Genomic DNA, 57,671 nt, shown 5'->3' on the forward strand with positions numbered 1-57,671 from the left:
TTTAAGAGACACGCCCTAGGTGGCCGATCCCCGTCTGGGGCTGCAGCTCAAGACGGCGGCCGGCAGCCAAGACTTAGGACAGTGGCCCAGACGCAGGACGGTGATCCAGACGCAGGCCGGCAGCGCAGCCGGCGGCGCCGACTGGGCACGGCGGCGGCGCCTGGTCACGGTGGCGCGCTGCAGCACGCCACCGGAGCTGGCCGGAGCCACGTAGGCAGGAACCCACCACCGGACAGCACTCAGCACTGTCCCCCGTCTCTATGACCGTCTCCCGTCTGGGCGGCCGATCCCCGTCTGGGGCTGCAGCTCAAGACGGCGACCGGCAGCCAAGACTTAGGACCGTGGCGCTGGCTGGTCACGGTGGCACCGGCTGGTCACGGTGGCGCCGACTGGTCACGGCGGCGCGCTGCAGCACGCCCCGGGAGCTGGCCGGAGCCACGTAGGCGGGAACGCGCAGCCGCAGCCGCGTCAGGCGGAGTCGAGCCGGCGTGCGGAGGACGGCGAGAGGCCGTTGGCCCGTCATACGGCAGCTGCCTGGATCCCACCCACACCCCACTGGGATCGTGAGTGTTCGGTCCAAGAAAGGTGGACCAAACACTGACGATCTTCGGGGTGCGGTGGGGTGACGCGGGCGGTCAGTCGTGCGTGGGCATCCAGATGCGCCGCAGGTAGTCCTTCATCGACCGGTCGGAGGAGAAGAAGCCGCTGCGGGCGACGTTGAGGATCGCCGAGCGCGTCCAGCGCTCCTGGTCGCGGTAGGCCTCGTCGACCTCGCCCTGCACGTCGATGTAGGACTGGAAGTCCGCCAGCGTCATGAACCGGTCGTTGTAGAGCAGGTCGTCGACGACGGTTGCGGCCAGGCCACGGTCGCCGCCGGTGAAGTGCCCCGACGCGACCAGGTCGATGGCCCGCTTCAGCTGCGGGTTGGCCTCGTAGACCGCGCTGGGCACGTAGCCCTTGGCCTGCAGCGCCGCGACCTGCGGCTCGTCCATGCCGAACAGGAAGAAGTTGTCGTCACCCACGAGCTTGCGGATCTCGACGTTGGCGCCGTCGTCCGTGCCGATGGTGAGCGCGCCGTTGAGGGCGAACTTCATGTTGCCCGTGCCCGACGCCTCCTTGCCGGCGAGCGAGATCTGCTCGGACAGGTCGGCGGCCGGGATGAGCTTGTTGGCGAGCGTGACGTTGTAGTTGGCCGGGAAGGCCACCGTCAGCACACCCTTGACGCGCTCGTCCGCGTTGATCGTCGCGGCGACCGAGTTGATGAGGTAGATGATCTCCTTGGCCATGTGGTAGCCGGGGGCCGCCTTGGCGCCGAACACGAACGTGCGCGGCACGACCGAGTCCTTGTCGATCTGCCCCGAGATGATCTGCTCGTAGAGCGAGACGATGTGCAGGAGCTTGAGCGTCTGGCGCTTGTACTCGTGCAGACGCTTGACCATCACGTCGACCATGCCGTGCTCGGGCAGCTCGATGCCGTCGCGCACCGCCAGCAGCTCGCGCAGGCGCTTCTTGTTGGCCTGCTTGGCCGCGGCGAAGCGCTCGCGGAACTCCTCGTCCTCGGCGTACGGCTCGAGGCTCTCCAGCCGCTCCAGCTTGGTCTCCCAGCCGACGCCGATGGTGTCGGTGATCAGCTGCGACAGCGTGGGGTTGGCGAGGCGGATGAAGCGGCGCGGGGTCACGCCGTTGGTGACGTTGGTGAACTTGTCGGGCCACATCTCGGAGAAGTCCGGCAGGACCTTGTCGCGCAGCAGCTGCGAGTGCAGCTCGGCCACGCCGTTGACCTTGACCCCGGCCACCGTGGCGAGGTTGGCCATGCGGACGGCGCGCTCGGGGTGGTCCTGGATGATCGACATACGACGCACCCGCAGCTCGTCGCCCGGGAAGGCCTCGCGGACCGTCTCGAGGAACTCCTCGTTGATGCGGTAGATGATCTCGAGGTGGCGCGGCAGGAGACGGCCGACGAGCTCGACGGGCCAGACCTCGAGGGCCTCCGGTAGCAGCGTGTGGCAGGTGTACGCGAAGCACTTCTGCGTGACGGCCCATGCCTCGTCCCACTCCATGCCGTGCTCGTCCATCAGCAGGCGCATCATCTCGGGGATCGCGATGACCGGGTGGGTGTCGTTGAGCTGGAAGATGATCCGCTCGTGCAGGCGGTGGAGGTCGAAGTCCTTCTCCAGCGTGCGGTCGATGAAGTCCTTGAGCGAGCAGGCGACGAAGAAGTACTGCTGCTGCAGGCGCAGCTCGCGGCCCTGCGGGGTGGAGTCCTCGGGGTAGAGCACCTTGGAGATGTTCTCGGCGAAGGTCTGGGCGCGCACGGCTGCCGCGTAGTCGCCGGAGTTGAAGATCTGCAGGTCGAAGGCCTGCGTGGCGCGGGCGCTCCACAGGCGCAGGGTGTTGACCACGCCGTTCTGGTAGCCCGGGACCATGTAGTGGTAGGGCACGCCGAGGACGTTCCAGGCCGGCACCCAGCGGTTGCGCTGGACCTGGCGGCCGGAGCCGTCCCCCGCGTCCTCGACGTAGGTCTCGGTGCTGCCGCCGAAGCCCACGGTCACCGCGCGGTCCGGGTGCGGGAACTCCCACGGTCCGCCGAGCGAGAGCCACGAGTCGGGGACCTCGACCTGCCGGCCGCCCTCGAAGGTCTGCCGGAAGATGCCGTACTCGTAGCGGATGCCGTAGCCGATACACGGGACGTCCATCGTGGCCAGGGAGTCGACGAAGCAGGCGGCGAGGCGCCCCAAGCCGCCGTTGCCGAGGCCGGGCTCGACCTCCTGGGCGCGCAGCGTCCGCAGGTCCAGGCCGAGGGTCTTGAGCGCCTGGTCGGCGATCGCGCCGAGGTCGGTCGCGAGCAGGGCGTTGCCCATCTGCCGGCCGAGGAGGTACTCCGCCGACAGGTAGCCGACCATCTTGGTCGGGTGCTCGCGGCGACGCCGGGCCGTCTCCAGCCAGTCCGCCATGAGGTAGTGCCGGATCGTGCGCGCCAGGGCGAGGTACTGGTCGTTCTGGGACGCTCGCGACAGGGCCACGCCCTCGCCGAAGTTCAGCTCGCGCAGGTACTCCCGGGCGAACCCGTCGACCGTGCGCGGGGGCCGGGCGACCGGCGCGGTGGCCAGCGGGTTGCTCGGCTCGAGCGACGGTCCGGTCGTCGTGGTGTCGTAGGGCAGGGGCCTCTCGTCCGCCAGCCAGCTCGAGCTGGGGTCCAGCGGGGTCGCGTCCTGCGTCATGTCGCCTCCGGTGTCGTGGTTCACCCGGACACGAAGAATCCGACGGTCCGCTGCAGCGCGGCCTGGGGCGGTCCGGGACTGCCGCCAACTGTAGTGGACGGGCCCCCCTGGAGACCCGGCCTTGGCCGCACCACGCCGTAACCTGCGAGAACCGGCGAGGAAACGCTCCGCTGGGCGAGACGACGACCTCTCAGGTGCGATCCGGACACACTCTTTGGGTACCGTGACGCGAGTGACCGCCCCACGACTGTCATCCGCCCCCCAGACCCCCATCGGCCGCATCCCCGTGCTCGACGTGACCCCTCGCGTCGACGAGGGGCGACTGCCCGCCAAGTCCGTCGTGCACGAGCCGTTCACCGTCACCGCGCGGGTGTTCCGCGAGGGCCATGACGCCGTGAACGCCTCCGTCGCCATCACCGATCCGGACGGGCGCACGGCATACGTCCCGATGCGCTCGACCAACGTCGGCCTGAGCCTGTGGGAGGCGCAGATCGCCGCCGACCGGGAGGGCCTGTGGTCCTACCGCGTCGAGGGCTGGTCCGACCCCTACGGCACCTGGCACCACGACGCCGTCATCAAGGTCGAGGCCGGCGTCGACGTCGAGCTCATGCTCGAGGAGGGTGCGCTCGTGCTCGAGCGGGCCCTCGCCGAGGTCGAGCGCTCCCCCGAGCAGCAGCAGGTCCTGCGGGAGGCCGTCGTCGCCCTGCGCGACACCTCCCGTCCGGTGCCCGAGCGGCTGTATGCCGGGGCGGGCGACGCCGTCGCGCGTGAGATCACGGCCCGCCCGCTGCGGGACTACGTGTCCCCCTCCCCCGAGCAGAGCTGGCTGGTCGAGCGCCAGCTGGCGCTGGCCGGGGCGTGGTACGAGATCTTCCCCCGCTCCGAGGGCGCCTACCAGGACGCCGACGGGACCTGGCACACCGGGACGCTGCGCACCGCCGCCGAGCGGCTGCCGGCGATCCGGGACATGGGCTTCGACGTCGTCTACCTCACCCCGGTCCACCCCATCGGCAGGACCAACCGCAAGGGCCCCAACAACACCCTGACCGCGGGACCGCTGGACCCGGGCTCGCCGTACGCCATCGGCTCCGAGGCGGGTGGCCACGACGCGATCGAGCCGAGCCTCGGCACGTTCGAGGACTTCGACGCGTTCGTCGCCCGGTCGCGCGAGCTGGGGCTCGAGGTCGCCCTCGACATCGCCCTGCAGTGCTCGCCCGACCACCCCTGGGTCACCGAGCACCCGGAGTGGTTCACGACGCGGGCCGACGGGACCATCGCGTATGCCGAGAACCCGCCCAAGAAGTACCAGGACATCTATCCGCTGAACTTCGACAACGACCCGGCGGGGATCTACCAGGCCGTCCGCGACGTCATCCAGGTGTGGATCGACCACGGCGTCACGCTGTTCCGCGTGGACAACCCGCACACCAAGCCGGTCGAGTTCTGGCAGTGGCTGATCGCCGACGTGGCCAAGACCCACCCCGAGATCATCTGGCTGGCCGAGGCGTTCACCAAGCCCGCGATGATGCACACGCTGGGCAAGATCGGCTTCCAGCAGTCCTACACGTACTACGCGTGGCGCAACGAGAAGTGGGAGCTCGAGGAGTACGTCACCGAGCTCGCCGGCGACGCCGCGGCCTACATGCGCCCGTCCTTCTGGCCGACGACGCACGACATCCTCACGCCCTACATGCAGTACGGCGGGCCGGCGGCCTGGAAGGTCCGGGCTGCGCTCGCGGCCACCCTCGTCCCGACCTACGGCATCTACGCGGGCTACGAGCTGATGGAGCACGTCGCGCGCCCGGGTGCCGAGGAGCAGATCGACAACGAGAAGTACCAGCTCAAGGACCGCGGCTGGGCGGACTACGCGCCCGGTGGGCCCAAGGCCGGTCAGTCGCTCGACGGCTACCTGCGCACGCTCAACCAGATCCGTCACTGGCACCCCTCGCTGAGGCTGCTGCGCAACATCACGTTCCACCACTGCGAGGACGAGAACATCATCGTGTTCTCCAAGACCGCACGCACACCCGACGGTCACGACGACACCGTCATCGTCGTCGCCAACCTCGACCCGCACTCGACGCGGGAGTCCTGGATCCACCTGGACATGGCCGCCCTCGGTCTGGGATACGGTGACGGGTTCGTGGCGCACGACGAGATGACCCAGCAGTCCTGGCACTGGGGACCGGACAACTTCGTCCGCCTCGGCCGTGACGCCGAACCCGCCCACATCATCCACGTCCGGAGGTTCTGACAGGTGCACGGCCTCAACCTCGCCCAGCCCGGGCTCAAGCACGACCCGCGCTGGTTCCGCAAGGCTGTCTTCTACGAGGTGCTCGTCCGCGCCTTCGCCGACAGCAACGGGTCGGGCGCCGGTGACTTCACCGGCCTGCTCGGCAAGCTCGACTACCTCCAGTGGCTCGGTGTCGACTGCCTGTGGCTGCCCCCGTTCTACGCGTCGCCGCTGCGCGACGGCGGCTACGACATCGCCGACTACCGCGCGGTGCTGCCGGAGTTCGGGACGCTGCCGGAGTTCAAGGAGCTGGTGTCGCAGGCCCACGCCCGCGGCATCCGGATCATCACCGACTTCGTGATGAACCACACCAGCGACCAGCACCCGTGGTTCCAGGCGAGCCGCTCGGAGCCCGAGGGGCCCTACGGCGACTACTACGTCTGGTCCGACGACGACACCAAGTACTCCGACGCGCGCATCATCTTCGTGGACACCGAGGTCTCCAACTGGACCTTCGACCCCGTGCGCCGGCAGTTCTTCTGGCACCGCTTCTTCTCCCACCAGCCGGACCTCAACTTCGAGAACCCCAAGGTCCAGGAGGAGATGTTCGACATCGTCCGCTACTGGATGGACATGGGCATCGACGGGTTCCGGCTCGACGCCGTCCCCTACCTCTTCGAGGAGGACGGGCACAACGGCGAGAACCACCCCAAGACGCACGAGTTCCTGGCCCAGCTGCGGCGCATGGTGGACGAGGAGTACCCCGGTCGCATCCTGCTGGCCGAGGCCAACCAGATGCCCCACGAGGTCGTGGACTACTTCGGCTCCGAGGAGGCGCCGGAGTGCCAGATGTGCTTCCACTTCCCCGTGATGCCGCGCCTGTACTACGCGCTGCGCGAGGGCAAGGCCACGCCCATCATCAAGGTGCTCGAGGAGACCCCCGAGATCCCGACGGGCACGCAGTGGGGCACCTTCCTGCGCAACCACGACGAGCTGACGCTCGAGATGGTGGACAACGAGGAGCGGGCCGCGATGTACGGCTGGTACGCCCCCGACCCGCGCATGAAGGCCAACGTCGGCATCCGCCGCCGCCTCGCTCCCCTGCTGGACAACTCCCGCGCCGAGATCGAGCTGATCAACGCGCTGGTCCTGTCCCTGCCCGGCTCGCCGTGCCTGTACTACGGCGACGAGCTCGGCATGGGCGACAACATCTGGCTCAACGACCGCGACGCGGTGCGCACGCCCATGCAGTGGACGCCGGACCGCAACGCGGGCTTCTCCAGCGCCGACCCCGGCAAGCTCTACCTGCCGGTCATCCAGTCGCTCGTCTACCACCACAACAACGTCAACGTCGAGGCGGCGATGGCGTCCAGCTCGTCGCTGCTGCACTGGATGCGCGGCATGCTGCAGGTGCGCCGTCACCACCCGGTGATGGGCATGGGCACCTTCACCGTCATGCCGAGCGACAACGACGCGATCCTCGCCTTCCTGCGCGAGGTCACCGAGGCCGAGGCGGACGAGGACACCCCCGCCGAGACCGTCCTGTGCGTCAACAACCTGTCGCCGCGCCCCCAGGGCACCAGGATCCAGCTGCCCAGCGCGTATGCCGGAGCCCAGGTGCAGGACCTGTTCGGCGGCAGCGGCTTCGTCTCCGTGGACGAGCGGGCACGCTTCACGGTGACCATGGGTTCGCGAGACTTCTTCTGGCTCAAGCTGGTCCGCAAGACCGGGAACGAGGACTGAGATGGCAGGCACGTGCAAGATCGAGGCCGGAGCCACGCTGGAGCCGACCAAGCTCGAGGCCCTGCAGGCGTGGATCGGCGAGCAGCGGTGGTTCATCGGCAAGGGCTCCGAGGACGGTCCCCAGCTCGCGCGGGTCGGTGGCTACCGCTTCCAGGACCCCGAGGGCGAGGTCGGCATCGAGACGCTGCTGGTCCGCGACACCGCGGCCGAGCCTCCCGTGCTCTACCAGGTGCCCCTCACCTATCGCGCGACGCCCCTCGAGGGCGGTGAGCACGCGCTCGTCGGCACGATGGAGCACTCGGTGCTCGGCCCGCGCTACGTCTACGACGCGCCGCACGACCCCGCCTACGTCGCCGAGCTCGTCCGCACCATCGTCGAGGGAGACACCGAGGCCACCCCGGACCACGGCAAGGTCGACGCCGGCGCGCAGGGCAGCCCCGTCGACGGGGTCGGGCGCGTCGCCATACGCAGCGCCAAGGTGCTGTCCGGCGAGCAGTCCAACACCTCGATCATCGTCACCGCGGACGACGCGGACGGTGCCCCGGCACCGTTGATCGTCAAGGTGTTCCGCGTGCTGTCGGCCGGCGACAACCCCGACGTCACGGTGCAGACCGCCCTGGCCGAGGCCGGCTCGACGCTGGTCCCGAGGCCCCTCGGCTCGCTGCGCGGGCGCTGGACCGACAACGGGCACGACGTCCGCGGCCACCTCGCGTTCGCCCAGGAGTTCCTGCCCGACGTCCGCGACGCCTGGCGCGTCGCGCTCGAGGCCGCCAGCACCGGCACGGACTTCACCGAGCGCGCCCGCGCCCTCGGCGTCGCCACCGGCGAGGTGCACCGCACGCTCGCCGAGGCGATGGAGACCGCCGAGGCCACCGACGAGGACCACCGCACCCTGGCGCTGTCGATGCGCAGCCGCTGGGTCCTGGCCGCCGAGGCCCACCCGCCGCTGCGCGAGCAGGAGGCCGAGGTCGACGCGATCCTCGCCGCCGCCCGCGACGCCGACTGGCCGCTGCTGCAGCGCATCCACGGCGACTACCACCTCGGGCAGGTCCTCGACGTGCCCGGGCGCGGCTGGGTGCTGCTGGACTTCGAGGGCGAGCCCCTGCGCCCGCTCGCCGAGCGCACCGTCCCCGACCTGGCCGTCCGCGACGTGGCTGGCATGCTCCGGTCCTTCGACTACGCGGCCGGCTCGGTCGCGCAGGAGGACGCGAGCCGCTCCGAGAGCGCCGCCGCCTGGGCGCACGCCGCCCGCGAGGCCTTCCTCGACGGCTACGCCGACGCCACCGGGCGCGACCCCCGCCACGAGCCCGAGGTGCTGCGCGCCATGGAGCTCGACAAGGCCCTGTACGAAGTGGTCTACGAGGCACGCAACCGTCCCTCGTGGCTCCCCATCCCCACCGGCGCCGTCGAGCGCCTGGTGGCTGCAGCGAAGGGAACAACGATGAAGGACCACGACGCACCCCGCACCGACGAGTCGGCCGACAGCGCCAGCGCGACCAGCACCCCCAGCACCCCCAGCACCCCCAGCACCCCCCGGACGGCCGCTCCCTCGGCCGACGCCGCACCAACCGGCTCCGGCAGCACGCGCCGCGAGAAGCCGACGCAGGAGAGCGACGGCGGCGACCGGTCGTCGCGGCTGCTCGGTGCGGTCTCCGGCGTCGTGGGCGCCGTCGGCGCAGCCGTGGCCTCGCAGGTCGGCGAGGCGGCGCGCAACGCCGCGGGCTCCGCCGCCCAGGAGGTCCGCTCCCGCGCCGCGGCAGCCATGTCCACCGACAGCACCGCGTCCACCGAGGCCAGGCCGTCCACGGAGACCGGCGCGTCCACGGAGACCAGCACGTCCACCCAGGCCGCCGCACCCGCGCGGTCCGTGACGCCGACCGGCCCCCGTCCGGTGCCGGTGCACACGGACGAGATCAACCGGCTCGTCCACGGTCACCACCACGACCCGCACTCGGTCCTCGGGCCGCACCAGGGCGAGGGCGTCGTCACCGTGCGCACCTTCAAGCCGCGGGCCGCGACGGTCGACCTCGTCCTCGACGGCCGGGTCGTCCCCTTCCAGCACGAGCACGAGGGTGTCTGGACCGCCACCATCGAGGCCGACCAGGTGCCCGACTACCGCGTGGCGGTGGACTACGGCGACGGGTTCAAGCACACGGTCGACGACCCCTACCGCTTCTGGCCGACCCTCGGCGAGGTCGACATCCACCTCATCTCCGAGGGACGCCACGAGCAGCTGTGGGACGTCCTGGGCTCGCACGTCCGGTCCTACGACGGCCCGCTCGGCACGACGCGGGGCACCAGCTTCGCCGTCTGGGCGCCCAACGCCCGCACCGTCCGCGTCGCCGGCGACTTCAACACGTGGGACTCCCAGGGCCACCCGATGCGGTCGCTCGGTGGCTCGGGCCTGTGGGAGCTGTTCATCCCCGGCGTGGAGCCCGGCACCCGCTACAAGTACGAGATCCTCGGCAAGGACGGCCAGTGGCGCGCCAAGGCCGACCCGATGGCGCGGCGCACCGAGATCCCGCCGGCCACCGCGTCGGTCGTCGACGAGTCGACCTACCGCTGGTCCGACGAGGCCTGGATCACCGAGCGCGACGCCACGCAGCGCCACGAGCAGCCCATGAGCATCTACGAGGTCCACCTGGGCTCGTGGCGGCTGGGGCTGTCCTACACCGAGCTCGCGGACCAGCTCGTCGCCTACGTCAACGACCTCGGCTTCACCCACGTGGAGTTCCTCCCCGTCGCCGAGCACCCCTACGGCCCGTCCTGGGGCTACCAGGTCACCGGCTACTACGCCCCGACCTCGCGCTTCGGCTCGCCCGACGAGTTCCGCCACCTCGTGGACGCGCTGCACCAGGCCGGTGTCGGCGTCATCCTCGACTGGGTCCCGGCGCACTTCCCGAAGGACGCCTTCGCCCTGGCGAAGTTCGACGGCGAGGCGCTCTACGAGCACCCGGACCCCCGCCGCGGCGACCAGCCCGACTGGGGCACCCACGTGTTCGACTTCGGTCGTCCGCAGGTGCGCAACTTCCTCGTCGCCAACGCGCTCTACTGGCTCGAGGAGTTCCACATCGACGGCCTGCGGGTCGACGCGGTGGCGTCGATGCTCTACCTCGACTACTCCCGCAACGAGGGCGAGTGGCTGCCCAACCAGTACGGCGGCCGGGAGAACCTCGACGCCGTGCAGCTCCTGCAGGAGACCAACGCGACGGTCTACAAGCACCACCCGGGCGCGATGGTCATCGCCGAGGAGTCCACGTCCTGGCCGGGCGTCACCCGACCCACCGAGATCGGCGGCCTGGGCTTCGGCTTCAAGTGGAACATGGGCTGGATGCACGACACACTCGACTACGTCGAGCACGAGGCCATCTACCGGCAGTACCACCACGGCGAGATGACCTTCGGCATGGTCTACGCGTTCAGCGAGAACTTCGTGCTGCCGATCTCGCACGACGAGGTCGTCTACGGGAAGGGCTCCCTGCTCCGCAAGATGCCCGGCGACCGCTGGCAGCAGCTCGCCAACCTGCGCGCCTACCTCGGCTTCATGTGGGCCCACCCCGGCAAGAAGCTGCTGTTCATGGGTCAGGAGTTCGCGCAGGAGGCCGAGTGGGCCGACGCGCGGAGCCTGGACTGGTGGCTCCTGGACCAGCCGTGGCACCTCGCCGTGCACCAGATGGTCAAGTCGATGAACGGCACCTACCGCGAGTCGCCCGCCCTGTGGCAGCTCGACACGTCCGGCGAGGGCTTCCGCTGGGTCGACGCCAACGACGCCCAGGGCAACGTGTTCTCGTTCCTGCGCTACGGCAAGGACGAGGGCGAGGGCCGTCCCGCGGTGGCCTGCGTGTCCAACTTCTCGGGCGGTCCGCACCACCAGTACCGCATCGGCCTGCCCCACCCGGGCGTCTGGCGCGAGGTGCTCAACACCGACGCGACCGAGTGGGCCGGCTCCGGGGTCGGCAACCTCGGCCAGGTCGTCGCTGAGGAGATCCCCTGGCACGGGCTCCCCTACTCCGCCGAGATCACGGTGCCGCCGCTCGCCACGGTGTGGTTCAGCGCGGAGACCCCCGTCCCGGCCGAGCCCACGGCGGTGCTGCGGCAGGAGCGCCCCGAGCTGACCTCGACGTCGGCCTCGACCTTGGCCTCAACCTCGACCTCGGCCTCGGCCTCGGCCTCGACATCGACCGAGATCGGTGCCGACGCGGCCTCGCGGCCCGAGCTGGGCGCCACCCCGGACGAGACGCAGGTCTGACAACGCGCGGTCACGGCATACGACCGGAGGGGCCCCACCAGCACGGTGGGGCCCCTCCCGCATGCTCAAGGCCGACAGGGGCGGCCGCGCACTCGCGCATGGTCATGCGAACTGGTGAGTAACAAGGTCGAGGCAAGGAGGCCTACCGGCGGGTAGCCTCACGGCACCTCACCCCTCCCGACAGGAGACACCGTTGTCCTCTGCCCTGCCCCGCCGTCGCACCGCCGCGACCGCCGTCCTCGCCGTCACCCTCCTCGCCATCGCCCCGGCGATCGCCTCGGCGGACGAGCACGCGATCCCCGGCACCGCCGGCGCCAGCACCCTGAGCGACTCCCCCGAGCCCGCTCGTCCCGCGTTCTACGAGCCGCCCGCCCAGATCCCCAGCACGCCCGGCACCATCATCCGCACGGAGAAGGCCGACAACGTCCTCGACCCCCTGGACGCCTCCTCCCTCACCTTCGACGCCCGCCGCGTCATGTACTCCTCCAAGGACCGCGAGGGCCGCTCGATCGCCGTCACCGGCGTGATGGTCTCGCCCAAGACCCCCTGGATCGGTCCGGGCAAACGGCCCATCATCAGCTACGCCGCCGGCACCCAGGGCATGGGCGACTCCTGCGCCCCCTCCCGCCAGCTCAAGGCGATGTCGGAGTACGAGACGCTGTTCTTCAAGGACTTGCTCTTCCGCGGCTACACGGTCGCCCTGACCGACTACCAGGGGCTCGGGACCCCTGGCACGCACACCTACATGGTGCGCGAGGCCCAGGGTCACGCGGTGCTCGACATGGCGCGCGCGGCGCAGCGGGCGGGCTTCCCCGGCACCGATACCTCCACCCCGATCGGCCTCACCGGCTACTCCCAGGGCGGCGGCGCCGTGGCGGCGGCCGCCGAGCTGGCCGCGTCCTACGCCCCTGAGCTCACGGTCAAGGGCACCGTCGCCGGTGCGCCCCCCGCCGACCTGTCCAGCGCGGTCCCCGCCAAGATCGACGGGACGCTCTACTCCGCGTTCGAGCTCTACGCGACGGCCGGCCTGTTCGCGGCCTACCACGTCGACCCGGCCTCGATCCTCAACGACAAGGGCGTGGCCCTGCTGCCCAAGGTCGAGCAGAACTGCGTCACCGGGCTGTTCGACCTGGCGTTCGTCAAGAGCGCGACCCTCACCAAGGACGGGCTGCCGTTCACGTCCTCCTTCGGCGAGGAGCCGCTGCGAAGCATCCTGGCGGACAACCGGATCGGCAACCGCAAGCCCAACGCCCCGGTGATGATCACGCACTCCGTGTCCGACGACGTCATCCCCTACCCCGTCGGCAAGCAGCTGGCCAAGGACTGGTGCGCCAAGGGCGCCAACGTGTCCTTCCGCCCGCTGCTCGCCCCGGCGCACGTCGGTGGGATCCTCAGCACCTCGGCGCTCGCCCTCCCGTTCTTCGAGGCGAGGTTCGGGGGCCTGCCGCAGGTCAGCACCTGCGCGGTCCTGTGACGGGCCAGCACCTGACCAGCACCTGACCAGCACCTGACCGTATGCCGTCCGCCGCCGTCACCCCGCGTGACGGCGGCGGGCGGCATACGGCTCTCACCGCGCCCGGATGCCCGGGTGCGGCATCCCTGCCAGGATAGGAACCATGACCGCCAACCGTGCAGGACAGCCCGCCGAGCCCCGTGACCTGGTGGACGTGGCCCACCTCGTGACCGCCTACTACACCGGCAAGCCGGACCCCGACGACATCGACCAGCAGGTCGCGTTCGGGACGTCGGGGCACCGCGGGAGCAGCCTGCGGACCGCGTTCAACGAGGACCACATCCTGGCGACGACGCAGGCGATCGTGGACTACCGCACCGAGCAGGGCTTCGACGGCCCGTTGTTCATCGGGCGCGACACGCACGGCCTGTCCGAGCCGGCCTGGGCGTCGGCGCTGGAGGTCCTCGTGGCCAACGACGTGCACGTGATGGTGGACGCGGAGGACCGCTACACCCCAACCCCGGCGGTCTCGCACGCCATCCTGCGGGCCAACCAGGGCAAGATCTCGGGCGTCGACGACCTGCCCGCCGACAGCGGCCTCGCCGACGGCATCGTCGTCACCCCCTCGCACAACCCGCCGAGCGACGGTGGCTTCAAGTACAACCCGCCGCACGGCGGGCCCGCCGACACCGACGCGACGGGCTGGATCGCCAAGCGGGCCAACCACTACATCAAGGCCGGGCTCGAGGGCGTCAAGCGCGTGCCGTTCGCCGAGGCCCGGGCCGCGTGCGAGCCCTACGAGTTCAAGCGCATCTACGTCGAGGACCTCGCCAACGTCATCGACCTGGCCGCGATCAAGGAGGCGGGCGTCCGCATCGGCGCGGACCCGCTCGGCGGCGCGGCGGTCGACTACTGGGGCGCCATCGGTGAGCACTACGGCCTCGACCTGACCGTGGTGAACCCGCTCGTCGACCCGACCTGGCGGTTCATGACGCTCGACTGGGACGAGAAGATCCGGATGGACTGCTCCTCCCCCTCCGCGATGGCCTCGCTCATCGCGCAGAAGGACAACTATGACATCGCGACCGGCAACGACGCGGACTCCGACCGGCACGGCGTCGTCACGCCGGACGGCGGCCTGATGAACCCCAACCACTACCTCGCCGTGGCGATCCAGTACCTCTACGGCGGCGGCCGACCCGACTGGCCCGCCGACGGGTTCATCGGCAAGACGCTGGTCTCGTCGTCGATGATCGACCGCGTCGCGGCCGACCTCGGGCGGCGGCTCGTCGAGGTGCCGGTGGGCTTCAAGTGGTTCGTGCCCGGGCTGCTCGACGGCTCCGGGCCGTTCGGCGGCGAGGAGTCGGCGGGCGCGTCCTTCCTGCGCTTCGACGGGTCCGTGTGGTCGACCGACAAGGACGGCATCATCCTGGCGCTCCTCGCGAGCGAGATCCAGGCCAAGACCGGGACGTCCCCCTCGCAGCACTACGCCGAGCTCGTGGCCCGCCACGGCGACCCGGCCTACGCCCGCGTCGACGCCCCGGCCAACCGCGAGCAGAAGGCCAACCTCAAGGCGCTGTCCCCCTCGGACGTCGCCGCGGAGTCCCTTGCGGGAGAGCCGATCACGGCCAAGCTGACGGAGGCGCCGGGCAACGGCGCGGCGATCGGCGGCCTCAAGGTGACGACGGAGTCCGCGTGGTTCGCGGCCCGCCCGTCCGGCACCGAGGACGTCTACAAGATCTACGCCGAGTCCTTCAAGGGGCCGGAGCACCTCGCGCAGGTCCAGGAGGAGGCGCGGGCGGTCGTCTCCGCCGCCCTGGGACAGTGACCGGCGGCCGACGGCGGTCCTGACCGTATGCCGGAGCCCGGCCGCGTCGCGGATCCCCACGAGGCGGCCGGGCTCTCGGCATACCGCGGGGTGCGCGCGAGGTCGTGAGCGCGGGCGGGTGCACCCCCCGCGGCACCACTAGGCTGGCCCCCATGACCTCTGCCGACGATCTCGCCCTCGCCGCCGACCTGGTCCGCTCCGCCGGCACGCTGGCGCTCGAGATGCGCGCCGCGGGCCTTGAGGGGACCCGCAAGACCTCGGTGTCGGACGTCGTCACCGCCGCCGACCACGCGGCGGAGGAGCTCGTGGGTTCGCGGCTGCGGGCCGAGCGCCCCGACGACGGCCTCGTCGGCGAGGAGGGGACGAGCGCCCCGGCCACGAGCGGCCGCAGATGGTTCATCGACCCGGTCGACGGGACCTACAACTTCCTGCACGGCATGACGCACTGGTGCTCCGCGCTCGCCCTCGTGGACGACGAGGGGCCGATCCTCGGTGCCGTCTACCACCCCGAGAGCGACCAGCTCTGGCTGGGGGGCCGCGACCACCCCACGACGTGCAACGGCGTGCCCGTCGGCCCCGTCCGCGACCTGTCGCTCGACCTGGTCAGCGCGGCGACCTACCTGCACCCGACGAGGTTCGGTCGGCCCGAGATGATCGCGCCGTGGGCCGAGGCGACCCGGCTGTGCGCGACGGTCCGCATGCTCGGGTCGGCGTCGGTCGACCTCGCCTGGACCTCCGACAGCCGCGTGGGCGTGTGGTACCAAGCGGACTGCCACCCCTGGGACTGGTATCCCGGCCAGGCGCTCGTGGAGGCCGCCGGCGGCGTGACGCGGCTGGTGCCGGTCGGGGGACACACCTGGCACGTCGCCGGCTCCCCCACCGCGGTCGACCAGGTGGCCGAGGCGATGATCACCTGCCTGCCCCGCGACGAGCGCGAGGCCGCCGCCCGATGAGCTCGCTGCGACTGACGCGTCTCGGCCACCGCGACGCGCTGCTGGTGCTGGCCGCCGGCGACCTGTTCGGCACCCCGCCCACCGAGGAGGGCGCGCGACGATTCCTCGAGATGCCCGGGCACCACCTCGTGCTGGCGATCGAGGGCTACCGGCCGGTCGGGTTCGTCAGCGGGGTCGAGATGGGCCACCCCGACAAGGGCACCGAGATGTTCGTCTACGAGCTGGCCGTGGACCCCGCGCAGCAGCGCCGCGGCATCGCCTCCGCCCTGCTCCGCGAGCTGCAGGCGATCGCGACCGAGCGTGGCTGCAGCGCCCTGTGGACGGTCACGGACACCGACAACGAGGCTGCCCTGGCGACCTATCGCTCGCTGGGCGCCCGGGACTCGAGCGGCAAGACCATGCTGGAGTGGGATGGCGGGCACGCCACCCGCTAACCGCGGACCCGCTCCTCTGAGGCCACCACCTCGATCAGCCCCGCCCCCAGGAGCGCCCGGAGGTGATAGCTCGCGTTGGCCTGGGTGATGTCGAGCTCGCGCGACACCTCGGTGGCGCTGAGCTCGGCCCCGGTCAGGAGCGACAGCATCCGCAGACGCAGCGGATGGGCCACCGCCCGCAGGCGCCGGCGCTCCTCGTCGGTCGCGTCCTGCCCCATCAGCGGAGGGTGAGGCCCTCGGCGGCGAAGTGGTCCCGACCCCGGCGGGTGATCTCGTCGAGCTCGTCGAACAACGCCGCGTCGACCTTGGTGAAGGTGAAGCAGGACTTGCCCTGCATCCTCTTGCGCAGCTCCGGCGACATGTCGGCGACCGTCTCGGGCCGCAGGTAGGCGCACATCAGGTGATAGCTGACATAGCGCTTGCCGAGCCGGACCCCGGCGAAGGAGATCCCGTCGGAGTAGTTGCGGAAGGGCGCGCCGAGCAGCAGGTAGCTGCCGGGGTCGGGCGCCTGCGCCTCCTTGCGACCTCCGTCGCAGTTGGCCTCCGTGACGTTGTCGGTCGTGCGGAACACGTCCTCGTGCACCGACAGTCGACGGACGAGCTCGTCGTAGACCGGCTGCAGGTCGGGCATCGGCGCTCCTGGGTGTGTCGGGGACGTCGTGGGCGGATCTACCTGAGGTAGTCACCTCGACCTGGGGTGCCAACCCCGGCGGACGTGACTACCTGAGGTAGGTCAGAAGAGGGCGGACATGAGGGACGTGCGGCCCTTCTTGACGCGCGGGTCGTCGTTGCCCACGACGTCGAAGAGGGTGATCAGGTGCAGGCGGACCGTCTCGCGGTCGTCGCCGGCCAGCGTGCGCACGAGGTCGACGAGCCGCAGGAAGGCATCCTCCACGTGCCCGCCCATGACGTCGAGGTCGGCCACCAGCAGCTGCGCGCCCACGTCGGACGGGTCGTCGGCCGCGGCCTGGCGGGCGGCCTGCAGGTCGACACCGGTGGTGCGCTCGAGCAGGTCGACCTGGGCCTTGCCCACCTGGGCGTCGCGGTCCTGGGGGTCCTTGGCCAGGGCCTTGTCGTATGCCGCCCGGGCGCCCTCGAAGTCACCGCGCTCGAGGGCGGTGAAGGCCTCCTCGTGCTCCGGCGACATCGGGACCTCGGCGTCGGGGTCGGCCTGCTCCCCCACGTCGACCCGGCCGGTGATGCCGTTGGCGACGGCGACCTTGAGCAGCTCGTCGACGTACTGCTGGATGACGTCCTTGGGCTGGCTGCCGACGAACAGCGGCACGGGCTGGCCCTGGAGCAGGCCGACCGCCATGGGGATCTGCTGCACCTGCAGCGCCTGCGCGAGGCCGGGGTTGCTGTCGACGTCGACCGTCGCGAGCACGAACCGACCACCGCTGGCCTCGGCGACGGCGGCGAAGTCGGCGACGACCTCCTGGCCGCCCCGGGTGGCGCTCCACACGAGCAGGACGGACGGCACGCTGACCGACTGCTGCATGATCTGCTGGATCGTGGCCTCGGTGGCCTCCACCACGACCGGGGAGCCCTGGCGGGCGCCCCCACCCTGGGCGGGGGCGCCGGCGGGCTGCTGGCTGAGTCCGGACAGGTCGACCGCACCACGAGCGGCGGCGTTGGAGAACGGCTGCGACGTCATACGGGCATTGTGTCGCACCCGGTCCGCTGCCGGGTAACCGGACGACGAGCTCGATCTAACCCGAGCGGGATCAGAAGCGAGCAGGCTCGCGGTAGATGCCCCACTCGTCGCGCAGCGCGTCGCAGATCTCTCCCAGCGTCGCCTCGGCGCGGACCGCGTCGAGCATCGCCGGGATCATGTTGTCCGAGGTGCGGGACACCTCGACCATCCGCCGGACGGCGTCGGCCGCGATCTCCTCGTTGCGCCCCGCGCGACGCTGGCCGAGCGCGGCCACCTGCTCGCGCTCCACCTCGTGCGAGACGCGCAGGATGTCGAGCTCGGAGCTGACCGACTCGGTCAGGCAGTTGACGCCGACGATGCGCTTCTGGCCCGACTCGAGCGCCAGCTGGTGGGTGAAGGCCGCGTCCCCGATCTCGGACATGAACCAGCCCTCCTCGATGCCGCGCAGGATGCCGGACGTCATCGGCCACAGACCGCCCTCGGCGACGCCGACGTTGTCGCGGACGACCTCGGCCAGCCTGGCCTTGTCGGAGGACTCGACCGGGACCTTGCCCATCGACAGGATGCGGGTGAAGATCGCCTCCGCCTCGGCCTCGATCGTGTCGGTCAGGGCCTCGACGTACCACGAACCGCCCAGCGGGTCGGCGACATTGGTGATGCCGGTCTCCTCCATGAGCACCTGCTGGGTGCGCAGCGCGATCTCCGCGGACTGCTCGGTCGGGAGGGCGAGGGTCTCGTCGAGCGCGTTGGTGTGCAGCGAGTTGGTGCCGCCCAAGACCGCGGCGAGCGCCTCGACAGCCGTGCGCACGACGTTGTTGTAGGGCTGCTGGGCGGTGAGGGACACCCCGGCCGTCTGCGTGTGGAAGCGCAGCTGCATCGCCTTGTCGGAGGTGGCGCCGTAGACGTCGCGCATCCAGCGCGCCCAGATGCGGCGGGCCGCGCGGAACTTGGCGATCTCCTCGAAGAAGTCGACGTGGGAGTCGAAGAAGAAGGACAGGCCCGGGGCGAACGAGTTGATGTCCAGGCCTCGCGACAGGCCCAGCTCGACGTAGCCGAAGCCGTCGGCGAGGGTGAACGCGAGCTCCTGCGCGGCCGTGGAGCCGGCCTCGCGGATGTGGTAGCCGGAGACCGAGAGCGGCTTGTAGGCCTTGATGTTCTCGTCGCAGTAGGCCATCAGGTCGCCGATGAGGCGCAGGTGCGGCTCGGGGGCGAAGAGCCACTCCTTCTGCGCGATGTACTCCTTGAAGATGTCCGTCTGCAGCGTGCCGTTGAGGGTCGAGATGTCGACGCCCTGGCGCTCGGCGGCCACGAGGTACATGCAGAAGACCGGCACGGCGGGCCCGGAGACCGTCATCGAGGTGGTGGTGTCGCCCATGGGGATGTCGCTGAACAGGACGTCCATGTCGGACGCCGAGTCGATGGCGACGCCGCAGTGGCCGACCTCGCCGAGGCTCATCGGGTCGTCGGAGTCGCGACCCATGAGGGTCGGCATGTCGAAGGCGACCGAGAGGCCACCGCCGCCGCGCGCCAGGATCATCTTGTAGCGCTCGTTGGTCTGCACCGCGTTGCCGAACCCGGCGAACTGGCGGATCGTCCAGCTGCGCCCGCGGTAGCCCGTCGCGTGCAGCCCTCGGGTGTAGGGGAACTCGCCGGGCCAGCCGATGCGGTCCATGCGCTCGTCGGCGGCGGCCTGCTCGTCGGTGGGGCCGTAGACCGGGTCGACCTCGACGCCGGACAGGGTGGTGAAGTCGGCGGTGCGGATGCGGCCCTTGGCCACGGCCTCGTCGTACCGCTCCTGCCACCGGCGACGCCCGTCGCGGCGACGCTCGGGCGAGTCGGCGGCGGGTGCGGCGGAGGCGCTGCGCTGGGTCTCCTGGATGGTCATGGACCACAATTTACTAGGACGTCCTAGTAAATGTCACCAGGCTGGCGTCGCCGATCGCGTCAGGCGCCTCGGGCCCCTCTCGAAGCCCGGGGTCTCACGAGGTGAAGTCGCCGCCGGCCACCCGCACGCGCCGCAGCAGGGCGAACAGCTGCTCGTGCTCGTGCGTCGTCAGCACGTCCAGCCCGAAGTCCAGCTCGTGCAGGTCCTGCGTCGCCGCCTCCATCACCGCGCGGCCCTCGTCGGTGATCTGGGCGAGCGTGCCGCGACCGTCCGCCGGGTTGGGCACCCGCCGCACGAATCCCTGCGCCTCGAGCCGCTGGACGATGCTCGTGGCGCTGGTGGGGTGGACCATGAGCCGCTCCCCGATGACGCTCATCGGCAGCCCGCTGTCGCGGCCGAAGGTCAGCAGCACCAGCGCCTCGTAGCGCGCGAAGGTCAGCCCGTGCTGCGCGCACGCCTGGTCGAAGGCCGTCGTGAGCATCTGCGCCACCCGCAGCAGGCTCGTGGCCGTCGCCATCTGCCGGGACGGCGCGGCCTCGCCCCAACGTTCGCGCCACGAGCTCTCGGCGCGGGCGATCGGGTCGAACGGCAGGTTGAGGGGGGCGGTCACCTGGGCAGGATAGAGGGCCGTATGCCGCAGCGCCCGGCGTTCGGCGGGGTCAGCCCCTCGCGCGGCGCTGCACCAGGACGAGGCCGACGAGGGCGAGCGCCGTGCCGAGGCCCGGCACCCAGAACCTCAGGCCGTAGGTCGTCGGCCCCTCGTGCGACACCGCCGTGCCCGTCAGCAGGCCGGTGTGGGCCTTGATCCGCAGGTCGTCCGAGGGGCCCAGCGGCGTGTCGTCGTCGGCCGAGCAGTCGACGTCCGTCTCCCGGAGCGTGGCGTCCGTGGGGTCCACCCAGGTCACGCGGCACCGGTCGCCGCCCTGCACGGCCACGACGGAGGAGTCCACGTCGTGGCTGGTGATCCAGGCTCCCCAGCCGAGCATGCCCGCCACCATCGCGAGCACCCCGACCGCGACGAGCCCCTCGGGCAGGTGGGAGCGGTGCCGCCGCCAGGACAGGACCAGCGCCGCGAGCACGGCCAGGCCGACGAGCAGCGCCAGCACCACGAGGATGTCGGTCATCGAGACCCGCCCTCGCGCGGCTCGCGGTAGTCCGTGGGGTCGAGCCCGCCGTCCCGCGCGACGTGGGTCTCCACGCCGGGAACCGTGTCGGTGTTGTGGGCGCTGACGGTGCGCCACCCGTCCTGGCCGCGGCGTCCGACGAGGGTCAGCACGCCGCGACGCTCGCCGGCCGGCTCCCCCGCCGGCGAGAGCTGACCGGTCAACGACCACTGCGCCACGACCACGGCGACCTCGCCGAGGCGGCGGACGCGACGACGGCGGAGCGTCATACGGCTCTGCCCGAAGATCCGCTCGAAGCCGTAGGCGTGCGCTCCCCTGATCCCCGCCCGGTCGCGCCACCACAGCCCCACGACGTTGACGAAGTCCGCGTCGGCGGTGAACAGGTCTGCCAGGGCGTCGGGGTCGTGGTCGTTCCAGGCCTCGACGAACGCGTCAGCCAGCTGCTCGGGCTCGGCGATCACGAGGGGCGGTCGGCGAGCTTGGCCTCGAGGCGCTCCAGCTTGCCGTCGAGCTCGCCCGTCCGGCCCGGGCGCAGGTCGGCCTTGAGGACGAGGCTGACGCGGGGGCTGTGCTCGGCGCAGGCGTCGCACGCGCGCTTGATCACCGCCATGCACTCGTCCCACTCGCCCTCGATCGTGGTGAACATCGCGTCCGTGCGATGGGGCAGGCCAGAGTCGCGGACCACCGCGATGACGTCGGCGACCGCGTCGGAGACCGAGCCGGTCTCGTCGGCGGCGGTGGCGGGAGCGATCGAGAAGGCGAAGAGCATGCCTCGATCCTAGGACGAGGCCTCAGCGCGCCTGGTCGGGGGTGCGTTCGTGGGCGCGGTCGATGCTGCGGTCGTCGGCGGGGACGATGGCGTCGGGCCGGCCCGACCCGTCCGGCCCGTCCACCGGCGCCACGAGCTGCCACACGACGCAGAGCACCAGCAGGACCGCGGCACCCGCCGCGATGCCTGACGTGAGCATGTAGTAGAGCAAGGCGTGGGTCCCCATGTAGGGGCCCACCGTGATCATCGTGCGGACCGCGAGCGCCGCCGCGACGATGACGGGGGCGCGCACGATCCACGGGGCCAGGTCGGGTCGCAGCCGGGGCGTGCGATGCACCCGCCGGTCCCGCAGCTCGCGCCACATCACCCACGCGATCGCGACCAGGCCGAGGACGGAGAAGGCGTACATGAGCCACCGGCTCATCGGGATGCCCGCGACGACCTGGACGAGGAAGGGCACCCGGTTCGTCGTCCAGCTCGGCTCGTGCGTGAACTGGTCCCAGCCCAGGTGACCCAGGTTGGCGAGCAGCACCGCGAGCGGGACCGACCACCACGCGGAGCGAGGGAGGGCGCGGCGGCGGCGCAGCCGGTCCCGCAGGGCGTCAGGGGCGGCGTCACGCAGCGGCTCGGCGAGCAGGTAGGTCCAGGCGACGACCATCAGGATGCCGACGGGCAGGTCGAACACCGCGAGACCGAACCAGGTGTGCGTCCACGAGTGCCCCTCGTCACGGCTGCCCAGCAACCCGCCGGGGACGTAGAGCGGCACGTCGGGAGACAGCGATCCGGCCACCAGCGCGGTCAGCGGCAGGCCACTGCGGCGCAGCGGGAGCACCAGAGCGGGGTGGGCGAGGGTGAAGGGCACCTCACCACTGTACGCAACCGTGGGTGGGCATCGTGTGACGAATCGGACATCGTGACGGGGGCCCGTGGATCGGCATACGGCACAACGAAACTGCTGGTGACCTCGGACGAGAACCCGTCCGACCCCGGTCGGCTGTGGCCGATTGGCTCGGGCCAGGTCACGTCACGTCAGGTCGCCGATGACTTGGTCGGCCGCGGCGTAGGGGTCGCTCAGGCCGTCGACCACGGCCGCGGCCAGGGCCTCCATGCCGTGGTCGCCACGCAGGTCACCCATGCGCTCGCGCAGGCCCTTGATGACGATCGACTCGATCTCGTCGGTCGCCCGCTTGAGGCGTCGCTGGCGCAGGACGCCCTTGTCGGTCATCCACGCGACGTGCTTGTCGAGCGCCTCGACGACCTCGTCGACGCCCTCGTGCTTGTGGGCGACGGTCTTGATGACCGGTGGCCGCCACAGCCCGGCCTCGGTGCGGTCGCCGAGCGAGATCATGTGGCGGATGTCGCGCACCGTGTTGTCGGCGCCGTCGCGGTCGGCCTTGTTGACCACGAAGACGTCGCCGATCTCGAGGATCCCGGCCTTGGCGGCCTGGATGCCGTCGCCCATCCCCGGCGCCAGCAGGACGATCGTCGTGTCGGCCAGCCCCACGACCTCGACCTCGCTCTGCCCGACGCCGACGGTCTCGACGAGGATCACGTCGCAGCCCGCGGCGTCGAGGACCCGCAACGCCTGCGGCGTGGTCCAGGACAGGCCGCCGAGGTGACCGCGGGAGGCCATCGAGCGGATGTAGACCTGCGGGTCGAGCACGTGGTCGGCCATGCGGATGCGGTCGCCGAGGAGCGCGCCGCCGGAGAACGGCGACGACGGGTCCACGGCGAGGACCCCGACGCGCAGGTCCCGCTGGCGCAGCGCGGTGACGAGCGCGTTGGTGGAGGTCGACTTGCCGACGCCCGGGGAGCCGGTGATCCCGATGACGTGGGCGTGCCCGGTGTGGGGCGCGAGCGCCGCCATCACCTCGCGCAGCGCCGGATGGGCGTCCTCCACCATCGAGATGAGGCGGGCGACCGCGCGGGGGCGGCCGGCGCGGGCCTGCTCGACGAGGGACGGGATGTCGACCTGGCGGGACACGGTTGTCAGCTCCTCCTGCGTGGTGCGCCGCTCGTGCTGGCGAGCGGCGTGGTCGTACCTACCGGGGGCGAAGGCATCAGCCTGCGGTGCGAAGGCCGGTCGATGCCTCTGCCCCCGGTGGGTCTGCTACTGGGCGACCTTGATGATCAGCGCGTCACCCTGGCCGCCGCCACCGCACAGCGCGGCCACGCCGGTGCCGCCGCCGCGGCGTCCCAGCTCCAGGGCGAGGTGCAGCACGATGCGGGCGCCGGACATGCCGAGCGGGTGGCCGAGCGCGATCGCGCCGCCGTCGACGTTGACCTTGTCGGCGTCCACGCCGAGCTCGCGCGTCGAGGCGATCCCGACGGCCGCGAAGGCCTCGTTGATCTCGATCAGGTCGAGGTCGGTGGGGGCGATGCCCTCCTTGCGGCAGGCGGCGGCGATCGCGTTGGCGGGCTGCTGCTGCAGGGACGAGTCGGGGCCGGCGACGTTGCCGTGCGCGCCGATCTCGGCGATCCAGGTGAGGCCGAGCTCCTCGGCCTTGGCCTTGCTCATGACGACCACGGCGGCGGCGCCGTCGGAGATCTGCGAGGCCGTGCCGGCGGTGATCGTGCCGTCCTTGGTGAAGGCCGGACGCAGCTTGCCGAGGGACTCCGTCGTCGTGTCGCCGCGCACGCCCTCGTCGGTGCGGAACTCGATCGGGTCGCCCTTGCGCTGCGGGATCGTGACGGGCACGACCTCTTCGTCATACCGACCGGCCTCCCACGCGGCCGCGGCCAGCTGGTGCGAGCGCGCGGCGAACGCGTCCTGCTCCTCGCGGGACACCGCCAGGTCGCCGGAGTTCTCCGCCTCGGTCAGCAGGCCCATCGGCTGCTCGGTGAAGACGTCCCACAGGCCGTCGACCACCATCGAGTCGGCCAGGGTGGCGTCGCCGTACTTGAAGCCGTCGCGCGACTTGGCGAGCAGGTGAGGCGCGTTGGTCATCGACTCCTGGCCGCCGGCCACGATCACGTCGAACTCCCCCGCGCGGATCAGCTGGTCGGCCAGGGCGATCGCGTCGAGCCCGGACAGGCACACCTTGTTGACCGTCACGGCGGGGACGCTCATCGGGATGCCGGCCTTGACGGCGGCCTGGCGGGCGGGGATCTGACCGACGCCGGCGCCCAGGACCTGGCCCATGATGACGTACTCGACCTGGTCGGGCGCCACGCCGGACTTGTCGAGCGCACCCTTGATGGCGACGGCGCCGAGGTCGGCCCCGGAGAACCCCTTGAGGGAGCCCATGAGCCGGCCCATCGGGGTCCGGGCGCCGGCCACGATGACGGACGGACTGGCAGTTGCGGACATTGAGAGGCCTCCAGCAGCGGTGGTGGGTCAGGCTCGTGCCCGCCCACCTTATCCAGGTCCCGGCGCCTCGCTCTGCGGAGGGTGACGGGCGTCGCGTCGTGCGGGGACGTGAGCCTCGTCATACCGCGCCGCCGGTCGGCCCCCGGGTGAGTGGCCGCAGACCCCCGGTCCTAGGCTGGAGGCATGGCTGACAACACGCTGCAGGGACTGTTCACGCACATCGACCACGTCGGCATCGCGGTCCGCGACCTCGACGAGGCCATCGAGTTCTACGAGACGAAGTACGGCATGACGATGGCCCACCGCGAGGTCAACGAGGAGCAGGGCGTCGCCGAGGCGATGATGGCGGTCGGCGACTCGACCTCCCACATCCAGCTGCTCGCCCCCCTCAACGAGCAGAGCACGATCGCCAAGTTCATCGACAAGTCCGGCGTCGGCATGCAGCAGATGGCCTACCGCGTCGAGTCCATCGACGACGTGTGCGCGACCCTCAAGGAGCGCGGCCTGCGCCTGCTCTACCCCGAGCCCAAGCGCGGGACGGCCGGGTCGCGCATCAACTTCATCCACCCCAAGGACGCCGGTGGCGTGCTGGTCGAGCTCGTCGAGCCCGCGCCGGGTGGCATGCACTGACCTCAGGCCCCGGCCGTATGCCGGGAGCGCCCGGCCCCACGCGGGGTCGGGCGCGCCCGCGTCCTGGCCCCAGCCCCCCTGTCCTGACCCGCCTGTCCTGACCCGCCTGTCCTGACCCGCCTGTCCTGACCCGCCTGTCCTGACCCGCCCCGCCCGTGGCGGGGAGCAGCCCCCGTGGCGTTGAGCGGCGACCGTGGCGTTGAGCGGCGACCGTGGCGTGCTGCGGCTCGCCACCTACGCTGCTGGGCACCTCCGACACCGGGAGGTGCCACCTGCGCGACATCATGAGCACGACAATCCGTGAGATCCCCCGGCCAACGCCCGCCGGAACCCGTCAGAAGGGCCCGTCGTCCACAGCGCGACGCGTTGCGGAACGCCCCATCCACAGGAGCAGCCGGGACCCTGGTCGCGAATGGGCCACGCAGACATCCTCAGTCCATGTCGATCCCCCCAGCCCTGCTCGCCCGTGAGTTCTTCTCGCGCGAGGACGCCCTCGCCTCCGGCGTCACCGACTCCGATCTCCGCAGCGCGGTCAAGGCCGGCACGATCACCCGGGTGCGACGAGGCTGGTACACCGCCGAGGACCTCCCGTGGCCACGGGACCACCACCGGGTGGACACACGCATCGAGATGCACCTCCACCCACATCAACGTGCGAGCCACCACAGCGCTCTGATCCATCTCGGCCTCCCGGTGCACGAGCCGGACCTGTCCACGATCCACATGCGATGGAGGACCTCGGGGTGCCCGCGTGAGAGTCGCGGACGCGTCTATGTCCACGAAGCCCTGCTGCTCGACTCCGGGTGCAGGGTCGCTCGGGCCGTCATGGAGACCGCCCTGCTGGACCCCGAGTCCGCCCTCATGGCGGCCGACGAGGCGGTGCGCACGGGCCGGACGACGGCGAACGACCTCGCCGTGTGGGCTCAGCGGCTCGCGTTCGAGCGAGGCGGATCAGGAGTGATGCTCGTGCACCGGCTGGCGGACGGCCGACGCGAGTCACCCGGGGAGTCACGTTCCGCTCTGGCGCTGCACCACCTCGGCTACGCGACGACGCCGCAGGTCCCGGTGACCGGTCGTCTGAAGCGCTACCGCGTGGACGGGGCCATCGACGGCGAGTGGGTCTGCTTCGAGTACGACGGGCGCGGGAAGTATGCCGACCCGGTGTCAGGCCGTGTGCTGCCCAGCGAGAAGGTGCGTGAGGACGACATCCGCGATCAGGGGTGGGAGGTCGTCCGCATCACCAACGAGCTGCTCGACGACCCCGCGCTGCTGCGCCGGAAGGTCGAGGGGGCACGCCTGCGGGCCCGGCGGCGTCACGGGATGAACCGGAGGGTCGCGGCAGCCTGACTTCTTCTATGGCGGAGCGCCCGCCCCACACGGGGTCGGGCGCTCGCCCGTGCCGAGGCACCACCGGCCCCCGCGGCAACCACCCGCCCCCGTGGCCGCCACCCGCCCCCGTGGCGTGCTGCAACACACCACCGGGACTGGCCGGCACCACGGGGGATGGCGGAGCCCACCACGCAGAACCCCGCCGGACTCTGCGGGGGCGCGTCCGGGGCGCCCCCCGGCCGCCACCAGCCCCGTGGCAACCACCCGCCCCCGTGGCCGCCACCAGCCCCCGTGGCGTGCTGCAACACACCACCGGGACTGGCCGGCACCACGGAGGATGGCGGAGCCGGGGCGTGGTCGGCGGGGTCAGCGGATGCGGCCGGAGCGCACGAGCTCGCCCACCGGCACGGAGCTCAGCCCTCGCGCGGCCAGGGCCTCCAGCAGGTGCGGCAGCGCCTCCACCGTCTGGTCGCGGGGGTACTCCTGGGCCCAGCGTCCCTCCACCCGGCCACCGTCGTGCGCCAGGACCACCGCGCCGGGGTCGAGCGCCTCGCCCAGGCCGGTGCCCCCGACGCGCGCGCCGTCGTGCAGGCACGCCTCGAGGCAGGAGCTCCAGAAGGCCTGACGCTCCCCCAGCGACCGGGCGACCTCGGCCACCGACGTGCTGGTGCGGCCCACGGGCGGGCGCAGCAGCCGCGCCCCCGCGTCGCCGATGACGCGGCGGCCGCGGGCGATCTGGTCGCGGACCTCGGCGTTCGAGATCTCCGTCAAGTGGGCGTGGTCGTGCGTGTGGTTGGCGACCTCGTGGCCCTCCGCCCGCATGCGCGCGACCAGGTCGGGGTGGGCCGCGGCGTTGGCGCCGACGACGAAGAAGGTGGCGCGCGCGTCATACCGGCGCAGCAGGTCCAGGACCGCGGGGGTGTAGCGCGGGTCCGGCCCGTCGTCGAAGGTGAGCGACAGCACGGGCCGGTGGGTCCGGACATAGCTGACGCAGTCGCGGTCCGCCGCGCGGCGCGACTGCGGCGAGGAGGTGGGTCCGAGGGCGAGCTCGAGCCGGCCGTCGTCCGTCACGGCGAGGCCCGCACCAGAGGCGGCGCACAGCACGGCGCCGGTCAGCGCCGTCCGGCGCGACACGACGAGCGCACCCAGGCCCGACGGCCCGGTCCTCCCCACCCGCATGGTCCCCCGCATCCCCCGAGGCACGAACGACTCCGTCTGCCCCATCGCGCTCGGCTTGCCCGGGCGGTGCGGCCATGCTAACGCCCCTGCCACGTGAGCGACGTCACCCCTGTGTCGGAGGTCTCAGACCCCTATCGCCGTGAGGTGACCCGCCAGTAGCGTCCCTGGTGAGGCGGCACGCAGTGGTGCCCCATGCCCGAGGAGCAGACATGACGAACGACGCCATGACCGCCATCCGCGACGCCATCCTGAGCGGGGACCGGTCGGCCGAGACCTACGCCGGCCTGGCCGTCCCCGAGTCCTACCGGGCCGTCACGGTGCACAAGGACGAGGTCGGCATGTTCGAGGGTCGCGCGAGCCGGGACAAGGACCCCCGCGAGAGCCTGCACCTCGACGAGGTCCCGCTGCCCGAGCTGGCGCCGGGCGAGGCGCTCGTGGCCGTCATGGCGAGCTCGATCAACTACAACACCGTGTGGACCTCGATCTTCGAGCCGGTCCCGACGTTCGGCTTCCTCGAGCGCTACGGCCGCACGAGCGACGCGGGCAAGCGCCACGACCTGCCCTACCACGTCGTCGGGTCGGACCTGTCCGGGATCGTGCTGCGCACCGGACCGGGCGTGCACATCTGGGCCCCCGGCACCGAGGTCGTCGCCCACTGCCTGTCGGTCGAGCTGGAGCACCACGACGGGCACAACGACACGATGCTCGACCCCGAGCAGCGGATCTGGGGCTTCGAGACCAACTTCGGCGGCCTCGCGCAGCTGGCGATCGTCAAGGCCAACCAGCTCATGCCCAAGGCCGAGCACCTCACCTGGGAGGAGGCCGCATCCCCCGGCCTGGTCAACTCCACGGCCTACCGCCAGCTCATCTCGCGCAACGGCGCTGGCATGAAGCTCGGTGACCGCGTGCTCGTCTGGGGCGCCTCGGGCGGCCTCGGGTCCTACGCCACGCAGATGGCCCTGGCCGGTGGCGCGACCCCGATCTGCGTCGTCTCCTCCCCGGAGAAGGCCGAGATCTGCCGCAAGATGGGCGCCGAGCTGGTCATCGACCGCAACGCCGAGGGCTACCGGTTCTGGAAGGACGAGCAGACCCAGGACCCCAAGGAGTGGAAGCGCCTGGGCGCCAAGATCCGAGAGCTGACCAACGGCCACGACCCGGACATCGTCTTCGAGCACCCCGGCCGCGAGACCTTCGGCGCCTCGGTCTACGTCACGCGCAAGGGCGGCACGATCGTGACCTGCGCCTCGACGTCCGGATACATGCACGAGTTCGACAACCGCTACCTGTGGATGAACCTCAAGTCCATCGTCGGCTCGCACTTCGCCAACTACCGCGAGGCCTGGGAGGCCAACTCCCTCATCCGCCGCGGCCTGATCCACCCGACGCTGTCCAAGACCTACACGATGGACGAGGTCGGCCAGGCCGCGCTCGACGTCCACCGCAACGCCCACCAGGGCAAGGTCGGCGTCCTCACCCTCGCCCCCGAGCAGGGCCTCGGGGTGTCCAGGCCCGAGATGCGGGCCGAGCTCCAGTCCGAGATCGACCGGTTCCGCGACGTCTGAGCCGTATGACGAGGGGCCCGGCCGCCCGCGTGTGACCCACGTGGCGGCCGGTCCCCGACATACCCTCGGACCGTGAGGATCCCCCTGGTCGACCGGACGGTCGCGGCACGTCGCCGCTGGCACGCCTATCGCGCCCGCCAGCGCGAGGCCCTGGCCGAGAGCAACCGGATCAGGCGCGACGCCGCCGACCTCCCGGTGGGCGGGGACGCGGGCGAGAGTGTGGGCGGGGACGTGGGCGGGGGCGTGGACACCACGCTGACCGGCGGGACGGTCGAGCCGACGGCGTCAGGGACCGGCGACCCGACCACCACGACGACCACGTCCGGCGCGACACCTTCGGCCCCCACGCGGACGGGCGTCCCGCTGTTCCATCAGTCGCCGTTCACCATCGGCTTCGTCGGCGCCATCGGCGTGCTCGCCGCCGCGACGCTGTGGAGCATGATCGGCGCGCTCAGCCTCACGCTGACCCTGCTGACCGTCGCGTTCTTCCTCACCCTCGCCCTCGACCCGCTGGTCCAGCGCCTCGTCACGGGTGGGCTGCGCCGAGGCGCCGCGGTCGGCATCGTGTTCCTCGGCCTGCTCGTCGTCTTCGCCCTCCTGGCCGGGCTCGTCGTCCCCCCGGTCGTCGAGCAGTCCTCGTCCCTGATCAAGAACGCCCCCGACTACCTCACCCAGCTGCTCGGCCAGCCCTGGGTGCAGAACCTCGACAAGGACTACAACCTCACGGCGCAGGTCCAGCAGCAGCTCACCGAGCGCCTGCGGGACCAGACCTTCCTGTCCACGGTGGCGGGCGGGCTCATCGGGGCGGGGCAGGCGCTCGGCAGCGGCATCTTCCAGACCTTCACTGTCCTGATCCTCACGCTCTACTTCCTCGCCAGCCTGCCCACGACCAAGAAGGCGGCCTACGCCGTCGTCCCGGCCAGCCGTCGCGCGCGGGTCGTCTACCTCTCCGAGGAGATGATGCGGCGGGTCGGCAGCTATGCGATCGGCCAGGTGGGCGTGGCGACGATCAACGGCCTCCTCAGCTGGATCGCCATGCGGATCCTTGACGTCTCGTATGCCGAGGTGCTCGCCGTCACGGTCGCGTTCCTCGGGCTGATCCCCATGGTCGGAGCCACCCTGGGTGGAGCGCTCGTGACCGGCGCCGGCCTGATCCAGAGCCCGCAGACAGGGCTGATCCTGCTCGTCTACTACGTGATCTACCAGCAGGTCGAGAACTACATCATCGTGCCGCGGATCATGCAGCGCACCGTGGCGGTGCCCGGGGCGGTCACGGTGGTCGCGGCCCTCGCCGGCGGCACGCTGCTGGGCATGCTGGGTGCGCTGCTGGCGATCCCGACGGCCGCCGCCCTGCTCCTGCTCTACGAAGAGGTGCTGGTCCCGCGTCAGCGGCGCCTGTGACCTGCTGCTGACCCAGCGTGATGCTTCGTGATGGTGAGCGCCCGGTCCGGTGAACCTTGCGCCGCCCCCCAGCCCCAGCCGCACCCCGGACGCAACCCTGCCATAACGTGAGTGTTGTCGAGAGCGCGAGGGGGAATCGCATGACGGTGGAGAGCACGACTACGCCGATGACAACGCCGGCGACAACGCCGACGACCGTGCCACGACGGCCCTGGGTCAGGTGGCTGCGGACCCACCTCTCGGTGGTGGACCAGCTGCGCGAGGACCGCCAGGCTCACGACGGCGACGTCACGACGCCAGGATTCCAGGCCGTGGCGTCGGCGCGGATCGGCGCCTGGGTGGACGCCGGCGAGGCGCCCCGGTGGGCGCGGGTCCCCGCGGACCTGGTCAGCCGGGCCGGCTATCTGGTGTGCCGCAACGTCTACGGCATCGAGCTGCCTCGGACGGTGACCCTCGGGCGCCGCGTCCGGATCGCGCACCAGAGCGGCATCGTCATCCACCCGCACGCCACGATCGGCGACGACTGCGTCATCCGGCAGAACGTCACGCTCGGGGCCGGCAGCGGCAAGCCCGAGACCTTCCGTCGGCAGGCGCCGCGCATCGGCAACGGCGTCTCCATCGGCGCGGGCTGCGCGATCGTCGGCGGTGTCCGTGTCGGCGACGGGGCCAACCTCGGCCCCAACACCACGATCATGACGAACGTCCCCGAGGGCGCCACCGTCGTGGACCAGCAGCCCCGGGTCCTGCGCATCCCCACGGTCCGCTGATGACCGGGGAGCTGATCACCCGCGCCCGCGGACAGCTAGCCCAGGACGACCTCGCGCGCGGCCTCGCCACCCTGGGGCGGGTGGCCACCGAGACGGACGACCTGGCGACCTGGCTCGCCGCCGACCGCCTCCTCGGGCAGCTGTGGCAGCGGACGGACGGGCACGACGCCCTTCCCGGGCTGCGCCGGACCGTGCGCCTCGCCCTGCTGAGCAGCCACACGAGCGGCCAGCTCGCGGTCGCGATGCGGGTGGCGGCACTCGCGCACGGCATCCGGCTGGAGATCCACGAGACCCCTTACCGGGCGTACGAGGAGCAGGTGCACGATCCCACGTCGGCGCTCTACGCCTTCGGGCCCGAGGTGGTGGCCCTCGTGGTCGACCGCCGTGACCTGCACCTGCCGCCGATCAGCGACGACCCCGCGGCGGACGTCGCCGCCGAGGTCTCCCGCTGGACGCGCCTGTGGCAGGTGCTGCAGGAGCGCACCGGCGCCCGGATCGTGCAGACGACCTTCGTCCCGCCCACCGACGACCCCTACGCGGGCCTGGCCTTCGCGTCGCCGGGGGGCCGCGTCGCGATGATCCGCCGCCTCGGGCTGGAGCTGGCGGACGCCGCCCCCGACGGCGTGCACCTCGTGGATGCCGAGACGGTGGCCGCGCGGGTCGGCGAGGCGCGGTGGCACGACCCGCGCTACTGGTACCACTCCAAGCACGCCGTCGGCCTGGCGGCGCTCCCGACCCTCGCCACCGCGATCCTCGACGTCGCGGCCTCGGCCCTGGGCCTCGGACGCAAGGTCGTCGTGCTGGACCTGGACAACACGTTGTGGGGCGGTGTCGTCGGCGAGGACGGGGTCGGCGGCATCCAGCTCGGATCGGGAGCTGCCGGCGAGGCGTATGCCGACCTGCAGGCCTGGCTCAAGGAGCTCACCCGCCGAGGCCTGCTGCTCGCGGTCGTCAGCAAGAACAACCCCGAGGACGCGCGGGAGCCCTTCGAACGCCACCCGGACATGCGGCTGACCCTGGACGACATCGTCGCCTTCGAGGCCTCCTGGGACGACAAGCCGCTCGCCGTGCAGCGCGTGGCCGCGCACCTGGACCTCGGGCTCGACGCCCTGGTCTTCGTCGACGACAACCCCGTCGAGCGGGAGGCCGTCCGGCAGGCGCTGCCCCTGGTCGGTGTCGTCGAGCTGCCGGCCGCGCCGACCGAGTACCTCCGCACCATCGCTCGGTTCCCGGGGCTGCAGGCCGTCGCCCTGACGCACGAGGACACCCGCCGAACCGCGCAGTACCGCGCCCGCGCGCAGGCCGGCGCGTTCGCCGCGCAGGCCGGCTCTCGGGAGGACTTCCTCGCCGGGCTCGAGCTCGCGGCCACGATCGAGCCGTTGGACGAGGTCAACGCCCAGCGGATCGTGCAGCTCATCGGCAAGACCAACCAGTTCAACCTCACCGGCCGACGTCACTCGGCGGCCGACGTGCAGCGTCTCGCCGGCGTCGACCGGGCCGTCGTGTGGGGGATGCGCGTGCGGGACCGCTTCGACGACCACGGCCTGGTCGCGGCGCTCGTCGCCGTGCCGGACGGGGACGACCTGGTCGTGGACACCTTCGTGATGTCCTGCCGCGTGATCGGGCGCACCGTCGAGCAGAGCCTGCTCGTCGCACTGGCCGAGCACGCCCGCGACGCCGGGTTCGCGCGCCTGCGCGGCGACTTCGTGCCCACCGCAAAGAACACCCCCTCGCGAGACGTCTACCGGTCCAGCGGGTTCACCCGCGACGAGCGTCGTGCCGACGCTGCCGACGCGGGCGTCAGGCCCGACGCTGCCGACGCCGCACCCCGGCCTCAGGACCCGGACGCCCCGCAGACCTGGAGCCTCGACCTCACCCGCCCCCTCCCGCAGCCGCCGACCTATGTCGCCGTCGCGCTGCCTGCCCTGAAGGAGCATCGATGACCGAGCCGACCACCCTCGAGCAGGTCCAGGAGATCTTTCGCGACGTCCTGGCCGATCCCGACCTCACACTGACGCGCGAGACCGTCGCCGACCAGGTGGACGGCTGGGACTCCCTGGCGCACGTGAGCCTGATGTTCAGCGTGGAGAACGCCTTCGGGATCCACCTGTCCGACGCGGAGATGTCGGGGCTGAGCGACGTGGGCGCGCTGGTCGACGTCGTGGACGCCAAGCGCGACTGAGGGGACGTCGCAGGCGCTCAGTCCTCGACGACCTCGCCGTCCCACGTCGTCGGCAGGGGGCCGAAGCCCGGTCGCACCCGCGCGACGATCTCGTCCAGGGCGCGGCGGACGTAGGTCTCCCCCACCCACAGGTGCTTGCACCCGTCGACGCCGACGACCTCGGCCTGCGGCACGACCGAGAACTTCTCCCGCGCCTCGGCGGGCTGCAGGTAGTCGTCGTGCTCCGGCACCAGCGCCACGAGGGGCCGTCCGTCGACCGCCCACTCGCGCAGGTGCTCGGACCCGGTCCAGCGCAGCGGAGGGCTGAGCAGGATCGCGCCCTCGATGGCCGGGTCGAGGCCGTACATCAGGGTCAGGTCCGTGCCGAAGGACCAGCCGACGAGCCAGCGGTGCGGCAGCGGCGGAGTCTCGTGGAACTCGGCGTACTCGATGGCCGCCGCCACGTCGAAGCGCTCCCCCTCGGCGTGCTCGAACTCCCCCTCGCTGGTGCCGCGCGGCGAGCTCGTACCGCGGGTGTTGAAGCGCAGCACGGCGATGTCGGCCAGGGCCGGAAGCCGGTTGGCGGCCTTCTTGTAGACGTGGCTGTCCATGAAGCCGCCGTGGGTCGGCAGGGGGTGCAGCGTCACCAGGGTCGCCACGGGGTCGCGGTCCACGGGGAGCGCGAGCTCTCCGACGAGCCGGAGGCCGTCGGCGGTGTGCAGCTCGATCTCCTCCCTGCGGGCTGGGAGGACGGTGTTGGCACGGATCTCGTGGCTGGGCAAGGGGGTTCGGCTCCTCTGACGGTAGGGGCGGTGTCTGGGCGGCGGGCGGTGTGTCGGGACGATGGGCGGTCGCGGGACGGCGGGCGGTGGGGACGGACGGACGAAAGGTCGACGGACCGTATGCCGGGGGCTAGTGGCGGTGGTCCCGGGCGGACCAGCACGGGGTGTGCCAGTGCCGCCGGTCCGGCAGCCCTCGCAGCCCCTCGGCCGGCCACGCCACGACGTGCGCGATGGCATCGCTCAGGGTCTGCTGGCAGCCCGGGCAGCGATAGACCTTGCCCGTCGAGGCCCCACGGACGCCCCGCACGATCCACGCACCGTCGGGGTGGACCTCACGGCGCTCCATCCCCGCCAGCCGGCCCATCGCCAGCGGGACGTGCTGCTCGCTGCGTCGGTTGGCTCGGGGCATGCCTCCATTGTCGCAAAGGTCGCGCCCTCCCTCCGCCGGAGCGAGAGGGAGGGCGCGTCGGCATACGGGCCGTGGTCAGTAGGTGCGGAAGCCCCGCTTGGTCTTGCGACCGAGGTAGCCCGCCGTGACCATGTGCTCCAGCAGCGGCGCCGGGGCGTAGCCGCGGTCGCGGAACTCGAGGTAGAGCTGCCGCTGGATCGCGTAGGACACGTCCAGGCCCACGACGTCCAGCAGCTCGAACGGGCCCATGGGCAGGGCGCAGCCGTTCTTCATCGCCGTGTCGATGTCGTCGGCCGTCGCGTAGTGGGCCTCGAGCATCTTGACGGCGTCGTTGAGGTAGGGGAAGAGCAGCGCGTTGACGATGAAGCCGGCGCGGTCGCCGCAGCGGACCGGCACCTTGCCGATCGTGCGGCACAGCTGCAGCACGGTCTCCTCGACGTCGCCCTCCGTGGAGACCGTCGTGACGACCTCGACGAGCTTCATCACCTGGGCGGGGTTGAAGAAGTGCATGCCGATGACGTCGCCGGGACGGCTCGTGGCCGCCGCGACCTGGATGACGGGCAGCGAGCTTGTGGTGGTGGCGAGGATCGCCCCCTGCTTGCAGACCTCGTCGAGCCGGCGGAACATCTCGGTCTTGACGTCGACGTCCTCGGCGATGGCCTCGACGACGAGGTCGACGTCGGCGAGCGCGGACACGTCGGTGGCGGCGGTGACGCGACCGAGCGCCTCGGCCTTGGCCTCCTCCGTCGCGCGCCCCTTGCTGATCGCCCGGTCCATGCTCTTGGCGATAGCGGCGGACACCCCGGCGACCTTGTCGTCGGTGCGGCCGACCACGACGACGGGGTAGCCCGCCTTGGCGAACACCTCGACGATGCCGGCGGCCATGGTGCCGGTGCCGACGACGCCGACCGTCGCGACGTCTCGGGTGGGCCGGGGAGACTCCGACTCGACGGGGGTCAGTGCGTCCGCGACGATCTTGCCGGAGCCGGGCGCCTCGTAGGTGTAGAACCCGCGGCCGGTCTTGCGGCCCAGCAGCCCGGCCGTGACCATCTGCTTGAGGATCGGGCTCGGGGCGTGCAGCTTGTCGCGTCCCTCGCGGTACATCGTGTCGAGGACCTGGTAGGCCGTGTCCAGGCCGATCAGGTCGAGCAGCGCCAGCGGGCCCATCGGGTAGCCGCAGCCGTGCTGCATGGCGGCGTCGAGGTCCTCGCGGGTGGCGTAGCGCGACTCGTACATGCTCATGGCGTGGTTGAGGTAGCCGAAGAGCAGGTAGTTGCCGATGAACCCGGCCTTGTCGCCGACCACCACGGGGGTCTTGTCGAGGCGCTCGGCGAGCTCGCGGGCGGCCGTGACGATGTCGGGGTCGGTGACGACGGTGGAGATGATCTCGACGAGCTTCTGCACGGGAGCGGGGTTGAAGAAGTGCAGGCCGAGCACGCGCTCGGGGTGGCTGGTCGCCACGGAGATCTCGGTCACGGACAGGCTCGAGGTGTTGGTCGCGAGGACGCAGGACTCCTTGACGATGCCGTCCAGCCTCGCGAACAGGTCCCGCTTGATGGCGAGGATCTCGGGGACCGCCTCGACGACCAGGTCGCAGTCGGCGACCGCCTCGAGGTCGGCCGCGAAGGTGATCCGTCCGAGGATCTCCTGCTGCTCCTCGGCTGGCATCTTGCCGCGCTCGACGGCCCGGCCCGTCGACCGCTCGACGTGCCCACGACCACGGTCGACGGCGGCGTCGTCCATGTCGACGGCGACGACGCTGAGGCCGTGCCGTGCACAGACCTCGACGATGCCCGCACCCATGGTGCCGAGCCCGACCACTCCGATGGTGTCCAACGATCGCTCCATGCCTGGAAGTCTTGAGGGGGGTGATGCTGGTGGCAAGACTGTCGGACTGCGGGCTTGGTCACAAAACTACTGGCGGGTATGCCGGCCGCCCGGCGCTCTGACGGCGGTTCGGGCACGCGGCGGGCCGGCGGCATACGGCCCGAACCGCTCGCTCGGACTAGGGTGACCTGTCGTGCGCCTCGTCATCTCCCGCTGCTCCGTCGACTACGAGGGCCGGCTGGCCGCCCACCTGCCGCTGGCCACCCGCCTGCTGATGATCAAGGGCGACGGCTCGGTCCTGGTGCACTCCGACGGCGGCAGCTACAAGCCACTCAACTGGATGACCCCGCCGTGCGCCCTGGCCGAGATCCAGCCCGACGAGACCGAGGCCGCCGAGGGTGCCACGGCCGTGTGGGTCGTCCGCAACGCCAAGTCGGGCGACGCCCTGCGCATCGTGATCCACGAGGTCCTGCACGACAGCTCGCACGACCTGGGGGTGGACCCGGGCCTGGTCAAGGACGGCGTCGAGGCGCACCTGCAGAAGCTCCTGGCCGAGCACATCCACACCCTCGGCGACGGCTACTCGCTGGTGCGCAGGGAGTACATGACGGCCATCGGGCCGGTCGACATCCTGTGCAAGGACGAGGGCGGCGGCCACGTGGCGGTCGAGATCAAGCGGCGCGGCGAGATCGACGGCGTCGAGCAGCTGACGCGCTATCTCGAGCTGCTCAACCGCGACCCCGCCCTCGCTCCCGTCACCGGCGTCTTCGCCGCCCAGCTCATCAAGCCGCAGGCCCGGACGCTGGCCACCGACCGGGGCATCCGCTGCGTGACCCTGGACTACGACGACCTCAAGGGCATCGACGCCTCGGCCTCCCGCCTGTTCTGACCTCGCACTCACCCGGGAACGGCCACCACAACCCTCACCGCCCGGTAGAGTCGGGCGGTGTGACCGAGCCCCGATTCTGCTACATCGTCCTCTGCCACACCCGTGCCGACGCCGTCGCTCGTAATGCCCGGCGCATCCGCGAGCTGTCGCCGACCAGCGACGTGATGCTGCGCTATGACGTCCCGGGGCTGATGGACGAGCGGGCGTGCGCCGAGATGGGCGTGCAGACCTACGAGGACGACATCACGGTGCGCTGGGGAGACTGGACGATGGTCGAGGCGCAGCTCCGTGCCCTGCGGGAGGCACGGCGCCGGTCGGACGCGTCGCACTTCGTGCTGCTCTCCGGTCAGGACTACCCGATCCGTGACCTGGCCTCCTGGGAGTCCGGCGTCGCCACGGACGGCAGCGACGCGGTGCTGGACCTGCACGGCGACTCCCCCGAGACCTACACGTGGACCTGGCGCCACCTCCCGGGGCCCGAGATCCTGCGGCGCGTCACCGGCCCCCTGGCCTGGCGAGCAGCCCACCGGCTCCCGGGCCAGCTGCAGGCCGTGCGCTCACCGACGTCCCACCACTGGTACGTCGGCGTCCCCCGACGAGCGGCCGCGCCCGTCCCCGTGGTCAAGGCCGCCGTCTGGGCCACCTTGTCCGCCCGGGCGGTGGACCGGCTCCTCGCCGTCACCGACCAGCGCCCCGAGCTCCCCCGCTTCTTCCGCACCACGAGGACGCCCGACGAGCTCTACACATCCTCCGTGCTGTCCGCCCAGGCGGACCTCCAGGTGCGCACCGGTCGTACCACCTACGCCGACTTCCCGGAGGGCGCCTCCAACCCCGAGTGGGTCGATGCAGCGCTCTTGGCCCGGGCCGCGGACACCCCGGCCGCCTTCGTCCGCAAGATGCATCCCGACGTCGACCCCGACGTGCTGCGGCTGGCGGACGAGCTCGTGCACGCACGACCTTCGCCCTCGCACTGATCCTTCGCGCTCAGGCTCGCCGGTGACCGGGCCACTCGTCGAGGACCCAACCGTCGGCGTCGATGCGCACCCGTGCGGGCACGCCGTGCGGCACGACGTGGTCGGTCGCGAGGTCGTCCAGCACGTTGTGGGACAGCCGCGGCAGGACGAACGACATGATCCACCGGTGGGCCAGCACGAGCACGGACTCCCCACGGTGCTGGTCGGCGATGGACTCCATCGCCTGTCGCGCGCGGCGGACCACCTGGTAGCCGTCCTCGCCCCCCGGGACGGCGGCGCTCAGGTCGCCGGTCGTCCAGGCGTGCATGACGTGCGCCATGACGGGGTTACCCACCTGCTGTCCGGCCAGCTCCCCGACCGCGCGTTCCTCCAGCCCGCCGACCACCTCGTGGGGCACCCCGAGCGCGTCGGAGACGAGTCGCCCGCTCTGCATGGAGCGCGCGAGAGGGCTGCTGTAGACGGCGGAGATGCGCACCGACGGGTCCGCGGCCAGTCGCTCGGCCAGGACGACCATCTGGGTGGCGCCCACGTCCGTGAGCCACCCGCCGTCGTCGGTGAGGAGGCCCGGGTGCGCGTACGCCGCATGGCCGTCGCGGGCGACGAGCAGCGTTGCAGGGCACTGCAGGTCGCTCATGGGCCCTCACTCTAGCCGCGCTGCGAGCCCTCGTGCCTCACGGATGACGTCAACCACCTGGACCATGATGTCGTTGAGCCCGAAGTCCCTGGGCGTGAAGGTCGCGGCCACGCCCAGCTCCCGCAGCCGGCGGGCGTCGGCATCCGGGATGATGCCACCGACCACGACGGGCACGTCCGTCACGCCGGCTTCGCGCAGACCGGTCAGCACCTCGGGGACCAGGGACATGTGCGACCCGGACAGGATGGACAGGCCCACGACGTGCACGTCCTCGGCCACCGCGGCGGCCACGATCTGCTCTGGTGTCAACCGGATGCCCTGGTAGACGACCTCGAACCCCGCGTCACGTGCCCGCACCGCCACCTGCTCGGCGCCGTTGGAGTGCCCGTCCAGCCCCGGCTTGCCCACGAGGAAGCGCAGGTGCGTGCCGAGCTCGTCGCCGGTGCGCCGCACCGCGTCCCGGACGTCGGCCAGCTCACCGCGCCAGTCGGTGACCCCGCTGTCCTCAGCGGTCGACATACGGTCAGGACCGCCCGCCACCGGCGCGGAGGAGACGCCCGTGTGCGCGCGGTACTCGCCGAAGACCTCCCGCAGCGCGTCGGTCCACTCCCCCGTGGTGACGCCGGCCCTGGCGCACTCGATGGACGCGGCCATCAGGTTGGTCGTGGAGGCTGCGTCGGTGCGCAGCCGCTCCAGTGCGTCCCGGGCCGCCGCACGTCGGTCCGGGTCAGCGTCGCGCTCGTCCCGCCAGCGGCGCACCGCCTCGACGGCTCGCTCCTCCACGTCGGGGTCGGCCACGTGGATGGCCGTGTCGAGGTCCGCCGTGAGCGGGCTGGGCTCGGTGCCCTGGAAGCAGTTGACGCCGACGACCTTGTCGACGCCCGCCTCGATGCGCCGCCGGCGCTCGGCGTGCGAGGCGACGAGCGCGGACTTGAGGTAGCCGGACTCCACCGCCTCGATGACGCCACCCATCGCCTCGATCCGAGCCATCTCCTCCTTGGCCCCGGCGACCAGCTCGGCGACCCTGGCCTCGACCACGGTGGAGCCGGCAAAGATGTCCTCGTGCTCGAGCAGGTCCGACTCGTAGGCCAGCACCTGCTGGATGCGCAGGGACCACTGCTGGTCCCAGGGCCGAGGTAGACCGAGGGCCTCGTTCCAGGCCGGCAGCTGCACGGCCCTGGCGCGGGCGTCCTTGGACAGGGTGACGGCGAGCATCTCGAGGACGATGCGCTGCACGTTGTTCTCCGGCTGCGCCTCCGTCAGGCCCAGGCTGTTGACCTGCACGCCGTAGCGGAAGCGGCGCTGCTTGGGGTCCTGCACGCCGTAGCGCTCCTGCGTCAGCTCGTCCCACAGCTGGACGAACGCCCGCATCTTGCACATCTCCTCGACGAAGCGCACGCCGGCGTTGGCGAAGAAGGAGATGCGGCCGACGACGTCGCCCAGGCTCTCCTGAGGCACCTGACCCGCGGCGACGACGGCGTCGAGCACGGCCGTGGCCGTCGACAGGGAGTAGGCGAGCTCCTGCACGGGGGTCGCGCCGGCCTCCTGCAGGTGATAGCTGCAGATGTTGATGGGGTTCCACCGCGGGATCTCGGTGACGGTGAAGGCGATCATGTCGGTGATCAGCCGCAGCGAGGGTCCCGGGCCGAAGACGTGGGTGCCTCGGCTGAGGTACTCCTTGACGATGTCGTTCTGCGTGGTGCCCGCCAGCCTCCGCCGGGTCTCGAGGGGGTCGGCTCCAGCGGCCTCGGCCTGCTCCTCCGCCACGGCGTCGTAGAGCGCGAGCAGCCACATTGCCGTGGCGTTGATGGTCATGGAGGTGTTCATCTCCGCGAGCGGGATGCCGTCGAAGAGCGCGCGCATGTCGCCGACGTGGCTCACCGGGACGCCCACCTTGCCGACCTCGCCGCGCGCGAGCACGTGGTCCGGGTCGTGCCCCGTCTGGGTGGGCAGGTCGAAGGCGACGGACAGACCGGTCTGCCCCTTGGCGAGGTTGGTGCGGTAGAGCGCGTTGCTGGCGGCGGCCGAGGAGTGACCGGCATAGGTCCGCATCACCCACGGTCGGTCCTTGGGGCGCTCGGTCATCTGCTCGTCAGCCATGTCGGCAAACTACCGGCGGGTCAGCCCTGGGCGGGAGGCCTGCCGACGGTGACGGTGGACACAGGTGCGGAGGTCGCACGACGGCGGCGCTGCAGGACCTTGCCCAGACGCATCGCGGCGACCACCCGCTCGAAGCGGTCGGACGGGTCGACGATGACCAGCGTGCGTCCCTCGCGCGCCGCCCTGTGGTGCACGCCGGCCACGAGGGCGAGCGCGGTCGAGTCGTGGATCTCGGCCTCCGCAAGGTCGAGGACCAGCTCACCCTCGCCGAGGACGATGGCCCGGTGCAGCTCCTCGCGCAGCTGGTGGTCGTTGCCGGCGTCCAGTCGACCGGTGACCCGCAGCTCGGCCCCGGGCACGACGACCTCCACCGTCGTCACCGAAGGATGCGTGCGCGCTCTGGCCATGAGGGCCCCCACGTGGCTGACCGGTGCGACCACCAGCAGCCGAGTACTCAAAGTGATGTGTCGTCACCCATTGAACACCTAGGGCGCCCTTCCTCGACAGGGCTGCGTCGGTTCCCGGCCGAGGCCGGCTCAGACGCGCGTGCGACGATGCCGTCATGGTCAACCTCACGCGCATCTACACCCGGACCGGCGACGACGGCACCACCCACCTCGGCGACTTCTCGCGCGCCAGCAAGACCGACCCGCGACTGCAGGCCTACGCGGACAGCAACGAGGCGAACGCGGCCCTGGGGATCGCCGTCGCGGCTGGGTCGCTGCGCGAGGACGTCGTCTCCACCCTCACGCGGATCCAGAACGACCTCTTCGACGTCGGAGCGGACCTGTGCAACCCGCTGCGGAGCGAGACCCCGGAGTACCCGCCCCTGCGGGTCCAGGCGCCGTGGATCAACGAGCTCGAGGCCGACTGCGACCGCTACAACGGCGAGCTCGACAAGCTCCGGTCGTTCATCCTCCCGGGCGGGACGCCCGGATCGGCCTACCTGCACCTCGCGTGCACCGTCGTGAGGAGGGCCGAGCGGAGCACCTGGGCGGCCATCGAGCAGTATGGCGACCAGCCCGCCCCCGAGGGAGCCGACAAAGGCGAGGGCGGCGTCAACGTGCTCACCGCGAAGTACCTGAACCGCCTCTCGGACCTGCTGTTCATCCTCGCCCGCGTCGCGAACCTCGAGGCAGGTGGCGATGTCCTCTGGCAGCCGGGCGGCGGTCGCTCCAGCTGATCGCCCGGTCGCGGCTGAAGGGCTCTGTGGTCGGCGCGCGCCAGGCGATCTCAGGCTGCGCGCGGGGGACGACCGGGTGGCCGCGCCTCCTGCCAGGACCGGACCGCGGTGCAGTCGTCACGCGGCAGAGCCAGGTCGAAGGCCACCTCGCCCTGGGCGCAGCGCATGACGAGCGGGTCGTCGATCAGGGACGGGAACTCCCCACGGGACGGCGTGTGGACGCCCAGCACCTCGACCCCCGCTCGCGGCATCACGTGGCTCGGCACGAGGGACACCCCGGAGAGGGTGAAGAAGAGCAGAGCGTCGGTGTCGTAGCGCGCCAGTCGCAGGCGCCAGGGATCCTCACGCGTGGGACGGACGGCACAGAGGAACATCGGTCCGCCGTCGGAGATCAGGCGTCGACGCACGAAGACCAGCGTCGTGAGCAGGACGAGCAGCAGGAGGGCACCGGCGACCGCGATCTCCGCGACCTCAATGCCCGCCACCGTCGCGACCTAGTGGCGCTCGGCGCGAGGTGCCGCGTCGGTGTCCACGTGCTCCGCGACCAACGTCACCTTGTCGTCGTGCACGGAGAGGAAGCCGGAGTCGATCTGGACGACCTGGCGCCCCTCGCCGGAGGTGATGGAGACCTGGCCCTCGACCAGGACACCCAGCAGCGGTGCGTGGCCCGGCAGGATGCCGAGCTCGCCCTCGGTGGTGCGGGCGGTGACGGCGGAGGCCTCGCCCTCCCAGACCGGACGATCCGCGGAGACGAGTTGGACCTGCAGTGGCACGGAAGGCTCCTCCACCCTCGGGGACGATTCGTCTCATGCTACAAGCCCGGACGAGGAGCCACGGACCGCGCCGAAAGGGCGAAATCCATGATGGTGTCCGTTGCGTGGTGACTAGTCCGAAAGAATGGTGAAATGTGACTAGATGTCGATCTAGTGCTTACACATTGCGTCATTTCCGACTACCACGAGGCACCTAGTTCCGCACATGGAGTGGGCTTCGACAAGGGGCTGCCGTCAGGCGAGCACGCTGGGTAACCTGGACGCTGAATGCCAAGACCAGCCAGGGATGCGGCTCGCGCGAGTCGGCCCTGGGTGGTGCCAGCACCTCTGGGGGGAGACGACCATGACCGCGAACGACAGACCGCCACTGGTCTCCGTCGTCGTACCGACGTACAAGCGGACCGCGATGCTGCGCGAGGCCCTGGGGTCGGTCCTCGGACAGACCCTGCGGGACCTGGAGGTCATCGTCTGCGACAACGCCGACGACCCCGAGACCCGCGAGGTGGTGGCCTCGTTCGACGACGACCGCATCACCTACGTCGGCCGTCCGGAGAACATCGGGATGATGGCGAACGCGATCGACGGCTTCCGCCGGGCCACCGGCGAGCTGGTGATCAAGCTCGACGACGACGACGCCTTCGAGCCGGATGCGCTCGAGACGCTCGCGGCACCCTTCGCGGACCGGCCCGAGCTGACCGCGTCGTTCTGCGACCTCCAGCTCGTGGACGTCGCAGGGCATGAGCTGGCCGAGGCGACCACCACCTTGCAGCACGACACCCACCGAGAGTCCTTGCCTGAGGGGTTGCACACACCGTTCAGCGCGATCGCGGCCCAGGGCGCCGTGACCTTGGCCGGGGCACTGCTCCGGCGCTCAGCCATCGACTGGGATGCCGTTCCTGCGCAGGCGGGAACGTCGTACGATCTTTTCCTTGTGGTGTCGGCTGCCGAGGACGCAGCGTCGAGCTGGTATGTGCGGCGCCCACTGGTGCGTTACCGGATCCACGGCGCCAACGACAGCGTCAAGAACGTCGTCCCGAGCCTGGAGGCATCCCAGTGGATCCTTCGTGAGGCCATGGCATCGGGTCGGCACGGTGACGCGGACGTCTTCCGCCAGCGGATGGCTCAGGACGATGCCAGGTTGGCGCGCGAGTATCTGCTGCTGGGCGACGGACGCCGCGCCCGGAGGTCGGCTCTGGATAGCCTCCGCGTGCGCCCGACGCCGGCCGCGATCTCGGTCGCGCTGCTCAGCATGCTCCCCTTGGGGATGGGCACGCGCGTGAGCCGACGGCGCCGAGAGGCCTACGTCGTGGCCGCCGGGCGGCGGGTCGACGCGGCCACTGCACCAACGACCGACCACTGATACCACCAACGACAGCACCACGACGGTCCGACCGTCCCTCTGAAGGAGTCTCGTGACCACAGCACACCCCCAGACCACCCCGTCCTCCCCACTCTCGGCGCTCGCCAAGCGGTGGTGGCTCGCGGTGGCCCTCCCGCTCGCGCTCGCCGTCGTGGGCTACATGTTCGGTGCCGCCAAGGCGCCGATGTACACCGCCGAGGCGCGGACCTCCGTCGGTAGCGGAAACATCTCCGCGGGGGCGATCGCGGGCTTCCCCCAGGCTACCCAGCAGATGGCCGCCAACTACGCGCGCTGGGTCAACGACCGCGGCGTCGAGGGCAAGGGTGACATCCCCGCCGGCACCGAGGTCACAGCCTCCCCCGTCCCGGACTCCAACGTGATCCGCATCGAGGCCAAGAGCCCGGACCGGGAAGCTGCCGTCCAGTCGGCACAGAAGGCTGCCGACGACCTCGCTGAGGCGGTCAACTCCAAGAAGGGTGAGAGCGACCCCGCCGTCACGCTCCAGCAGCTGAACAAGGTCGCTTCTGACTGGGGTCAAGCCAAGGCTGCAAGCGACTCGGCGAGCACTACCGCCAATCGCGCCATCGGCGCCGATCGTCCGGCGGCCACCATCGCGGCAGCTCAGCGGCGCGCTGCGGAAACGGCGGCAAGGTCGGCCGTCCTGCAGGCGCAGATGGACGCTCTGTCGGAGAAGTACCGTCAGCAGATCTCCCAGGGGTCCCAGTCCGCCAACCTGATTGTCGTCAAGCCAGCGGCCCTCGCAGACTCCACCAAGGCCGCCAACCAGCAGCGCTACGCCCTCGCGGGCCTCGTTCTCGGCCTGGGTCTTGCCCTGCTGCTCGCGATCCTGCTGGACCGTCGTCGTGTGCGTTCGCACAACCACCGGATGGCGCGGGCCGAGGGATCGCACGTGGCGAAGACCACTGACGACGCGCGGTCTGACATCCGGTCGTGACGACGACTACAAGCACCCACCCGGCGCTGGAGCCGCCCCCTCCTGCGGGAGCACCGCCGGAACGGATACCTGCATACGTCTGGCTCTTCCTTGGGTCGACGGCACTCAACGTATTCTCGGGCAACAGCGGCTTGATGGGTTTCCCCGTCCCGCCCGACCGCGTGTTGCTCCTGGGATCGCTGATGCTGCTGGCGCTTGAGCCTCGTCGCGACCGGGTGCGGGGCGTGCCCGTCTACGTCGTCATGGCAATCTTGACTCTGTGGACTGCGTGGTCGGCGCTGACCGTGGGCACCCTGACGACTGCGAACGGGTCCTATGCACTGCTGGACCGCATCATGGTGCCGTTCCTGATGTTCGCGGTGGGCGGACTGATCTTCTCCAGCACCCGTCGCCGTGACCTTCTGCTGCAAACGCTGACGGTCGTCGGGCTCTACCTCGGAGTGGTGTCCGTCCTCTCCATGGTCGGACCCCAGCGACTTGTCTTCCCGCGCTACATCATGGACTACCTCGCCAACAGTCCCATGGCTAAGAACGACCCGCGCGCTGTTGGTCCCTTCCTCTCGAGCGAGGCCAATGGGATGGCGTTGGCCTTGTGCGCGTTCGCGGCCGCCCTGCTATGGATTCGCACACGCAATGCTGGGTGGCGAGCCCTGGTGCTCATCACCATCCCAGCTAGCACCGCGGGCCTGATCCTGACGCTGACGCGATCGTCCTGGTTGGCAGCGGTGCTCGGGGTCGTTCTCGTTGGTCTGTTCGTTCCAGGGGCCAGGCGTTGGCTCGCCCTCGTGGCAGTGCTCGGCACGGCGGCCCTGGGCGCGATCCTGGTGGCTGTGCCGAGCTTGATGGAACTGGCCACGGGGCGCCTGACCACTTCTCGCTCCCTCTACGACCGGGCCAACACCTATGAAGCAGGCTGGAGGGCACTCGCGGAGCAACCCCTGTTCGGTATCGGCTGGAGTCGCTTTATCGACATCGGCACAGAATGGGTGCGGCAAGCACCCGACTACCCGATCACGACGGTCACTATCGAGATCCACAACGTCTTCCTGTCGCGAGCCGTTGAAACCGGCATCCCCGGCGCCCTCTTGTGGATCGCTATCGTCGTGATGGGGCCGCTCACGATACTCTGGCGCGCACGACGCAGCCGGGGGGAACTCCGACTGTGGTGGCTCTTCCTGTTGTTCGCGCTGGTGGTGTGGTTCGTCCCCAGCATGACGAGCCCTAACCCCTACCCCTTCCCGAACTACTTGATGTGGCTCATCGCCGGCATTGCTGGGCGGACGGTGCTGGTGCACAACCTGACGACCAAGACCGGCGATGACGGCATCGAGCGACGACGGGTCCTGGAGGATTCATGATTCCCATCGCGAAGGAAATCGTTCGCTACGTGCGCGGCACTGCTCTGCCCTTGCAGCGCCTCCGCCTAGCCAACCCCAACGCCCGACTGACTCGGGGCGTGCTGTTCGACGGCCGCGTGGAAGACGTGACCCTGAAGGACCGGGTGCACGTGGCTGGCCCCAGTGTCCTGTCGGTCTCCAACGGCGGCGGGCTCGAGGGCGCTCGACTCGAGATAGGTGCTAGAACCTACGTGGGCGAGTTCAACAACATTCGCTGCGCAGGTGCGCCAATCGTCATCGGTCCTGATTGCCTTGTGTCGCAACAGTGCACGCTAGTAGGATCCAACCACGGCATGAGAGCTGGCCAACTGGTCAGGGACCAACCCTGGCACGGTGATGGCATCGTCATCGGAAGCGACGTCTGGATCGGAGCCGGCGCCACAATCCTGCCGGGGGCGCGGATCGGAGACGGCGCAGTCATCGCTTCCCGCTCGGTCGTTCGAGGTGAGGTGCCTGCCCTGGCCATCATGGCTGGCGCGCCCGCGCGTCAGGTGAGCACGAGGACAAACAACAACTGACCAGCTGACTACTATGACGGTGGGGCCACGAGGAGATCCTCGTGGCCCCACCGTCTTGCTAGCTCCATCGCTGAGTCGTCGTCATGACCCCGGCTTGCCGTATTCCTGCTGAATGACCTGCACCTTGTCCCAAGGAAATCCCTCCAGCTGCTTGTAGTTGGGCACGCCTCCCAGAATCGGCCCCCACGGGTCCTTCCCTGTTTTGGCCTGCTGTGCTTGTCCGCTCTCGGCAATGACTGCGACAGCATGTGCGGTGTCCACCACGATGAATCCGTGCTTCTGAGCTGCCTTGGCTATTGCCTTGGCCAGCGGGGTCATCTGAAGGGCGTCAACGTTCACCGAGGGGTCCAAGCGCAACCTTGCCCCTTCAGGGATGGCGTTCGGATTGCTGGAGTTTCCGTCACTGCGATTCGCCGGGTACCAAATTCGACTGTGGTGGCCGGTCTCGATGAGGTTGAGGGCCATGGCGTGCTCGATCTTGCCGGACGCAGCCTCCTTCAGCGTCACCATCGAGCCAGTTGTCACGAGCCCAGACGCACTTGCACCGTATGGGGAATCAAAGAACCCTGGTGACTTTGAGACGTTATCGATACGTCCACCCCAGCAGGCCTCCCACTTGTTCGGGTTCTTGGCCTGCTTGCGCAAGACCCAGAACTCCCATAACTGGTCCGTAGTGGGGTCATAGAGGGTCAGGGTTGAGTCGGTTCCTGCAGCGGGTATCGCCCCTGCCGGGATAGGTACCTGCTTGAACATTGCCGGTCCATCCATCAGCCCCTCGGGAACGCCAGGTTTGTTCTGGCAGTTGAAGAACTCCAGATCAACTCGGGGTGTCTTACTGTCCACGACGTAGTAGCTGGGGTTGTACCGATCGTTGTTGAATGCCGCGATCCCGCCCCAGTGAGGCGTGATCTGGTTGCGAAGATTCTGCAGCATGGCTGCAGAGTTGGGGTGGGTCGGAGCCGTGCTCACGTCCACTTTGAAAACATTGGTGCCAGCGTTAAATATCTGGCTGGGGGGCGTATCCGCCGCCTTGGGATCAGGGACCGGGGTTGCGGAATATCCCGGGGTCGCCATGACCGTGGGTAGAGTGGGTGCATTGGAACTTGGCTTGGCTTGGGTTGTCGAAGGCTTAGGTCCGCCACCCTCCGACTGGCAAGCAGCCGAAGCCAGGACTCCCAGCGTCAGAGTCGCAGCCATCCATGCACGCTTGTCCCTCTGGGTATTTACCATTTCGCCTCCCCCTTGCCTCCCGCCACTCTACGAGCGGGAATGCCTACGTAGCTGCTGTCGGGTTCCGTGCTCGTAAGGAGGACGGCATTCGCCCCCACCTGGGTGCCGTCCCCGAGCACAATCGGTCCCAGAATCTTGCTGCCGGCGCCCAGCATCGCACGATCCCCAATCTCGGGTGCGCCGTTTGCGTCCCGGACACCCACCGTCACCTGGTGATAGATCTTGACATCGGCGCCGATGCGGGTTTCAGGGTGGAGGACCACCCCTCGCCCTGCGTGTGCCAAGCACAAGCTGGGGCCCGCAACGACCTGAGGGGGCAGCTCCGCCCCGATGACCCCACGCACCCACAGGCCGTCCGCCAACTGGCAGAGGCGCCTGAGAACGAAGGCCCGGACGCCGGGGACGCCACTCAGAACCTGCCCAGCACGCCAAACCGCCAGCGTCAGAATGCTCCCAGGCTGGTCGTTGACTTTTCGGTCGGACGCGCACAGACGTCGAAAGGCCTCTGCCGCGCCAGACAGGTCCTTGTCTGCAAGGTCGTGCTTCACGCTTTCACCTTCCCAGTCGAATTCGTCCGCTGACCAAACGACCGACCATCGAGCGGAGTTCCGCTGGGCCGATCACGAGCACTGCGTACACGCAGGCGGCCGGAGCCGCGGCCAAGCCGCAGAGGAGCAACGCAAAGGGGCCCGTCGGGACGACGTTGCCGACGAGCATCTGTGCGCCATAGACGCAGAGATAGGAGATCGATGCGGCCAGTGCTGCGACGTCGTAGGGAATCTGACGCCAAGGTGATGGCGCTCGATGCGGCAGCGATCGCCTCATCATCACCGTCAGGGCGATGGACGCGACCAGCTGAGCCACGACCGTCGCGACGATCGTCCCGACGACCCCATAAGGAATGACGAGCAGAAGGGTCAGACTGAGGTTGAGTCCGGTGGCGATGAGGCCGTACTTCAGCTCAAGGTCTGAGCGGCCCACCGCCAAGCACCACAGAATCTGGATGATGCCGATCAGGTAGAAGAGGTGCCCCACCAAAAGTACGGCGCTTACCAAACCTGGAAGCGAGGAGCCCATCTTGACCCAGTGCGCGACCCCGTAGTAGGCAGCGGGCGCGCCGACAGCGACCCAGCCGACCACACCAAGCACCCACAGCCTCTGGATCCGCGCAAAGTCAGCGACAGCTGCCGCCTCGCCCTTTCCACCCACCGAACGGCCCAGCATGGCCTGAACGGGACTGAAGGCGTTCATGGGGACCATGCGCAGTTGCTGGGCGAAGTTGGCCCCAGGTCCAAACTGGGGCTGCTGCACGGCTGCGAACTTGGAGACGATGAGCATGTCACCCTGGAGGGACACCATGTCCAGGAGGCTGGAGAACTGCACCTTCCAGGAGTATCCGAAGAACTCCTTCAGGTCGGGCCGGGCCAGCAGCCCGACCCCAGACCTTGACAGATGTTTGAGAGCCGCAGGGATGATCGCCAGGGTCGCCATCAGCTGCTGAACGATGAACGTCAGGGCGATGCCCTTGAGCCCATGGTTGCCTTCGATGGTCCAGACCAACCCGATGACGTAGATGACGTGCCCTGCCAAGCCGGTCGTGGTGGTGATGGCGAACTTGTGCTCGGCAAAGAGCACGTAGGCGAACAGGCCACGGATCTGGGCCATGGCCACCAGCACCACCATCGTGCGCAGCAGGAAGGCTGCCCCTTCGGGGTCCGGGCGCGTGACGGGGAAGAAGTCGATGATCGCGGGGGTGGCGAGGAAGAAGAAGCCGAAGACCACCGTCGTCGTTCCCAGAACGATGGTGAGCAGCGTGACCAGCAGCCGTGTGGTCGCCGCCGCGTCCGCCCTGCCTGCGTAGAGGGTGAAGTACCGGCTCGCGCTAGGCCCGATGCCCCCGTCGAAGCTCGACATGAAGAGCTGAATCGTGTTGATGAGTAGGAAGATTCCGTAGATCTCCGCACCCAGGCCCTCGATGATGTAGGGGGTCAGCGCCAGGTTGATGATGAGGGGCAGGAACTGCCCCAGCGCCTGCCACGTGGTGCCCTTCAGCAGCGTCTTGAGCATCCCTCCGCCGACGGTGTCGCCTTCCGCCATCAGCGGAGGCGCTCGTTGGTCAGAGCGTCAGAAGGAGTGCAGGCCATGCCTTCCATCATAGGGAGTGATCTGGACGGCCACGTCAATCCGGCAAAATCCAGACCCTCCTATGACGTCCACCTAGACTGGTCGGCACCAGGACGTCGTCAGAAGCGGTGAGGGGCTCTGCCAAGACGTCCACGCACCCATGAATTGGAGTACCCATGCCAGCGCGCCAGCCGCTCGTGTCGGTGGTCATCCCGGCATACCAGGCCGAGGCCTTCCTCGGCGCAGCCGTGACGAGCGCACTCACCCAGACGTACCCGAACGTCGAGGTCGTCATCACGAACGACGGCTCGAGCGACCGGACCGGGGCCATCGCCGCGGCCTACGGGGACCTCGTCCGGGTGGTCACCCAGGAGAACCGGGGCCTGCCGGGTGCCCGTAACTCGGCCATCCGCCAAGCTCGCGGTGAGCTGGTCGCGCTGCTGGACGCCGACGACATCCTTCTACCGCCGTACGTGCAGACGGCGGTCGACAGCTGGCTGGCGGGCGGGGACGAGCGCACCTTCGTCACCTGCGACGCGCATCTGATGAGCGGCGCCGGCATCGTGCAGGGCCGAACCGTCCTCCCCTCGGGAACGCCTGCGGCGGCCGAGCAGCGCCGACGCATCCTGGAGAACAACTTCGTGTCGGTCTTCTCCGTCTTCCCGCGACGGATGTGGGAGGAGGTCGGTGGCTTCGACGAGTCGATGCGGGTCTGCGAGGACTACGACTTCTGGGCGCGCGCCATCTACGCCGGCTGGACCGCCCGCTTCGTCACGGCGCACCACGCGCTCTACCGCCGTGCCGCTGGCTCGCTCTCCACGCAGAGCGAGCGCATGTATGCCGGAGAGCAGCAGGTCCTCGCCCACGTGGCGGAGGCCCACGGTGCGAGTCTCAGCACCGAGGAGCGCCGATTCCTGGACCTGCGGCTCGAGCGAGGCTCGGCCGTGCAGCAGGTCGATCTCGGCGAGTCCGCGCTACGGCGCGGTGACGTGCCGACGGCCGCAGAGCACTTCGCCGTGGCCTCGCAGCTCATGCCCAGCGCTCGACGCATCAGGCTCAAGGCCGAGGTCCTGCGCAGGGCGCCTGCGCTGGGCGCCGTCTATGCCCGGCGGCTCGCCGCCAAGGACCGCGAGACCGGCCGCACCTACGAGGACGTTCGCCCGTGAGCACGCCCCTCGATGCTCCACGCGCCTCCGTGATCATCCCCGCCCACGACGAGGGCGGGGTGATCGACCGCTGCCTCGAGGCCTTGGACGAAGACGCTCGCGCCGGGCGCCTCGAGGTGGTCGTCGCGGCCAACGGCTGCACCGACGACACGGTGGAGCGCGCCCGCCGGCATACGGGCGTGCAGGTGCTGGACCTGCCCGCCCCCTCCAAGGTCCAGGCCATCAACGCGGCCGACGCCGTCGCCACGGCCTTCCCCCGCATCTATCTGGACGCCGACATCGTCCTCGACGCGGACGCCCTGGACGCCATGGTCCACGTCCTCGACACGGATCTGCCGCGAGCCGCCGCGCCCCAGGTGCGGTTCGCCACCGCCCGGGCCACCTGGCCCGTGCGCGCGTTCTACGACGTCTTCGCCGAGCTGCCCTACGTGCAGGACAAGCTGGTTGGCCTCGGCGTCTACGGGATGTCTCGCGCCGGCCGGTCCCGCTTCGTCGAGTTCCCCGACCTGCTCGGCGACGACCTGTTCGCGCAGCGCATCTTCTCCCTGGACGAGCGGATCATCGTCGACGGCACCTTCGAGGTGCAGGTCCCGCGGACGCTCCGCCAGCTCGTCAAGGTGCGCACCCGCGTGGCTCGCGGCAACGCCCAGCTGGCGCAGGAGGATCCGGGCGCGATGGTCGACGACGGCCGCACGCCGGACTTCTCCACGTCCACGCGATCCACCTCCAAGGCCCTCGTCGACCTGATCGTGCGGCGTCCGTCCATGATCCCGTCCGCCCTCGTCTACGTGCTCGTCACGGCCTACGCCCGACGCGAGGCCCGTCGCACCACGACCGCCGCGTGGGAGCGAGACACGTCCACGCGCTGACCAGCCCGTCACCCCAAGGAGCTCCGTGACCACCGCCCAGCCGCAGGGGTCGGACGACCTCGCCGTCGCCTACCTCGTCAGCCAGTACCCCGCCCTCTCGCACGCCTTCATCGAGCGTGAGGTGCATGCGCTCCGGGAGCGTGGCACCCGGGTCGACACCTTCACGCTCAACCCCTGTCCTCAGCAGCAGCTGGCCTCCCAGGCGATGCGCGAGGACGCACGCACGACCTACGTCGTCAAGGACAAGCGCCGCGCCGCCCTGGCCAACCTGGCCCTGCTGCGCACCCAGCCCGACGCCTGGCTGCGCGGCCTCTCCCGGGCCCTGCGCACCGGCGAGCTGACACCGAGGGCCCGCCTCTGGCAGCTGTTCTACTTCGCCGAGGCCGTCACCTTGCATCGCGAGATGCGGCGACGAGGGCTGCGGCACGTGCACGTGCACTTCGCCAACGCCGCCGCCGACGTCGCCCGGCTGACGGTGGCCCTCGCGAAGGACCTCGGCGAGGACTGGTCCTGGAGCTTCAGCATGCACGGCCCGACCGAGTTCGAGGCCGTGCAGCGCTTCGACCTCCCCGCCAAGGTCCGGTCCGCGGGCGGGGTTGCCTGCATCTCAGACTTCTGCCGCAGCCAGCTCATGCGCATGGTCGACCCCGCGGTGTGGCCACGGCTCGACGTCGTGCGGATGACGGTCGACCCCGAGGCCTATCCCCCGCCGCCCGAGGGCCGCGTGCGGACCGAGGGCGAGCCCCTGCGGGTTCTGTATGTCGGTCGCCTGGTCCCGGAGAAGGGCGGGCCGGTCCTGCTCGACGCCGTGACCGAGCTGCGCGACGCCGGCGTCCCCCTCCGGGTCCGCATGGTCGGCGCCGGGCCGCTGCACGAGACGCTGGCCGCCACCATCGCCGCGCGCGCGCTGGGGGACGTCGTCGAGCTCGTGGGGCCGCTGGGCCAGGACGACCTCCCCCTCGAGTACCGCGAGGCCGACGTGTTCTGCCTGCCGAGCTTCCAGGAGGGCCTGCCCGTCGTGCTCATGGAGGCGATGTCCACCGAGCTCCCGGTCGTCACCACCCGCATCGCCGGGGTCACGGAGCTGGTCCGCGACGGTCAGACCGGGCACGTGATCCCCGCCGGCCGCGCCGACCTGCTGGCGCAGGCGCTGCGCGAGGTGGCCGCCGACCCCGCCCGCCGGGCGACCCAGGGCGCCGCCGGGCGGGCCGCCGTGCTGCAGGAGTTCACCCCGGGCACCGCAGCACCGGCGATGCAGGCCTTCCTCGCCCGCTTCGGGGCGGCGCGCGACAGGCGCTGACCACGGATCCGACCGGCGCCCGGCATACGGGTGGGAACGACGACGGCGGGCCATCTCCCTGGAGGAGATGGCCCGCCGTCGTGCTGACGGGTGGAGGTCAGAGGTTCTTCTGGATCTCCGCCCACTGGCGCTCGACGTCGTCGAGGCCACCGCACATGAAGAAGGCCTGCTCGGCGACGTGGTCGTAGTCGCCGTCGCAGATCTTGGTGAACGCCTCGATGGTGTCCTCCAGCGGGACCGTCGAACCTTCGATGCCGGTGAACTGCTTGGCCACGTAGGTGTTCTGCGACAGGAAGCGCTGGATGCGGCGAGCCCGGTTGACGAGGATCTTGTCCTCCTCGGAGAGCTCGTCCATGCCGAGGATCGCGATGATGTCCTGCAGCTCCTTGTTGCGCTGCAGGATCCCCTTGACGCGGACCGCGGTGCTGTAGTGGTCCTGGGAGATGTAGCGCGGGTCGAGGATGCGGGACGTCGACGTGAGCGGGTCCACGGCCGGGTAGATGCCCATGGAGGCGATGTCACGAGAGAGCTCGGTGGTCGCGTCCAGGTGGGCGAAGGTCGTGGCCGGGGCCGGGTCGGTGTAGTCGTCGGCGGGCACGTAGATCGCCTGCATCGAGGTGATGGAGTGACCACGCGTCGAGGTGATGCGCTCCTGGAGCACACCCATCTCGTCGGCCAGCGTGGGCTGGTAGCCCACGGCGGACGGCATACGACCGAGGAGGGTGGAGACCTCCGAGCCGGCCTGCGTGAAGCGGAAGATGTTGTCGATGAAGAGCAGCACGTCCTGCTTCTGGACGTCGCGGAAGTACTCCGCCATCGTCAGGGCCGACAGCGCGACGCGCAGACGCGTGCCCGGCGGCTCGTCCATCTGGCCGAAGACGAGAGCGGTCTGCCCGAGGACACCCGCCTCCTCCATCTCGACCATGAGGTCGTTGCCCTCACGGGTGCGCTCGCCGACACCGGCGAACACCGACACACCACCGTGGTCGCGGGCGACACGGGCGATCATCTCCTGGATGAGGACCGTCTTGCCGACGCCGGCGCCGCCGAACAGGCCGATCTTGCCGCCCTGCACGTACGGCGTCAGCAGGTCGATGACCTTGATGCCCGTCTGGAACATCTGCGTCTTGGACTCGAGCTGGTCGAAGGCCGGCGCCTGGCGGTGGATGCCCCAGCGCTCGTTGACCTCGAAGCGCTCGCCCTCGGCGAGGTTGAGCACCTCGCCGGTGGTGTTGAAGACCTTGCCGAGCGTCACGTCGCCGACGGGGACGGTGATCGGGCCGCCGGTGTCGCGCACCGTCGCGCCGCGGACGAGGCCGTCGGTGGGCTGCAGGGACACGGCGCGCACGAGGTTGTCGCCGATGTGCTGGGCGACCTCGAGGTTCAGCGTCTTGGTCTCACCGCCGAGCTCGACGTCGACCTTGAGCAGGTTGTACATCTCGGGCATGGCGTCGGCGGGGAACTCCACGTCGACGACCGGGCCGATGGAACGGGAGACCCGACCGACGCCGCCCTCGGCGGGGGCGCCCTGCTGGGCCTCGTTCATGGTGGCAGTCATGGCTGTCTCTACCTTCTTGTGTTGGGCGGCTTACTTGGCGTCCGCGAGGGCGTTGGCGCCGCCCACGATTTCGCTGATCTCTTGGGTGATCTCGGCCTGACGAGCCTGGTTGGCCAGACGCGTGTAGGTCTTGATGAGCTCCTCGGCGTTGTCCGTCGCCGACTTCATCGCGCGCTGGCGCGACGCGAGCTCGGAGGCGGCCGCACCCAGCAGGCAGGTGTAGATGCGTGAGGTGACGTACTTGGGCAGGAGCGCGTCGAGCACGGTCTCGGCGTCCGGCTCGAACGAGAACTGCGGCTGCAGGCCCTCGTCGCCCGGCTCCTCCAGGAAGCCCTCGTCGACGTCCACGCGCTGACCCCGCTCCACGACCTCCAGCGGCAGCAGGCGCAGGGCCCGGGGCTGCTGGGTGACCATGGTGCGGAAGCGGGTGTAGACGACGTGGATCTCGTCGCAGCCGCCGTCCTCGGTGTCGCGCAGGAAGTCCTGCATGACGCGCTCACCGATCTCCTGCGCGTGCGCGAACTTGGGCGCGTCGCTGAAGCCCTCCCAGGCATCGGCATACTGGCGGTCGCGGAACTTGAACCACGCCACGGCCTTGCGACCGACGATGTAGGGCACGACCTCCTTGCCCTCGGACCGCAGCCGCTCCATGAGCTCGTTGGCGGTCTTGAGCGCGGACGCCGAGTAGGCCCCGGCCAGGCCGCGGTCGCTGGTGATGATGAGGACGCCGGCCCGTCGGCCCTCGCTCGTGCGTGTGGTCAGCGGGTGATCCTCGCCTGCGTATGACGCCGCCGCCGACACCGCACGCGTCAGCGCGTGGGTGTAGGGGGCTGCGCTCATGACGGCCTCGCGGGCCTTGACCACGCGGGAGGCGGCGATGAGCTCCATCGCCTTGGTGATCTTTTTGGTCGCGCTGACGGACCGGATGCGCTGGCGGTAGACCCGCATCTGCCCACCCATGTAGTTGCCGCCTTCCTGGGGTTCTTGCCTGGAGTGTCTGGTGTCCGGTGTGCCGCTGGTGACGGCGGTCGGTGCCGGGATCTCCCCGCGGGGTCTCCCCCGGCACCGACGCGCGCGTCAGGTCAGTGGCGCTCGATCTGCGCGCGGTCCATCTCGTCGTCCTCGATGGAGCTGAACTCCTCGTGGCCCGGGTGGATGCCCGCGTGCTCGGTGCCCGGACGGAACTGCTGCTTGAACGCCGTCATGGCGTCCTCCATCGCGGCCTTGGCGTCGTCGTCCAGCTTCTTGGTCTCGCGGATCGCGTCCAGGATGCCGCCGCGCTCGCGCCGGACGTAGTCGATGAACTCCGCCTCGAAGCGGCGCACGTCGTCGACGTCCACGTCGTCCAGCTTGCCGGAGGTGCCGGCCCAGACCACGAGGACCTGGTCCTCGACGGCCATCGGCGACGCCTGCGGCTGCTTGAGCAGCTCGACCAGACGGGCACCGCGGGCCAGCTGCTGGCGCGACGCGGGGTCCAGGTCGGAGGCGAACATGGCGAAGGCCTCCATGGCGCGGAACTGCGCCAGGTCCACCTTGAGGCGACCCGAGACCTCCTTCATCGCCTTGATCTGCGCGGAGCCACCGACGCGGGACACCGAGATGCCCACGTCGACGGCCGGACGGACGTTGGCGTTGAACAGGTCGCCCTGCAGGTAGATCTGGCCGTCCGTGATGGAGATGACGTTGGTCGGGATGTAGGCCGACACGTCACCGGCCTTGGTCTCGATGATCGGCAGAC

51 protein-coding genes (1 of these 51 running past the window's edge) are annotated in these 57,671 nt (G+C 70.4%); 24 read left to right on the forward strand and 27 right to left on the reverse strand.

Going from position 1 to position 57,671, the window contains the following annotated elements:
• Positions 1-635 precede the first annotated feature (635 nt).
• Positions 636-3,221 carry a glycogen/starch/alpha-glucan phosphorylase gene (locus B4E97_RS05405; RefSeq protein WP_286958973.1) on the reverse strand — a complete coding sequence of 862 codons (2,586 nt, stop codon included), beginning with the start codon at positions 3,219-3,221 and terminating at the stop codon, positions 636-638.
• 232 nt (positions 3,222-3,453) lie between these two features.
• On the opposite strand from B4E97_RS05405, the gene B4E97_RS05410 reads away from it, so the two are divergent.
• From B4E97_RS05410 to B4E97_RS05440, 7 genes are all read left to right on the forward strand, one after another.
• A complete protein-coding gene (locus B4E97_RS05410) occupies positions 3,454-5,475 on the forward strand; it encodes an alpha-1,4-glucan--maltose-1-phosphate maltosyltransferase (protein ID WP_286958975.1) in 2,022 nt (673 codons plus the stop codon).
• A gap of 3 nt (positions 5,476-5,478) precedes the next feature.
• On the forward strand, positions 5,479-7,197 hold the full coding sequence (treS, locus tag B4E97_RS05415; RefSeq protein WP_286958976.1) for a maltose alpha-D-glucosyltransferase: 1,719 nt from the start codon (positions 5,479-5,481) through the stop codon (positions 7,195-7,197).
• A gap of 1 nt (position 7,198) precedes the next feature.
• The gene (gene glgB / locus B4E97_RS05420) at positions 7,199-11,446 is read left to right on the forward strand and encodes a 1,4-alpha-glucan branching protein GlgB (RefSeq protein ID WP_286958977.1); all 4,248 of its coding nucleotides are present in this window, start codon (positions 7,199-7,201) and stop codon (positions 11,444-11,446) included.
• 193 nt (positions 11,447-11,639) lie between these two features.
• On the forward strand, positions 11,640-12,920 hold the full coding sequence (locus tag B4E97_RS05425; protein WP_286958979.1) for a lipase family protein: 1,281 nt from the start codon (positions 11,640-11,642) through the stop codon (positions 12,918-12,920).
• Positions 12,921-13,062: 142 nt separating this feature from the next.
• Positions 13,063-14,727: a phosphoglucomutase (alpha-D-glucose-1,6-bisphosphate-dependent) gene (pgm, locus tag B4E97_RS05430; RefSeq protein WP_286958980.1), complete on the forward strand. Its 1,665-nt coding sequence runs from the start codon at positions 13,063-13,065 to the stop codon at positions 14,725-14,727.
• A 152-nt stretch (positions 14,728-14,879) separates the two neighbouring features.
• Positions 14,880-15,680: an inositol monophosphatase family protein gene (locus B4E97_RS05435; protein ID WP_286958981.1), complete on the forward strand. Its 801-nt coding sequence runs from the start codon at positions 14,880-14,882 to the stop codon at positions 15,678-15,680.
• Positions 15,677-16,114: a GNAT family N-acetyltransferase gene (locus tag B4E97_RS05440; RefSeq protein ID WP_019285620.1), complete on the forward strand. Its 438-nt coding sequence runs from the start codon at positions 15,677-15,679 to the stop codon at positions 16,112-16,114. Before B4E97_RS05435 ends, B4E97_RS05440 begins: the two co-directional genes overlap by 4 nt.
• Here B4E97_RS05440 and B4E97_RS05445 read toward each other — a convergent pair.
• From B4E97_RS05445 to B4E97_RS05495, 11 genes are all read right to left on the reverse strand, one after another.
• Positions 16,111-16,332, reverse strand: coding sequence for a winged helix-turn-helix domain-containing protein (locus tag B4E97_RS05445; protein WP_286958982.1), 222 nt, complete (start codon positions 16,330-16,332; stop codon positions 16,111-16,113). The two genes, B4E97_RS05440 and B4E97_RS05445, sit on opposite strands and share 4 nt — an antisense overlap.
• Positions 16,332-16,745, reverse strand: a complete 414-nt coding sequence (locus tag B4E97_RS05450; protein WP_286958983.1) for a hypothetical protein — start codon at positions 16,743-16,745, stop codon at positions 16,332-16,334. Before B4E97_RS05450 ends, B4E97_RS05445 begins: the two co-directional genes overlap by 1 nt.
• 102 nt (positions 16,746-16,847) lie before the next feature.
• Entirely contained in the window at positions 16,848-17,768 is a 921-nt protein-coding gene (locus tag B4E97_RS05455; protein WP_286958984.1) for a tetratricopeptide repeat protein, read from the reverse strand.
• Between the two features lie 70 nt (positions 17,769-17,838).
• Positions 17,839-19,653, reverse strand: a complete 1,815-nt coding sequence (locus tag B4E97_RS05460; protein WP_029212244.1) for an acyl-CoA mutase large subunit family protein — start codon at positions 19,651-19,653, stop codon at positions 17,839-17,841.
• Between the two features lie 94 nt (positions 19,654-19,747).
• Positions 19,748-20,263: a MarR family winged helix-turn-helix transcriptional regulator gene (locus tag B4E97_RS05465; protein WP_239265348.1), complete on the reverse strand. Its 516-nt coding sequence runs from the start codon at positions 20,261-20,263 to the stop codon at positions 19,748-19,750.
• A gap of 49 nt (positions 20,264-20,312) precedes the next feature.
• Positions 20,313-20,777: a hypothetical protein gene (locus B4E97_RS05470; RefSeq protein ID WP_239265351.1), complete on the reverse strand. Its 465-nt coding sequence runs from the start codon at positions 20,775-20,777 to the stop codon at positions 20,313-20,315.
• Positions 20,774-21,238 carry a YybH family protein gene (locus B4E97_RS05475; protein WP_239265354.1) on the reverse strand — a complete coding sequence of 155 codons (465 nt, stop codon included), beginning with the start codon at positions 21,236-21,238 and terminating at the stop codon, positions 20,774-20,776. Before B4E97_RS05475 ends, B4E97_RS05470 begins: the two co-directional genes overlap by 4 nt.
• A complete protein-coding gene (locus tag B4E97_RS05480; protein WP_286958985.1) occupies positions 21,235-21,546 on the reverse strand; it encodes a thiamine-binding protein in 312 nt (103 codons plus the stop codon). The genes B4E97_RS05475 and B4E97_RS05480 overlap by 4 nt, the downstream gene beginning before the upstream one ends.
• Before the next feature lie 22 nt (positions 21,547-21,568).
• Entirely contained in the window at positions 21,569-22,408 is an 840-nt protein-coding gene (locus B4E97_RS05485) for a DUF4184 family protein (protein WP_286958986.1), read from the reverse strand.
• 162 nt (positions 22,409-22,570) lie between these two features.
• Entirely contained in the window at positions 22,571-23,530 is a 960-nt protein-coding gene (gene meaB / locus B4E97_RS05490) for a methylmalonyl Co-A mutase-associated GTPase MeaB (RefSeq protein ID WP_029212238.1), read from the reverse strand.
• A 126-nt stretch (positions 23,531-23,656) separates the two neighbouring features.
• Complete coding sequence (locus tag B4E97_RS05495; protein WP_029212237.1) at positions 23,657-24,856, reverse strand: acetyl-CoA C-acetyltransferase; 1,200 nt, start codon at positions 24,854-24,856, stop codon at positions 23,657-23,659.
• A gap of 183 nt (positions 24,857-25,039) precedes the next feature.
• Between B4E97_RS05495 and mce the strand changes: the two genes are divergently transcribed.
• Positions 25,040-25,486: a methylmalonyl-CoA epimerase gene (gene mce / locus B4E97_RS05500; RefSeq protein WP_019285631.1), complete on the forward strand. Its 447-nt coding sequence runs from the start codon at positions 25,040-25,042 to the stop codon at positions 25,484-25,486.
• A gap of 438 nt (positions 25,487-25,924) precedes the next feature.
• Positions 25,925-26,833, forward strand: coding sequence for a type IV toxin-antitoxin system AbiEi family antitoxin domain-containing protein (locus tag B4E97_RS05505; protein WP_019285632.1), 909 nt, complete (start codon positions 25,925-25,927; stop codon positions 26,831-26,833).
• Between the two features lie 348 nt (positions 26,834-27,181).
• Here B4E97_RS05505 and B4E97_RS05510 read toward each other — a convergent pair whose 3' ends face one another.
• Positions 27,182-28,039: a polysaccharide deacetylase family protein gene (locus B4E97_RS05510; RefSeq protein WP_286958987.1), complete on the reverse strand. Its 858-nt coding sequence runs from the start codon at positions 28,037-28,039 to the stop codon at positions 27,182-27,184.
• A 179-nt stretch (positions 28,040-28,218) separates the two neighbouring features.
• On the opposite strand from B4E97_RS05510, the gene ccrA reads away from it, so the two are divergent.
• The 5 genes from ccrA to B4E97_RS05535 all read left to right on the forward strand — a co-directional run bounded on the left by ccrA (position 28,219) and on the right by B4E97_RS05535 (position 33,906).
• Positions 28,219-29,556 (forward strand): crotonyl-CoA carboxylase/reductase, encoded by a 1,338-nt coding sequence (gene ccrA / locus B4E97_RS05515; protein ID WP_286959069.1) that lies wholly within the window; start codon positions 28,219-28,221, stop codon positions 29,554-29,556.
• A gap of 72 nt (positions 29,557-29,628) precedes the next feature.
• The gene (locus tag B4E97_RS05520; RefSeq protein ID WP_286958988.1) at positions 29,629-30,957 is read left to right on the forward strand and encodes an AI-2E family transporter; all 1,329 of its coding nucleotides are present in this window, start codon (positions 29,629-29,631) and stop codon (positions 30,955-30,957) included.
• Positions 30,958-31,199: 242 nt separating this feature from the next.
• Positions 31,200-31,724 (forward strand): serine O-acetyltransferase, encoded by a 525-nt coding sequence (locus tag B4E97_RS05525; protein WP_286958989.1) that lies wholly within the window; start codon positions 31,200-31,202, stop codon positions 31,722-31,724.
• A complete protein-coding gene (locus B4E97_RS05530) occupies positions 31,724-33,667 on the forward strand; it encodes an HAD-IIIC family phosphatase (RefSeq protein WP_286958990.1) in 1,944 nt (647 codons plus the stop codon). The genes B4E97_RS05525 and B4E97_RS05530 overlap by 1 nt, the downstream gene beginning before the upstream one ends.
• Positions 33,664-33,906 carry an acyl carrier protein gene (locus tag B4E97_RS05535; protein WP_286958991.1) on the forward strand — a complete coding sequence of 81 codons (243 nt, stop codon included), beginning with the start codon at positions 33,664-33,666 and terminating at the stop codon, positions 33,904-33,906. The genes B4E97_RS05530 and B4E97_RS05535 overlap by 4 nt, the downstream gene beginning before the upstream one ends.
• Positions 33,907-33,923: 17 nt before the next feature.
• On the opposite strand, the gene B4E97_RS05540 is transcribed toward B4E97_RS05535, so the two are convergent.
• The 3 genes from B4E97_RS05540 to B4E97_RS05550 all read right to left on the reverse strand — a co-directional run bounded on the left by B4E97_RS05540 (position 33,924) and on the right by B4E97_RS05550 (position 36,912).
• Entirely contained in the window at positions 33,924-34,667 is a 744-nt protein-coding gene (locus B4E97_RS05540) for an alpha/beta hydrolase (protein ID WP_286958992.1), read from the reverse strand.
• Between the two features lie 130 nt (positions 34,668-34,797).
• Complete coding sequence (locus tag B4E97_RS05545; RefSeq protein ID WP_034251810.1) at positions 34,798-35,076, reverse strand: hypothetical protein; 279 nt, start codon at positions 35,074-35,076, stop codon at positions 34,798-34,800.
• 75 nt (positions 35,077-35,151) lie between these two features.
• Positions 35,152-36,912 carry a 3-hydroxybutyryl-CoA dehydrogenase gene (locus B4E97_RS05550; protein WP_349681169.1) on the reverse strand — a complete coding sequence of 587 codons (1,761 nt, stop codon included), beginning with the start codon at positions 36,910-36,912 and terminating at the stop codon, positions 35,152-35,154.
• Positions 36,913-37,096: 184 nt separating this feature from the next.
• On the opposite strand from B4E97_RS05550, the gene nucS reads away from it, so the two are divergent.
• A complete protein-coding gene (nucS, locus tag B4E97_RS05555) occupies positions 37,097-37,792 on the forward strand; it encodes an endonuclease NucS (RefSeq protein WP_286958994.1) in 696 nt (231 codons plus the stop codon).
• 59 nt (positions 37,793-37,851) lie between these two features.
• Positions 37,852-38,766, forward strand: coding sequence for a beta-1,6-N-acetylglucosaminyltransferase (locus B4E97_RS05560; RefSeq protein WP_286958995.1), 915 nt, complete (start codon positions 37,852-37,854; stop codon positions 38,764-38,766).
• 10 nt (positions 38,767-38,776) lie between these two features.
• On the opposite strand, the gene B4E97_RS05565 is transcribed toward B4E97_RS05560, so the two are convergent.
• From B4E97_RS05565 to B4E97_RS05575, 3 genes are all read right to left on the reverse strand, one after another.
• The gene (locus B4E97_RS05565) at positions 38,777-39,400 is read right to left on the reverse strand and encodes a histidine phosphatase family protein (RefSeq protein WP_286958996.1); all 624 of its coding nucleotides are present in this window, start codon (positions 39,398-39,400) and stop codon (positions 38,777-38,779) included.
• Positions 39,401-39,406: 6 nt separating this feature from the next.
• A complete protein-coding gene (locus tag B4E97_RS05570; RefSeq protein ID WP_286959070.1) occupies positions 39,407-41,452 on the reverse strand; it encodes a protein meaA in 2,046 nt (681 codons plus the stop codon).
• Between the two features lie 68 nt (positions 41,453-41,520).
• On the reverse strand, positions 41,521-41,880 hold the full coding sequence (locus B4E97_RS05575; protein WP_286955299.1) for an STAS domain-containing protein: 360 nt from the start codon (positions 41,878-41,880) through the stop codon (positions 41,521-41,523).
• A gap of 182 nt (positions 41,881-42,062) precedes the next feature.
• Between B4E97_RS05575 and B4E97_RS05580 the strand changes: the two genes are divergently transcribed.
• Positions 42,063-42,683 (forward strand): cob(I)yrinic acid a,c-diamide adenosyltransferase, encoded by a 621-nt coding sequence (locus B4E97_RS05580; protein WP_286958997.1) that lies wholly within the window; start codon positions 42,063-42,065, stop codon positions 42,681-42,683.
• A 50-nt stretch (positions 42,684-42,733) separates the two neighbouring features.
• Here B4E97_RS05580 and B4E97_RS05585 read toward each other — a convergent pair whose 3' ends face one another.
• Positions 42,734-43,168, reverse strand: a complete 435-nt coding sequence (locus B4E97_RS05585) for a DUF2550 family protein (RefSeq protein ID WP_286958998.1) — start codon at positions 43,166-43,168, stop codon at positions 42,734-42,736.
• Between the two features lie 9 nt (positions 43,169-43,177).
• The gene (locus B4E97_RS05590) at positions 43,178-43,456 is read right to left on the reverse strand and encodes a F0F1 ATP synthase subunit epsilon (protein WP_019285651.1); all 279 of its coding nucleotides are present in this window, start codon (positions 43,454-43,456) and stop codon (positions 43,178-43,180) included.
• A 343-nt stretch (positions 43,457-43,799) separates the two neighbouring features.
• Between B4E97_RS05590 and B4E97_RS05595 the strand changes: the two genes are divergently transcribed.
• From B4E97_RS05595 to B4E97_RS05610, 4 genes are all read left to right on the forward strand, one after another.
• Positions 43,800-44,816, forward strand: coding sequence for a glycosyltransferase family 2 protein (locus B4E97_RS05595; protein ID WP_286958999.1), 1,017 nt, complete (start codon positions 43,800-43,802; stop codon positions 44,814-44,816).
• 52 nt (positions 44,817-44,868) lie between these two features.
• Entirely contained in the window at positions 44,869-45,771 is a 903-nt protein-coding gene (locus B4E97_RS05600; RefSeq protein ID WP_286959000.1) for a hypothetical protein, read from the forward strand.
• 134 nt (positions 45,772-45,905) lie between these two features.
• Positions 45,906-47,129, forward strand: coding sequence for an O-antigen ligase family protein (locus B4E97_RS05605; RefSeq protein ID WP_286959001.1), 1,224 nt, complete (start codon positions 45,906-45,908; stop codon positions 47,127-47,129).
• Entirely contained in the window at positions 47,126-47,686 is a 561-nt protein-coding gene (locus B4E97_RS05610; RefSeq protein WP_286959002.1) for an acyltransferase, read from the forward strand. The genes B4E97_RS05605 and B4E97_RS05610 overlap by 4 nt, the downstream gene beginning before the upstream one ends.
• Before the next feature lie 81 nt (positions 47,687-47,767).
• Here the strand turns inward: B4E97_RS05610 and B4E97_RS05615 are convergent, their stop codons facing one another.
• From B4E97_RS05615 to B4E97_RS05620, 3 genes are all read right to left on the reverse strand, one after another.
• A complete protein-coding gene (locus tag B4E97_RS05615) occupies positions 47,768-48,760 on the reverse strand; it encodes a hypothetical protein (RefSeq protein ID WP_286959003.1) in 993 nt (330 codons plus the stop codon).
• A gap of 149 nt (positions 48,761-48,909) precedes the next feature.
• Positions 48,910-49,464: a serine O-acetyltransferase gene (locus B4E97_RS19110; RefSeq protein ID WP_414632786.1), complete on the reverse strand. Its 555-nt coding sequence runs from the start codon at positions 49,462-49,464 to the stop codon at positions 48,910-48,912.
• A 4-nt stretch (positions 49,465-49,468) separates the two neighbouring features.
• Positions 49,469-51,013 carry a lipopolysaccharide biosynthesis protein gene (locus B4E97_RS05620; protein ID WP_286959004.1) on the reverse strand — a complete coding sequence of 515 codons (1,545 nt, stop codon included), beginning with the start codon at positions 51,011-51,013 and terminating at the stop codon, positions 49,469-49,471.
• Positions 51,014-51,216: 203 nt separating this feature from the next.
• Here B4E97_RS05620 and B4E97_RS05625 point away from each other — a divergent pair, with 203 nt between their 5' ends.
• From B4E97_RS05625 to B4E97_RS05635, 3 genes are read left to right on the forward strand one after another with little or no spacing between them, the layout of a single operon-like run.
• Positions 51,217-52,206 (forward strand): glycosyltransferase family 2 protein, encoded by a 990-nt coding sequence (locus tag B4E97_RS05625; protein WP_286959006.1) that lies wholly within the window; start codon positions 51,217-51,219, stop codon positions 52,204-52,206.
• Positions 52,203-53,075: a glycosyltransferase gene (locus B4E97_RS05630; RefSeq protein ID WP_286955315.1), complete on the forward strand. Its 873-nt coding sequence runs from the start codon at positions 52,203-52,205 to the stop codon at positions 53,073-53,075. The genes B4E97_RS05625 and B4E97_RS05630 overlap by 4 nt, the downstream gene beginning before the upstream one ends.
• Before the next feature lie 25 nt (positions 53,076-53,100).
• Positions 53,101-54,375, forward strand: coding sequence for a glycosyltransferase family 4 protein (locus B4E97_RS05635; RefSeq protein ID WP_286959007.1), 1,275 nt, complete (start codon positions 53,101-53,103; stop codon positions 54,373-54,375).
• A 97-nt stretch (positions 54,376-54,472) separates the two neighbouring features.
• On the opposite strand, the gene atpD is transcribed toward B4E97_RS05635, so the two are convergent.
• The 3 genes from atpD to atpA form a co-directional block, all read right to left on the reverse strand.
• A complete protein-coding gene (atpD, locus tag B4E97_RS05640) occupies positions 54,473-55,933 on the reverse strand; it encodes a F0F1 ATP synthase subunit beta (RefSeq protein ID WP_286959008.1) in 1,461 nt (486 codons plus the stop codon).
• A 30-nt stretch (positions 55,934-55,963) separates the two neighbouring features.
• Positions 55,964-56,893, reverse strand: a complete 930-nt coding sequence (locus B4E97_RS05645) for a F0F1 ATP synthase subunit gamma (RefSeq protein ID WP_286959010.1) — start codon at positions 56,891-56,893, stop codon at positions 55,964-55,966.
• Between the two features lie 122 nt (positions 56,894-57,015).
• On the reverse strand, positions 57,016-57,671 hold the final stretch of the coding sequence (gene atpA, locus B4E97_RS05650; RefSeq protein ID WP_286959011.1) for a F0F1 ATP synthase subunit alpha. 979 nt of this gene lie beyond the right edge of the window; 656 of the gene's 1,635 nt are visible here — the last part of the coding sequence; its start codon lies off the right edge, out of view; it ends in the stop codon at positions 57,016-57,018.

The sequence above is a fragment of the Arsenicicoccus sp. UBA7492 genome, assembly GCF_002479615.1.
GTDB lineage: Bacteria > Actinomycetota > Actinomycetes > Actinomycetales > Dermatophilaceae > Arsenicicoccus > Arsenicicoccus bolidensis.

Excerpts from the sequence above, each read along its gene's own strand:
- B4E97_RS05455 (WP_286958984.1), bottom strand. The coding sequence starts at position 17,768 with ATGACGTCGCAGCCGTTCTCCAACGCCGCCGCTCGTGGTGCGGTCGAC.
- atpD (WP_286959008.1), bottom strand. The coding sequence starts at position 55,933 with ATGACTGCCACCATGAACGAGGCCCAGCAGGGCGCCCCCGCCGAGGGC.
- B4E97_RS05480 (WP_286958985.1), bottom strand. The coding sequence starts at position 21,546 with ATGCTCTTCGCCTTCTCGATCGCTCCCGCCACCGCCGCCGACGAGACC.
- B4E97_RS05625 (WP_286959006.1), top strand. The coding sequence starts at position 51,217 with ATGCCAGCGCGCCAGCCGCTCGTGTCGGTGGTCATCCCGGCATACCAG.
- B4E97_RS05545 (WP_034251810.1), bottom strand. The coding sequence starts at position 35,076 with ATGCCCCGAGCCAACCGACGCAGCGAGCAGCACGTCCCGCTGGCGATG.
- ccrA (WP_286959069.1), top strand. The coding sequence starts at position 28,219 with ATGACCGCCATCCGCGACGCCATCCTGAGCGGGGACCGGTCGGCCGAG.
- B4E97_RS05530 (WP_286958990.1), top strand. The coding sequence starts at position 31,724 with ATGACCGGGGAGCTGATCACCCGCGCCCGCGGACAGCTAGCCCAGGAC.
- B4E97_RS05450 (WP_286958983.1), bottom strand. The coding sequence starts at position 16,745 with ATGCCCGACCTGCAGCCGGTCTACGACGAGCTCGTCCGTCGACTGTCG.
- B4E97_RS05620 (WP_286959004.1), bottom strand. The coding sequence starts at position 51,013 with ATGGCGGAAGGCGACACCGTCGGCGGAGGGATGCTCAAGACGCTGCTG.
- B4E97_RS05565 (WP_286958996.1), bottom strand. The coding sequence starts at position 39,400 with ATGAGCGACCTGCAGTGCCCTGCAACGCTGCTCGTCGCCCGCGACGGC.
- B4E97_RS05460 (WP_029212244.1), bottom strand. The coding sequence starts at position 19,653 with ATGACCATCCAGGAGACCCAGCGCAGCGCCTCCGCCGCACCCGCCGCC.
- B4E97_RS05505 (WP_019285632.1), top strand. The coding sequence starts at position 25,925 with ATGTCGATCCCCCCAGCCCTGCTCGCCCGTGAGTTCTTCTCGCGCGAG.
- B4E97_RS05595 (WP_286958999.1), top strand. The coding sequence starts at position 43,800 with ATGACCGCGAACGACAGACCGCCACTGGTCTCCGTCGTCGTACCGACG.
- B4E97_RS05470 (WP_239265351.1), bottom strand. The coding sequence starts at position 20,777 with ATGACCGACATCCTCGTGGTGCTGGCGCTGCTCGTCGGCCTGGCCGTG.
- B4E97_RS05445 (WP_286958982.1), bottom strand. The coding sequence starts at position 16,332 with ATGGGGCAGGACGCGACCGACGAGGAGCGCCGGCGCCTGCGGGCGGTG.
- B4E97_RS05580 (WP_286958997.1), top strand. The coding sequence starts at position 42,063 with ATGGTCAACCTCACGCGCATCTACACCCGGACCGGCGACGACGGCACC.
- B4E97_RS05610 (WP_286959002.1), top strand. The coding sequence starts at position 47,126 with ATGATTCCCATCGCGAAGGAAATCGTTCGCTACGTGCGCGGCACTGCT.
- pgm (WP_286958980.1), top strand. The coding sequence starts at position 13,063 with ATGACCGCCAACCGTGCAGGACAGCCCGCCGAGCCCCGTGACCTGGTG.
- B4E97_RS05495 (WP_029212237.1), bottom strand. The coding sequence starts at position 24,856 with ATGTCCGCAACTGCCAGTCCGTCCGTCATCGTGGCCGGCGCCCGGACC.
- B4E97_RS05440 (WP_019285620.1), top strand. The coding sequence starts at position 15,677 with ATGAGCTCGCTGCGACTGACGCGTCTCGGCCACCGCGACGCGCTGCTG.
- B4E97_RS05570 (WP_286959070.1), bottom strand. The coding sequence starts at position 41,452 with ATGCGGACCTATGCCGGTCACTCCTCGGCCGCCGCCAGCAACGCGCTC.
- B4E97_RS05435 (WP_286958981.1), top strand. The coding sequence starts at position 14,880 with ATGACCTCTGCCGACGATCTCGCCCTCGCCGCCGACCTGGTCCGCTCC.
- B4E97_RS05615 (WP_286959003.1), bottom strand. The coding sequence starts at position 48,760 with ATGGCGACCCCGGGATATTCCGCAACCCCGGTCCCTGATCCCAAGGCG.
- glgB (WP_286958977.1), top strand. The coding sequence starts at position 7,199 with ATGGCAGGCACGTGCAAGATCGAGGCCGGAGCCACGCTGGAGCCGACC.
- B4E97_RS05405 (WP_286958973.1), bottom strand. The coding sequence starts at position 3,221 with ATGACGCAGGACGCGACCCCGCTGGACCCCAGCTCGAGCTGGCTGGCG.
- B4E97_RS05510 (WP_286958987.1), bottom strand. The coding sequence starts at position 28,039 with ATGGGGCAGACGGAGTCGTTCGTGCCTCGGGGGATGCGGGGGACCATG.
- mce (WP_019285631.1), top strand. The coding sequence starts at position 25,040 with ATGGCTGACAACACGCTGCAGGGACTGTTCACGCACATCGACCACGTC.
- B4E97_RS05535 (WP_286958991.1), top strand. The coding sequence starts at position 33,664 with ATGACCGAGCCGACCACCCTCGAGCAGGTCCAGGAGATCTTTCGCGAC.
- B4E97_RS05605 (WP_286959001.1), top strand. The coding sequence starts at position 45,906 with ATGGGTTTCCCCGTCCCGCCCGACCGCGTGTTGCTCCTGGGATCGCTG.
- B4E97_RS05645 (WP_286959010.1), bottom strand. The coding sequence starts at position 56,893 with ATGGGTGGGCAGATGCGGGTCTACCGCCAGCGCATCCGGTCCGTCAGC.